The following is a 52,181-nucleotide window of genomic DNA, read 5'->3' as shown; positions in this document are numbered from 1 at the left end:
GTCGGTGTTCAACCCCACCACCCGGTGTTCAACCCCACCACCCGGTGTTCAACCCCACCACCCGGTGTTCAACCCCACCACCCGGTGTTCAACCCCACCACCCGGTGTTCAACCCCATCGCCGGGTGTCCGAGCCCACAAGTGGTGGGCTCGGACATCAAAGGGTGACCTTGAACAAGTAATAACTTGTTCAAGGTCGCGGGTTGGTGTTCAAGGTGACCGTTTGTTGCTGGTGGTCAGTCCTTGATTTCGCAGATGGCGGCGCCTGCGGCGACGGTGGCGCCTACCTCGGCGGAGAGGCCGGTGACGGTACCTGCCTTGTGGGCGTTCAGCGGCTGTTCCATCTTCATCGCTTCCAGGACCACGATCAGGTCGCCTTCGGCCACCGTCGCGCCTTCCTCGACGGCGATCTTCACGATGGTGCCCTGCATGGGCGAGGTGAGGGAGTCGCCCGAGGCGGCCGCGCCCTTGCCGCTGCCACCGGCACGCCGCGACGGCTTCTTTTTCGAAGAGGCGGCACCACCGGAAGCGACCGATGCGCCGAGACCGGCCGGCAGTACGACCTCGAGCCGCTTGCCGCCCACCTCGACGGTGACCTTCTCGCGCTCGACCGGCTCGGCCACGTCGGCGGCCCCGTCGTACGGGGGGATCTGGTTGTCGAACTCGGTCTCGATCCAGCGGGTGTGCACCTTGAAGCCGTCGGTGCCGACGAACGCAGGGTCGCTCACCACGGCCGCGTGGAACGGTACGGCGCTCGGCATGCCCTCGACGACGAACTCCTTCAGCGCGCGGCGGGAGCGCTCGAGCGCCTGGGTCCGGTCGCGGCCGGTCACGATCAGCTTGGCCACCAGCGAGTCGAACGCGCCCGGCACGGTCTCGCCCTGGTCGTAGCCGCCGTCGAGCCGGATGCCCGGTCCGGACGGCGCGTGCCACTTGGTCAGCGTGCCCGGAGCGGGCAGGAAGCCACGGCCCGGGTCCTCGGCGTTGATCCGGAACTCGATCGAGTGACCGGAGATCTCGGGGTCGTCGTACCCGAGCTCTTCACCGTCGGCGATCCGGAACATCTCCCGGACCAGGTCGATCCCGGTGACCTCTTCGCTGACCGGGTGCTCGACCTGCAGCCGCGTGTTGACCTCCAGGAAGGAGATCAGCCCGTCCTGGCCGATCAGGAACTCACACGTCCCGGCGCCGACGTACCCGGCCTCGCGCAGGATCGCCTTCGAGGACTTGTAGAGCGTCTCGAGCTGCTCGGCCGTCACGAACGGCGCGGGCGCCTCCTCGACCAGCTTCTGGTACCGCCGTTGCAGCGAGCAGTCGCGGGTGGAGATCACCACGACGTTGCCATGGGCATCGGCCAGGCACTGGGTCTCGACGTGCCGCGGCTTGTCCAGGTACCGCTCGACGAAGCACTCGCCGCGACCGAAGGCGCTGATCGCCTCGCGGGTCGCCGACTCGAACAGCTCCGGCACCTCTTCCATCGTGCGCGCGACCTTCATGCCCCGGCCGCCGCCGCCGTACGCCGCCTTGATCGCGATCGGCAGCCCGTACTCCGTTGCGAAGGCCACCACCTCGTCCGCGTTGGCGACCGGGTCCGGCGTGCCGGGCACCTGGGGCGCACCGACCTTGTCGGCGATGTGCCGGGCCTTCACCTTGTCGCCGAGCGAGTCGATCGCCGACGGCGGCGGGCCGATCCAGATCAGGCCGGCGTCGATGACCGCCTGGGCGAACTCCGCGTTCTCGGCCAGGAAGCCGTAGCCCGGGTGCACCGCGTCCGCGCCGGAGCGGGCCGCGACGTCGAGGATCTTGGCGATGTTCAGGTAGGAGTCGGCCGGCGTCGCGCCGTCCAGCGAGTACGCCTCGTCGGCGAGCCGGACGAACAGGGCGTCGCGGTCGGGCTCGGCGTACACGGCGACGCTGCCCAGACCGGCGTCGGCGGCAGCACGAACCACCCGCACGGCGATCTCGCCACGGTTCGCAACCAGGACCTTGGTGATGCGCTTGCTGTCAGACACAGCTGAACTCCCTTCGGCCCGGCTGAGTCTAGGGTCAACCAGGCCAGGAGGGTGACAGGTTCTATGTCACATCACCGCGGGTGGCCGCTCGAAGAAGGACTCCAGCACGACGACTGTCTGAGTGCTGGTCACGCCGTCCACCTGGTGGAGCGCGCGCAGGGTCTGCTGGAGCGCCTCGGTGCTGCCCGTGCGCACTTTCACCATCACTGACGCCGGGCCGGCGATGATGTGCGCCTCCTCCACGGCGGCGATCGCACGCAACGCCTCCAGCGTCGGCGCGTCGCCCATCCACGCGTCGGTGTCGAGCAGCACATAAGCCAGTACGCCGTTGCCGAGCGCCGCCGGGTCCACCTCGATCGTCGTCCGCCGGATCACCCCGCCGGCTCGCAACTTCCGAACCCGTTCATGCGCCGCCCCCGCCGACAACCCGACCGCCTGCCCGAGTACGGCATACGACTGCGTCGCATCCTCTTGCAAGAGCGCCAGCAGCTCTCGATCTGTCTGGTCTATGGTCATGATTACCGAATCTCATCTGGTCTGACAACTAGAGGCCAGGATATCATTCAGGCCATGACGATCACGCTGACTGACACACCGGTCCGATCGCGGGCCGAGCTGGTGACGCTGGACGAGAGATTCGCGCTGGTAGCCCGCGGCGACGAGTACGTCGAGCGCCTGTTCGACGGTGGCCGCTGGCTGGAGGGCCCGGTCTACGTCCCGGCCTGGCGCAGCCTGGTGTTCAGCGACATCCCCAACGACCGGATGCTGCGCTGGGACGAGCTGTCCGGCGCGGTCTCGGTCTTCCGCCAGCCGGCCGGCTACACGAACGGCAACACGCTCGACGGTCAAGGGCGGCTGATCAGCTGCGAGCAGGGCAATCGCCGGGTCATCCGGACCGAGTTCGACGGATCGCTGACGGTCCTCGCCTCGCACCTCGACGGGCTGCGGCTGAACAGCCCGAACGACGTGGTGGTCCGGCGGGACGGTTCGATCTGGTTCACCGATCCGCCGTACGGCATCACCTCGAACTACGAGGGGTACGCCGCCGAGCAGGAGATCCCGGGCTGCAACGTCTACCGGCTGAGCCCAGCCGGTGAACTGACCGTCGTCGCGGACGATTTCACCCGGCCGAACGGGCTGGCGTTCTCGCTCGACGAGTCGCAGCTGTACGTCGTGGACACCCCCGCCAAACACATCCGGCGGTTCGAGGTGAAGGACGACCGGCTGGTCGGTGGAGAGGTCTTCGTACCGTGCGCAGCCGGCATGTTCGACGGCATCCGGCTGGACGCCTCCGGCCGGATCTGGGCCGCCACCCACGAAGGCGTCCACTGCTTCGACCCCGACGGCACCCTGCTCGGCAAGCTGCTCTTCCCGGACATCGTCTCCAACCTGTGCTTCGGCGGTCCCAAGCGCAACCGGTTGTTCGTCACGGCAACCACCTCGGTCTACTCCTGGCTACTCACCACGGACGGAGCGCCGCCGCCGTACGATCGCGGTTGACAACGTTGACCCGAGGAGCTGGCATGCCTGTGCTTGAGCCGTTGGCCGGTACCGTCCCCGCTGAGTGGTTGAAGCTGGATGATCGCTTCGCCGGGATCCGGGGGGACTCGCATCTCGAGCGGCTGTGGACGGGTGGTCGCTGGCTGGAGGGGCCGGTCTACTCGGCGGCCGGGCGGTACGTGCTGTGGAGCGACATCCCGAGCGACCGGATCCTGCGCTGGGACGAGACGTCGTACCAGGTGTCGGTGTTCCGTGAGCCGGCCGGGAACACCAACGGGCACACGCTCGACGAGCAGGGCCGGCTGGTGAGCTGCGAGCACGGCAACCGGCGGGTGACGCGCACCGAGCACGACGGTTCGGTCCGGGTGCTTGCCGACAGCCACAACGGCGGTCGGTTGAACAGTCCGAACGACGTCGTGGTGAGCCCGGACGGAGCCGTGTGGTTCACGGATCCGGCGTACGGGATCGACAGCGACTACGAGGGCCACAAGGGCTCGATCGAGGTCGGCGGTTGTCACGTCTATCGGGTGAGCCCGGACGGCGTCCTGACGGTCGTCGCCGATGACTTCAACCGGCCGAACGGACTGGCGTTCTCGAACGACGGCAGCCTGCTCTATGTCACCGACACCGAGGAAGCCACCATCCGCGTCTTCACGGTCGAGGGCGACAAGCTGCGCGGCGGCGAGCTGTTCGCGGAGTGTGGCAACGGCGCCTTCGACGGCATCCGTCTCGACAGCGAAGGCCGTGTCTGGGGTGCCGCCGCCGACGGAGTCCACGTCTACCACCCGGACGCGACTCTGCTCGGCAAACTACTGGTCCCCGAGACCGTCTCCAACCTCTGCTTCGGCGGCCCCAAACGCAACCGCCTCTTCCTGACCGCCACCACCTCGCTCTACTCCCTCTTCACCACGGTGAACGGCGGCCGCCAGCCGTACGACCCCAGTGCCTGACTTCGGCGCCGTACTACGAACCTTCCGCAAGGCGGCCGCTTTGTCGCAGGAGAGTCTGGCCGAGGCATCCGGCGTCAGCGTCGAAGCCATCAAGACGTTGGAGACCGGCCGTCGTCGGCATCCCCGCCCGGCGACGGTGAAGCTCCTCGCCGACGGGCTCGCGCTGACCGAGGAGCAGCGGGCCGACCTGGCCGCGGCCGGGGCCCGGACGGCGCCTCGGGTCAGGGAGCTCGACCAATTGCCCGACGACCTGCAGGACTTCTCCGGGCGTGAGCAGCAGGTCGCCGAACTCGAGAAGACGTTCGCCACGGCGGACCTGCGGCCGGGCGTCGTACTGACGTGCGCGATCGCCGGGATGGGCGGCATCGGGAAGACCGCGCTGGCGGTCCATGTCGCTCATCGGCTGAAGGATCGGTACCCGGACGGCCAGCTGTACTTGAATCTCCGGGGCTTCGGGCCGGGCCTGCCGATGACGGTCGAAGAGGCGCTCGGCCGGCTGATGGACAGTCTCGGCCTGCGGGCGCCGGATGACCCGCACGATGTCGACGAGGCCGCCTCCCGCTATCGCTCGGCACTGGCCGGGCGAAGAGTCCTGGTACTCCTCGACAACGCCGCCAACGCGGCGCAGGTGGCGCCATTGTTGCCGGGGGCATCGACCTGCGCGGTCCTGATCACCAGCCGCCGTACGTTGGCCGCGCTCCCCGGCGTCGCCCGGGTGGCGTTGGACGTCCTGCCTGATCGAGACGCTCTGCAGATGCTGTCCCTGGTCGTCGGTGGCAACCGCATCGACGACGAAGCGGACAGCGCGCTGGCGATCGTCCGGCTGTGCGGTGGGCTCCCACTCGCCTTGCGGATCGCGGGCGCCCGGCTCGCCGATGAGCCGTCGTGGACGGTCGCCGACCTGGCCCGGCGCCTGGAGAGCAGCCGCGGGCGCCTCGACGAGCTGTCGACCTCCGATCTCGATGTCCGGGCGAGCATCGAACTCTCCCTGACCGCCGCGACCGACCGCGATCTCGACGCAGTTGCCGCCTTCCGCCTGCTCGGCCTCCATCAGGGCGACGAACTCGACGTCCGGGTCGCCGCGGCCCTGCTCGACCTCCCGATCGCCGACACGGAGGACCGGCTGGAACGCCTGGTCGATCTGCAGTTGCTGGATTCCCTGGTACCCGGTCGGTATCGGCTGCACGACTTGGTCCGGAGCTTCGTGCAGGAGACCACCGCCGAGCTGACCGACGTACAGGAACGCGAGGCTGCCCGCATGCGCGTCCTGCGGCTCTATCTCGGGATGGCCTGGCGAAGCCGAACGCCCGGCAATTGGGAGCCGCTGACCGGCAGTTGGTTTGATCACAGCTGGCTGGCGGGCGGGGACGACCTCACTCAGGCCGAGTTCTATGCGTGGTTCGACGAGGAGTTCGAGGAGATCATCGGTGCTCTCCGGCGCGCGGCCGGCGGTACGAACGCCGAGCGGCCGATGGTCGCCAAGATCGCGGTCGGCCTCCTGCAGTACCTCTTCGACCGGCGCCGGTACTCCGACAGCGTCACGCTGTGCACGATCGCGCTGGCCGCCGAGCAGACCGTCGGCGACCCGTTCGCCGCCGCGATCCTGCCCTACGAGCTGGCCCATCAGTGCGGTGCCGTCGGCCAGTACACCCAGGCGGTCGAGCAGATGACGGCCGGGCTGGCGGCCCCGAAGCTGATCGGGTGCGCGGAACAGCACGCGTCCGCGCAGATCTTCCTCGGCTCCTTCCTGCTCGAGCTCGGCCGGCTCGACGAGGCGATCGCGTCGACGAGCAGCGGGGTCGCGGAGGCGGTCCGCCACGGCCATCAGGTCGCGGAGGCCGACGGCCGGCTGATCCTCGGAACCATCGCCGGCAAACAAGGCCGAACGGCCGCCCAGGACGAGGAGTTCCACCGCGCGGTCGAGGCGCTGAACCGAGTAGGAGCCAAGGTCGGCCGCCATTGGGCCTGGTGCATGATCGGCATCTCCTACCGCGAGAACGGCCGCCTCGACGAGTCGCTGACCTACTTCCAGCAATGCCACACGGCAGCTCTGGCAAACCAGGACGAGTTCGAGATCTCAGAAGCCCTCGAAGGCCTAGGCCTGACGGAACTGGCCCTCGGCTCACTCCCCAGCGCCGAACAACACCTCCTGGCCGCCCTGGAGGTAGCCCAACGAAACTGGCAATCCGAAGCCCGAGTCCGCGAACACCTCGGCCACGCCCTCCACGGCCTGGGCCGCCCCGACGAGGCCAAGGCCCAGTGGCAGGCCGCCCTTGGCCTGCTGGTCCGGCACGGAGCTCCCCGGACTGCGGAGCTCCGTGCCCTGCTCGGTGACTAGAAGTTCTTCTTGATCTGGTCGATGACGGTGAAGACCGCTAGGAAGCCGAAGGCCAGGAAGGAGAAGGCCAGTACTGCGGTCCTGAGGCGGCTGATCCGGATGGCGCGGGGGAGGGCGCGGGAGTTCATCCACCAGAGCAGGCCGGAGTAGACGAACATCATGGTGCCGGCGGTGCAGGCTGAGATGACCAGGAGGACCAGCGGCTGGTCCAGGCCGGCCAGCAGGACGATGATGCCGAAGGCAACCAATCCCCAGACCAGCCAGAAGTACAGCTTGGACTCGGTGATGGGGGACGTGCGGAGGTACCGGGCCTTGATCATGTCCGAGGCGAGGCGGGAGGTGTAGTCGACGATGCCGGCCGCCGCGGCGAACAGGGAGAACGCGCCGATCGCCCAGAAGAGGTAGCCGAACCAGCCGCCCACCAGGGACTGCAGGGTGACGCCCTCGATCTTCAGGAAGCTGATCTTGTTCTGGACCGCCGGGTTGCCGAACAAGGTGGCGTGCGCGAGCATCGAGGTGAAGATGATCGTCAGCACGGTGATCAGGACGAACGTCAGCGCCTGCTCGAGGTTGGTGAACTTCCACCAGCGCCGCCAGCGGGCCAGATTCTCGGCGTCCGGTGGGAAGGTGTAGCCGTTGGCGTTCGGGTCGGCCTCCTTCTCGCCGGTGACGGGCGAGGTCAGCCGGGGGACGTGAACGCCCATCCCGAAGCCCTTGTCGCGGATCCAGTTGCTCTGGCACAGGTTCTGCCCGCCGCCGGCACCGGCGTACGCGATCGCGCCCATCATCAGCGCGAAGCCGAGTGTGCTGACCGGGAACTCCGGGTGCGTCACAGCGTCGCCGAGTGCGTTGTACGTCTTCGCCCGGATGGCGAAGATCAGGGCCAGTACGACGAGCAGCGCGACGGCCGCCAGCTTGACGAAGATCAGCCGCTCCAGCATCACGTAGACGACTGGCGCCAGGGTGAGGATCAGGCCGATCACGACCAGGATGCCGATCGCGATCCAGCGCGGGTCGCCGGCGCCGAACAGGTACGTGAGCATCGACGCGGAGCTGGTCGCCCAGCCGGGCCAGAGGTTCGCGAAGTACGTCATCAGCGCGAAGAACAGGCCCCAGTGCTTGCCGTAGCGGTTGAAGCCGGTCAACGCTGTCTCACCAGTGGCCAGCGTGTACCGCTCGATCTCCATGTTCAGGAACCACTGGATCGCGACGCCGACGACGGCTCCCCAGAGGAACACCAGCCCGACCTGCGACGAGATGTAGGGCCAGAGGATGAACTCCCCGGAGGCGAGCCCGACCCCGGCCCCGACCATCCCGGGCCCGACGATCCGCCAGGTCTGGCTCGGCGGCTCGGGCAGGTCGCGGACCTGTGGCGCGGGCAGGTTCTTGGTCGGCAGGTTGAATCTGTTCTGGTCAACGGACTTGGTGTCTGCCATCGGCTCCTCACCTCTTCCTCGACCCCCCACAGACTCCGGAGACTAACCAACTCCCGCGCCACAGGCGACCCGACACCGCTACCTCTGCACTGGCGGTAGATCGAAGTCGTCGTTGGACGAGTGCAGCAGCGCGTACGACGCACCGGCGAACCCGATGGCGGCGACGACCAGCCCGGCGCCGGCGGCCAGGTGTCCCGGCATGAACGGATGGGTGAAGCCACCGAAGGCGAGAGCGATCCCCATCCAAGCGGGCGCCACCTTGCTGCGCCACAAGGCGATCCCGAGCAGCAACAGCCCGAACGTGACCGCCAGAATGAACAGCAGACCGCCGATCTGTACGGTCGCCTGCTTCTCGACGGCATCCCCGAACTTCTCCACCGCAGACGCGTCCAACCCGTCGTGGACGACCAGGTACGTCGGTGTCACGACCCCGTCGAGCAGGAAGAAGCCGGCGCTCATCCCGCCGACCGCGAGCAGCCCGCCCGCGGTGGCCAGCCGTGGCGCCGTACGCCGGGAGACCCAGGCGGCAGCGAACATCGCCGGGATCAGCAGGAAGAACGGCACCTGAAGCCACTGCATCAGCTCGAATCGGCCGGGGTCGGCCGCGGTGGCCGCAACGGTCTCGCTGAAGGGAGCGTCGCCGTCGACCGGGCTGATCAGGTAGTAGATCCCCATGAACAGCATCGGCAGCGGCGCGACCACGGCGAGCAGCACCCGCCAGAAGCCGCGGACGTCGCGGGGCCGGCGGATCGCCTTCTTGCTTGCAGGTGTGGTGAGTTGTGACATGAGTTGCTCCTCAAGGCTGAGATTGATGCCTTCAGCGTCGATCGCGATCACCCCCGGTCGGCAGGTGCGCGGCTCGTAGTACGGGCGAGAAAGGTTCCTGGGTCGTCTGGGGGCAAGCCCCTACTCGATCGGGGGTCGGCGGCCTGATGATGAGTAGATGAGCGAGAGACGGCGTACTGCGGCCTGGGTGCTGCTCGCCGTCGCGCTGCTCGAGGCCGTCGTCACGGTTGTCGCGGCCATTGCCTCGGACTTGAGCTGGTTTGAGCTGACCGATCTGTTCGTGGTCTCCAACGCGGTGATCGGCCTCAGCCTCGCGCTGGCGGGCTGGCCGATCGCGTACTACCGGCCACGGAACGCGATCGGCTGGTCGTTGCTGGTCGGCGGCTGTTGCTACGCCTCGACCGCGACCGGTCTTTCGCTCCTTGCGTGGCTGGGTGAACCGACCGTCGGTTGGCGTCTCTTCGCGACGGTGATCAACGGCGGTTGGGCTCCAGCTCTGGCTCTGTTCATTCCACTGACGCTCGTGCTGTTCCCCGATGGACGGCTGCTCTCGCCCCGGTGGCGCTGGCTGGTCGTGGGGCTGGCGGTCAATGCGGTGTTGTGGACGGCTACCGGCGTACTGGATCGCAAGGGCGGGTTGTCGGCTGAGGTCGGCATTCCGGGGTATCCGCACTGGACTGGCTTCGTCGCCGTCGATGCCATGGCGCGGTCAGCAGCGCCGGGTTGCTGGTCAGCTTCGTGGCGGCGCTGGTGGCGGTCGCATTGCGGTATCGGCGTGGGTCGGAGCAGGTACGTCGCCAGGTGCTGTGGTTGTTGCTCGCGCTGCTGGTCATCGTGGCGTGCTTCGGGTTGGAAGGCTTGGTCTCGACGCAGTCGCTGGTGCTGGGCGTGTTGCCGTTGCTGCTGATCCCGTTGGCCGTCGCTCTTGCTGTGTTGCGTCACCAGTTGCTCGACATCCGACTGGTGGTGTCGCGTTCCTTGCTCTATCTGCTGCTGGTCGGTGGGGTTGTCGCGGCGTATTTCGGGCTGATCGCGCTGCTCGATCGCAACGCGTCGGTGCTCGCGACGTTGGTGATCGCGCTGGCGTTCAACCCCGTGCGGGTTTGGCTTCAGGGGTTGATTCACCGGGCGTTCTACGGCGCTCGGCGGGATCCCGTGCGGGCGATGGCGGAGGTCGGGGCGCAGATGGGGTCGGGGCTCACCGGCGTACTGGCTGCGCTGTGCCGGGTGATGCGCTTCCCGGCCGCCACGATCGTTGTCGAGGGCACGGAGATTTCGGCGTACGGCGAACTGCCGGCGGCTCGGCATGCGATCGAGTTGCGGTCAGGTTCTGAGCGGCTGGGCGAGCTTGTCGTGGGGCTGCGGTCGGGGGAGTCGCGGGTGAATGCGGCCGACGAGCAGGTGCTGTCGTTGCTTGCGGCGCCGTTGGCTGTCGCAGTACAGGCCAAGGGGCTGGCCGACGATCTGCGGGACTCGCGGGAGCGGATCATCAGCGGGCGGGAAGAGGAGCGGCGGCGGATTCGGCGGGATCTGCATGATGGGCTGGGGCCGGTGCTGACCGCGGTGGTGCTCAATGCGGACGCGGCTCGGCGGCTGATCGAGGCCGAGCCGGAGCGGTCGTCGGCGTTGCTCGCGGAGTTGCGGGACCAGGCGATCGGCGCGGTCGAGGAGATTCGCCGGCTGGTCTATGAGCTGCGGCCGCCTGCGCTGGATGGACTCGGGTTGTTGGGGGCGCTGCGCGAGTATGCCGCGATGGCGTCGCGTCGTGGTGATGGCGGCGCGTTGACGGTGACCGTGGATGCACCTGCGACGTTGGCTGAGTTGCCTGCCGCGGTTGAGGTGGCCGCGTACCGGATCGCCACCGAGGCGCTCACCAACGTGATCCGGCATTCGACGGCGACGACGGCGGAGGTACGGCTGAGCGTCGAGACGGATGTGTTGCGGCTCGGCGTACTCGACAACGGGGTGAACGCGGGCCCAGAGTGGAAGGCGGGCCTCGGCCTCACCTCGATGAGCGAGCGGGCCGGCGAGTTGGGTGGGCGGTGCGAGATCCGGTACGACCGAACCGGTTGCAGCGTTGACGCCGTACTGCCGTTGGAAGGGAGTCGTCGATGAATGGACTCGCGGCTGGGGGCGACGCCGGCGCTGACTTGCGGATCGTGGTTGCGGACGACCACGGCATCGTCCGGGAAGGGCTCGGCGCGTTGCTGTCGGCCCACCACGGCTTCGAACTCGTCGGTACCGCGGCCACAGGCGCTGAGGCCGTGCGCTCGGCGGTCACCCTGCGCCCCGACGTCCTGGTGATGGACATCCAGATGCCCGACCTGGGCGGGATCGAGGCGACCCGCGAGATCGCGAAGGTCGCGCCCGAGGTGGCGGTGCTGATGCTGACGATGTTCGACGACGACGAGTCGGTGTTCGCCGCGATGCGAGCAGGTGCTCGCGGCTACGTGCTGAAGGGTGCCGCCCCGGACAACGTGATCCGCGCGATCGCGGCCGTCGCCGCCGGTGAGGCGATCTTCGGCCCAGGAGTCGCCCGCCGAGCCCTGGCCTACCTCTCCGGCCCCCGCCCCGACCAGCCCGCTTTCCCGGAGCTGACACCCCGCGAGCGCGAGGTCCTAGACCTGATCGCCACCGGCCTAGGCAACGCCGCCATCGCCCACCGCCTCTCACTGGCCCCCGCCACAGTCGGCAACCACATCACCAGCATCTTCGCCAAACTCCAGGTAGCCACCCGCCCCCAAGCCATAATCCGAGCCCGCTCAGCCGGCCTCGGCGACGCCTGAAAAGAGCAACAGACAAGAGCAACAGACAAGAGCAACAGACAAGAGCAACAGATAGTTCCGGCTGCTGCTGTGGTTCAGCAGGTGCCGGGAGCGGCGGTTGGGTGGGGGGTAGGGGAATTGCAGGTGGCGTTGGGTTGGCGGCTGCCGAACTCAAGTGGCGACGACGCCGACGCCTGCCTGAACGGGGTGCACCGTCCATACTGCGTACAGTTTTCGATCCATTCGAAGTAGTGAGGAATCGCCCTGTAGATAAGGATGTTTCGGTCCCAGGACTGTCGATGACGTCGGGCGGGATCCCCGGTCTCTGGTGGCTGGGGTGGCGTTGGGTTGGTGACGACCGAGCCCACGTGGCGAGGATGCCGATGCCTACGTCGAACGAGGTGCACCGCCGAAGCGACCTACAGGCTTTCGGGCTGTTCGCAGTGGTCAGGACACCTTGTAGGTAAGGACCTTCGGGCCAAGAAGTATCGGCGACATGAGGCAGGATCCCCGACCGGTGGTCGCCCCGGGTGCTGGGGCGGCAAGCGGCGTTGGGTTGGCGATCGCCGTATTCAGGTGACGAAAGGCGCCGATGCCTAGCCTGAACGGGGGTGAAGCGGCCAAGCAACCTACAGGGTTTCGGTTTGTTTGAAGTGGTGAGGAATTCACCTTGTGGATAAGGGCTTTCCGGCCCGAAACTGTCGGTGGCGGCGTCTAGCCTTTGAGGTATGGACGATCGGGCGGTGGTGACGATGAGCGGCAGCGAACTGCTGTCCGCTAGCGACGCCGTGGAGGAGGCGATCGAGAAACTGCTGGCCCGCCGCAACCAGATCCTCCAGCGCGTGGACGAGATCGGATACGCGAAGGAGCTCGGTGCCCACGACACCGTCCGGCTGATCGAGAAGCGGTACCGTCTCGACCCCGTCGAAGCCCGCCGCCGGGTCCGGTTGGCGCTGGCGCTACCGAAGTACCCGACCGTGGCGGCCGCGCTTCCTGCTCCCGGCACCGTGATCGCCGACGACGCGGTGGTGCTGTCCTCGGCGCAGGCCGACGCGATCGTGTCCGCGCTGGAGAAACTCCCCAAACGCGCCAACGTCCCCGTCGAAGAGCTCGACGCGGCCGCCGGTCAGATGGTCGAGGCGGCTCGGCACATGAATCCTGGCGACCTGCGGCGGATGGGTGAGCAGGTCCGCAACATCCTCGACACCGATGGCCCCGAACCCCGCGAGGACGCCGCCCGGGCCCGCGAAGAGGTCTGGGTCAAGAAGGCCGAACACGGCGTCGAGTTCGGCGGCTACCTCGCGGGTGAGAACGCCGAGAAGTTCCAGACGGTTCTGCAGGCCGGCGCGAAACCCCACAAGACCCTCGACGGCGAACAGGACCCGCGGTCGCGCGGCAAACGCCAGGCCGACGCGTTGATCGATGCCGTCGACATCGCGTTGGCGTCTGGTGACCTGCCGACCCGGGGTGGGATCAAGCCGCACATCGCGGTCACCATCAACCTCAACGACCTGCTGGAGGCGGGCCGGCAGGCGACCGGTGACCTGACCTACGGCGACGGACTCTCGGCGGCGGCGATCCGGCGGTTGGCTTGTGATGCCGGGATCATCCCGATCGTGCTCGGCTCCGACAGCCAGCCGCTGGATGTCGGCCGCGAGTTCCGGTACGTCACCACCGGTCTGCGCACTGCCTTGAACCAGCGTGACCGAGGCTGCGTGATCTGCCATGCCCCACCGATCTACTGCGACGCTCATCATCTGGTGAGCTGGGTCGACGGCGGTGTCACGAATCTCGCGAATTTGGTGTTGTTGTGCCGGGTCGACCACACGTCGCTGCATGACGGGCACTGGACCATCGACATCGTCGACAACCAGGTGCAGGTGTCGCGCCCTACGTGGGCCGACCCGCCACGAAGTACTGGGCGAAGACTCAACCAGCCCAGCACGACCTCCGCGTCCGCACCAGCGTCGACGGCCACTGACCCCTGGCCTGAGTCGACCGCCGCGGACACAGATCCCGCGACTGACCCCGACCAGGACGCGATCCAGGAGGCGGTGGCGGATGGCAGCACCAAGACCAAGTCAGCAACCACACCCGCTCGGCCAACGGCTTCGGACCCTGTGCAGGTGCCGAGATTGAACTGGCCCTACAACGACGATGCCGCCTGGATCAGCACCGAAGAGGCGGACGCTCTCGATCCCTGGGGCAGATCCGCCGGTGCGCCGGGCGGGGGCGATGGGCGCGGCGTACGGCACGTAGCGGCAGATCTGCGTGTGCCCGGCCTGGCAAGCTCACGCTCGCCTGGTGGAGGCCGGGCCGAAGACGATCCTTGGTCGACATCCGAAGAGACGGCCGGCATCGATCCATGGGCTGACAGCGCATGATGATCCGTGGGTCGACAGTGCGCGGACCAGGCAAGCAACTGAGTTGCCTCACCCCAGTTGGCGGTTTCATCGCGTGCCACTGCGCTTCAGGGTCTCCGTCTTCACCGCTTCAGGGTCTCCGTCTTCACCCAGGGGTGCCCGCCACGAGCCGCCCTCGGGGTCAGGTCTTTGCTGTCACCATCTCGACTGTTTTGGCGATTCGGCGGGCTCGGGTCTCGGGCTTCTTGGCTTCTTCGATCGCTTGGACGTGCTCCCGGCGATGACTGAAGCTCAGCGCGGCGAAGGCCTCCTTCACGCCGGCAGCCTCCAACGCCTCGGCCAGGTCAGCTGGTACTTCGACAGTCCGCTCAGTCGTATCCCGCTCGACCGTCACAGCCACCTGGTCACCGGCCCCCTTGCCCAGCTCACCTCGGATCGCCTTCAGCACCCCGAGTGCCATGCAGCCGCCCATTGATGCGATCGAGCCGCGGTATGCCAGGCCGTCGAATGTTGCCAGAACCGGGATTCGGCCGCCGCCGCCCAGGGCAGCGAGTACCTCGGGCGGGACCTCGACGTAGGCGCCGCCGCCGTTGGCCTCTTCGATTACGGCTTCGAAGGTCTCCATGTCGCCACAGTAGCGCCGTGGCCGACAGAAAACCGTGGGCTCTTTTCGGCGGGCTGAGGCAGGCTGGGGGGATGACCACGACGATTCGGACGGCTAGCACCGACGCCGACTACGAGGCCTGGCGCGCGATTCGGATCGCGGTACTGCCGTACGAGCGCTGCCCGACGGTGGCCGAGCTCCGCGCCCTCGACCGGCCCGGCCGGCTGATGCTGCTGGCGGAGGTCGCCGGGGAGCTGGCCGGCAGCGGATTGGCGGATCGCTCCGGCGACGGGGAGCGGGCTGCTCTGGTGCCGCGCGTCCACCCGGACTTTCGCCGCTGTGGGGTCGGTACCGACCTGCTACGGGTGCTCGCCGAGCATGCCGTTGCCGAGGGCTACGACATGGCAGGGGCCAGCGTCGACGACGAGGAGTCCAGGCTCTTCGCCGAGCGGTTCGGCTTCGTGGAGACGAATCGGCAGGTCGAGCAGGTACGGCGGATCGGCGACGAGCCCCGGCCGGCTCCGCCGGCGGAGTACGAGATCGTCTCCGTCGCCGAGCGGCCGGAGCTGTGGGCGAAGGCCTATCACCAGGTCGCGCTGCCGACCTTCCCGGACATGGACCACCCGGTCCCGATCAAGGTTTCGGCAGACGACTGGGACAAGGAGTGGATCAACGACCCGGCCGCGATGTTCGTGGCCGTCGCCGGTGACGAGGTGATCGGCGTGGCCGGCCTGATGCTCGACACGGACCGGCCGGAGCGTGCCGAGGTCGCCTACACCGCCGTACGCCGGGAGTGGCGCGGCAAGTCGGTCGCCTCGACCCTCAAGCGGACCAGCATGGCCTGGGCCGCTGAGCACGGCGTCACCGAGATCTACACCTGGACCCAGCGCGGCAACGACAACATGCGCCGCCTCAACGAACACCTCGGCTTCAGCTACGGCATCGTCAGCCTCACCCTGCGGGCGCCGCTACCCCTCAGCGGACTCCTTCGCTAGCTTGCTCGGCCACCAGATCTTGGCACCGATGTCGTAGGACAGGGCCGGGACGAGCAGCGAGCGCACGATCGTGGTGTCGAGGAGCACGCCGAAGCCGACCATGAAGGCGATCTGGGCCAGGAAGAGGATCGGTACCACGCCCAGCGCCGAGAAGGTGGCCGCGAGGACGACACCGGCGGACGTGATCACCCCGCCGGTGACGGCCAGGCCGGTGAGGATGCCCGGTCTGGTGCCTTGTTCGATCGACTCCTCGCGGACCCTGGTCATCAGGAAGATCGAGTAGTCGATGCCCAGGGCAACCAGGAAGACGAACGCGTAGAGCGGGATCGACGCGTCCGCGCCGGGGAAGTCGAACAGGTTGTTGAAGACGAGCGCGCTGATGCCGAGGGTCGCGCCGAACGACAGCACATTGCAGATCACCAGCAGGACGGCCGCGACGACGGAGCGGAGCAGCAGCATCAGGACGACGAAGATGACCGCGAGGATGGTCGGGATGATCACCTTGAGGTCGCGGTTGCTGGCGTCCATCACGTCGAGGTTGATCGCGGTGTTGCCGCCGACCAGGATGTCCGGGCTGACCGTGTCGAGCTCGGTGCGCAGGTGCTCGACGACCTTGGTCGCGTCGGGAGAGTCGGCCGCGACCTTCAACGTCGCCTGGACCAGGACCTTGCCGTCGACGACCTTCGGCGGGAAGCCGGGGGCTACCGAGGCGGTCGCGGTGGCGACGCCGTCGACCTTCATGGCTGTCTGGACGACCTTGTCCGCCTGGTCGACCGGGGTCAGGATCTGTACCGGCGTACCGGCTCCGGCGTCGAAGTGCTTGGCCAGCTCTTCCTGGCCGGTGACGGACTCGACCTTGTTCAGGAACAGGTCCTCCTGGGAGATGCCGGAGGCCTTGAAGGTGGGCAGGAAGAGGCCACACGCGATCAGGAAGAGCGCGCTGATCGCCCAGACCTTGCGCGGGCTGCGGCCGACCAGGCCGGAGACGCGGCCCCACAGCTTGCGGCCGCCGACCTGTTCCTTGGCGTGCACGTGGTCGAGGCGGGGGATGGCCGGCCAGAAGATCCGGCGGCCGAAGGCGAGCAGGACGGCGGGCAGGAACGTCATCGCGGAGATCAGTGCGCCGGCGATGCCGATGGCACCGACCGGGCCGAGGCCCTTCGTGCTGCCGAGCTGGGAGAGCAGCAGGCAGAGCAGGCCGAGGATGACGGTCGCGGCGCTGGCGGCGATCGGCTCGATGGCGGCCCGCCAGGCGACACGCATCGCCTGGTACTTGCTCTCGTAGTCGTGCAGCTCTTCCTTGTACCGGGAGACGAGCAGCAGCGAGTAGTCCGTCGCGGCGCCGACGACGAGGATGAACAGGATGCCCTGACTCTGCCCGTTGAGCTCGATCACGTTGTTCTTGGCGAGCGGGTAGACGACCGACGCGGCCAGCGCGAGACCGAAGACGGCGGTCAGCAGTACGGCGATCGGCAGTACCGGACTCCGGTACACGATCAGCAGGATGACGAAGACGACGACCAGCGCGACCCCGAGCAGGATCCCGTCGATGCCACCGAAGGCCGTGACGAAGTCGGCGAACACGCCACCCGGACCGGTCACGTAGACCTGCAGCCCGGTCGGGGTGAGCGACTGCTTGATCTCGGTGCGCATCTCGTCGGCGACCGCGAACAGCGCGGTCTCGCCCTGTTTGACCACGTCGTCGAGCTGGTCGCCGTTGAGCTCGAGGGTGATCAGCAGCGCCTTCTTGTCCGCCGACGGGATCACCGTCTTGGCCGGCGCGGCGAGGTACTGGCCGATCGTCTTGCCGTCGCCGAGGTCGAGCGACGGGACCTTGGCGAGGAACTCGTTGGCCTTGGCCACGTCCGCCGGGGTGATCCCGCTGTCGCGCTCGATCAGAACGAAGTACGGCAGCGCCTTGGAGTCGACGAACTTGGCCGACTCGTTGTTGACCAGGGTGGACTCGGCCTGTTTGGGCAGGAAGTTGGCGTTGTCGTTCTCCTGGACCTCGCTCAGCTTGCCCACCGTGGGCCCGCCGATGGATCCCAGGATCAGCCAGGCGATCAGTACGGCGGCCACGCCCGCCCGCCACGCCCAGCGTTTGTCGTTCCGCCGCTCCACCGCAGTCCCCTCCCGAATCCCGACTGGTCCGTAGGCACAGTACCCACATCTCTCACCAGTCCCCGGGAGGTGTGCGGAACCCGTTTCGACGGCGTAACAACGAGATGACCACTCGGAAACACCCCGGTCATAGCGTCCTGGTTAAGTCGTGTCCGGTAATCCACCGCCTACTGCGCGGCACTCGGCACGCCGAGCTACCGCACCGAGCACCTGCTCGCTACGGCGCTGGATTACCGGACACGACTCCATCAGTGAGGTCAGATGATCGGAGACGGAAGATGACGCTCGAGGCACGACCGGAGGTCGCTACTCTTCGCGACCAGGCCGGCGCGGTGGGTACGGTCGAGGCACCCCGTCGTGGGCGGTGGATCGATGTCTGGGATCCCGAGGACGGCGGTTTCTGGGCGGCGAAGGGGCGCCGGGTGGCCCGGCGCAACCTGTGGCCGTCGATCTTCGCCGAGTTCCTCGGCTTCTCCGTCTGGCAGCTGTGGAGCATCGTCGTCGTCTCCCTGCCGGCCGCAGGCTTCGGCTATACGACCGACCAGATGTTCTGGCTGGTCGCGCTGCCGAGCCTGGTCGGGGCCACGCTGCGGCTGCCCTACACGTTCGCGGTGCCGAAGTTCGGCGGGCGCAACTGGACGATCGTCTCCGCCCTCTTGCTGCTGATCCCGGCCTCGGGCCTGGCCTTCTTCGTCAGCCGGCCGGAGACGCCGTTCTGGCTGATGGCGCTGGTCGCGGCCACGGCGGGCGCCGGCGGCGGCAACTTCGCCAGCAGCATGACCAACATCTCCTTCTTCTTCCCGGAGCGGGACAAGGGCTTCGCGCTCGGCCTGAACGCGGCCGGCGGCAACCTCGGCGTCGCCGTGGTCCAGCTGTTCGTGCCGATCGTGATCGTGGCCGGCGCCGGGCTCACGCTGAACCGGGCCGGGCTGATGTGGATCCCGCTGATCCTGCTGGCCGCGATCCTGGCCTGGCGGCTGATGGACAACCTGTCCGCCGCCACCTCGTCCTTCCGGGCCTCGATCACGGCGGCCAAGCGGCCGCACACCTGGGTCATCTCGTTCCTCTACATCGGCACCTTCGGCTCGTTCATCGGCTTCGGCGCGGCCTTCCCGCTGCTGATCAAGACGACCTTCCCCGACATCACGGTGGCGCACATCGCGTTCCTGGGTGCGCTGGTCGGCTCGGTGTCGCGGCCGTTCGGTGGCAAGCTGGCCGACCTGGTCGGTGGCGCCTGGGTGACGGTCTGCGCGTTCGTGGTGATGGGCGCCGGGATCCTGTCGGCGATCGCGGCACTGCACGCGGGCAGCTTCACCTGGTTCCTGCTCAGCTTCCTGGTGCTCTTCGTGGCGAGTGGCGCGGGCAACGGGTCGACGTACCGGATGATTCCGGCGGTGTTCCGGCAGACGACGCGGGATCTGGACGGCAAGCCTGAGCCGATCCGGGCCCGGCGCGAGGCCGCGGCCTGCATCGGGATCGCGTCGGCGGTCGGAGCGTACGGCGGGTTCCTGGTGCCGCGCGGGTTCGCGATGTCGACCGGGCACTACGGGTCGCTGGTGCCGGCGCTCTACACGTTCTGCGGCTTCTATGTCGTCTGCCTTCTGGTGACGTACTTCTGCTACCTGCGCCGCGGTGGCCCGCTCAGCCAGGAGCGTGTCTGATGTCCGGGCGGCATTTGGTGGTCGTCGGTGGCGGCATGGTCGCCCACCGGCTGGTGGAGGCGCTGCGGTCACGCGACACCGACGCCGCTTGGCGGATCACCGTGCTCGCCGAGGAACCGCGGATGCCGTACGACCGGGTCGCGCTGACCAGCTACTTCTCCGGCCGCGACCCGGCCGACCTCTCCCTCGGCGACCCGGCCTTGTGGGACGACCCTCTGGTGAGCCTGCGCAAGGGCGTCACGGTTGCTGCCGTCGACACCGCTGCTCGGACCGTACGGACGACGCGCGACGAAGTGATCGAGTACGACGAATTGGTGCTCGCCACCGGCTCGTACGCGTTCGTGCCGCCGATCAAGAACAGCGACGCGGAAGGGTGCTTCGTCTACCGGACGATCGACGACGTCGCGGCGCTGCGGGTCTATGTCGAGCGATTGCGGGCCGAGGGCAAGGACGTCAACGGCGTCGTGGTCGGTGGCGGTCTGCTCGGGCTGGAGGCGGCCGGCGCCTTGCGGGCTCTGGGTGCTGGGACGACTGTGGTCGAGTTCGCGCCTCGGTTGATGGCGTTGCAGGTCGACGAGGGCGGCGGTAGCGCGCTGGCCCGGTTGATCCGTGGGCTTGACATCGAGGTGCTGACGTCGACGCAGACGACGCGGGTCAAGACGACCTCGCAGGGCGCCGCGCGAGCTATGGCGGTTGCTGATGGCAAGGACCTGCCGGCCGACGTGGTGGTGTTCGCGACCGGCGTACGGGCTCGGGACGAGTTGGGGCGCGCTGCTGGGCTGGAGATCGGCGAGCGCGGTGGTGTGGTCGTCGATGAGGGTTGCCGCACATCGGTGGATGGGGTGTGGGCGATCGGTGAGGTCGCGTGTATCGAGAGTCGTGTCTGGGGGTTGATCGCGCCGGGGTATGCGATGGCGGAGATCGTCGCGGACCGGTTGCTGGGCGGGTCGGCGACCTTCCCGGGGGCTGACACTTCCACCAAGCTCAAGCTGCTCGGGGTCGATGTCGCGAGCTTCGGTGATGCGTTCGGGGTCACGGAGGGCGCGCTCGACATCGTCTATGCGGATCCGGTGGCGGGCGTTTACAAGAAGCTCGTACTGTCCGACGACGCGCGGACGCTGCTCGGCGGCATCCTGGTCGGGGACGCTTCGGCGTACTCGGGATTGCGGCCGATGGTCGGGCGGCAACTCGGTGCCGACCCGGCGTCGTACCTGCTGCCGGAGGGTTCGGCGCCGTCGCAGTTGGAGCTGCCGGACGATGCTCCGGTCTGCTCGTGCAACAACGTTGCCGCGGGCACCATTCGCTGCGCGGTGCGGGAAGAGGGCTGCGGCGATCTGAAGTCGCTGTGCGGCAAGACCCGGGCTGGCACGAGCTGTGGGTCGTGTCTGCCGATCGTGAAGAACCTGCTCAACGCCGAGCTGGCCGCGGCCGGTGTCGAGGTGAGCAAGGCGCTGTGCGAGCACTTCGCGATGTCGCGGGCGGAGCTGTTCGACGTCGTCCGGGTGACCGGGTTGCGGACGTTCAGTTCGCTGGTCGAGCGGCACGGCAGCGGGCGCGGTTGCGACATCTGCAAGCCGGTGGTCGCGTCGATCCTGGCCAGCCTCGACCCGGCCGGGCACGTGCTCGACGGTGAGCTGGCGACCTTGCAGGACACCAACGATCACGTGATGGCGAACATCCAGAAGGACGGGACGTACTCGGTCGTACCGCGGATCCCCGGCGGTGAGGTGACGCCCGAGGGGCTGATCGCGATCGGTGAGGTGGCGCGCGACTTCGGGCTCTACACCAAGATCACCGGCGGGCAGCGGGTCGATCTGTTCGGGGCGCGGATCGAGCAGTTGCCGGCGATCTGGAAGCGGTTGGTGGAGGCGGGATTCGAGTCCGGACACGCTTATGGAAAGGCGTTGCGGACGGTGAAGTCGTGTGTGGGGTCGACCTGGTGCCGGTACGGCGTACAGGACTCCGTCGGGATGGCGATCGCGCTGGAGCTGCGCTATCGCGGGCTGCGGTCGCCGCACAAGATCAAGCTGGGCGTCTCCGGGTGCGCGCGCGAGTGTGCCGAGGCGCGTGGCAAGGACGTCGGCGTGATCGCCACCGAGAACGGCTGGAATCTGTACGTCGGTGGCAACGGCGGGATGACGCCTCGGCACGCTCAGCTGCTCGCCTCGGATCTGAGCGACGAGCAGTTGCTGCAGGCGATCGACCGGTTTCTGATGTATTACGTCCGCACCGGCGACCGGCTGCAGCGGACGGCCGTCTGGATCAACGAGATCGAAGGCGGCCTCGACCACGTCCGCGACGTCGTGCTGAACGACAGTCTCGGCATCGCGGCCGACCTGGACGCGGCGATGGCCGCCCACGTCGACTCGTACGTCGACGAGTGGCAGGCGACTTTGCAGGACCCGGAGAAGCTGGCCCGGTTCGTGTCGTTCGTGAACGCGCCCGACCAGCCGGACGCCGACCTGCGCTACGTGGTCGAACGCAATCAACCGCGGCCGGCGACCCCGGCGGAACGCGGGCAACTGGAACCGGTCCTGCTCGCCGGTCCCCGACTGGAGGTACGCCGATGACCCTTTCGACGACGGCGGTGGTGGTGTGCCCGTACGACGCCCTGCTGCCGGAACGCGGTGTCGCCGCCTTGCTCGGCGATCGCCAGATCGCGTTGTTCCGTGTGTTCGACGGCTCGGTGTTTGCGCTGGGCAACCAAGATCCGGTGAGCGGGGCGAATGTGATGTCGCGCGGGATCGTCGGGAGCCGCGGGGACGTGCCGACGGTGGCGTCGCCGATGTTCAAGCAGGTGTACGACCTGCGGACCGGGGTGTGCCTGGACGATCCCTCACTGACGCTGTCGGTGTATCCGGTCCGGGTCGTCGACGGAGAGGTGATCGTCGGTGACTAGGCCTGGTCCGCTGAGCGGCTGCACGATCGCCGTCACCGCGCACCGCCGGGCGGACGACCTGATCGCGTCGTTCGAACGCCGGGGCGCGAAGGTGCTGCACGCACCGACGCTGCAGATCGTGCCGGCCGCCGACGACCAGCCGCTGATCGAGGCGACGCGGCGGGTGATCGCCAATCCGCCGGATGACGTGGTCGTCACTACCGCGGTCGGGTTTCGTGGGTGGGTCGAGGCTGCTGACACCGTCGGGTTGGCGGCTGACTTGCTGAGCACGCTGGAGCAGGCCCGATTGCTGGCTCGCGGTCCGAAGGCGCGGGGCGCTATCCGGGCGGCTGGGCTGGTGGAGCATTGGTCGGCGCGGTCGGAGACGACGGCGGAGGTGGTCGAGTGGTTGCGCGACCAAGGGGTCGTGGGGCGCAAGATCGTCGTACAGCTGCATGGATTGTCTGATCCGGCGTTGCAGGATGCGTTGCGGGCGGTCGGGGCGTCGGTGCGTGGTTTGGAGGTTTATCGGTGGGGTCCGGCGCCTGATCCGGCGGCAGTCGAGCGGGTGATCGGGCAGATCTGTGCTGGTGGCGTGGATGCTGTCGTGCACACCTCCGCGCCGGGTGCGCAGGCTTTGCTGGACGCTGCTGCATTGAACGGTCAGTACGACGGGCTGGTGTCAGCCCTGCGTACCGGCCGGGTCCTCAACGCTTGCGTCGGGCCTATCACTGCCGGTCCGTTTGTGGCTTTGGGGTTGGAACCGCTGGTACCTGATCGCTACCGCCTCGGCGCCTTGATCCGCATCGTCACCGACCGTCTCACCGACGACAACGCCCGCTCCATCGAAACCGCCTTCGGACAACTGGTGATCCGCGGCGGCGCTGCTGTCCTCGATGGCGTAGTACTACCGCTGGGCCCTGGTCCCCGAGCGGTACTCGCAGCCTTGGTCGCCGCCGGCGGCGATGTCGTCTCCCGCCCTGACCTGCTGGCAGTCCTCCCCGGCGCCGAAGACGTCCACGCCGTGGAGGTAACCGTCAACAGACTCCGTACCGCAGTAGGCCGCCCCGAGTTGGTCCGCACAGTAGTCCGCCGCGGCTACCGCCTGGCCGTCGAACCCGTGGGGGCGTCGACATGATCGATCTGGTGGCGGCCGCGCATGGGACCGCTGATCCCCGAGGGATCCGTGAAGTGCATGCGCTGGTCCGGCTGATCGCCGAGTTGCGTCCTGAGGTGCCTGTTTCGCTGGGGTTTGTGGATGTCGACGTGCCCGCGCTGCCGGAGCTGGTGAGTCGGGTGGTTGCCGATGGCAATGAAGCTGTGGTGGTGCCGTTGCTGTTGAGCAGCGGGTATCACACGGCTGTGGACATCGGGCGCGAGGCGTCGCGGCGGCCGTACCAGGTGCGGGCGGCTTCGGCGTTGGGTCCGGATCCTCTGCTGGCCGACGTGTTGGTGGACCGGCTTTTGGCTTGTGTCGAGTTGGAGTCGATGGATCGGGTGGTGCTGGCGGCGGCTGGGTCGTCGGATCGGAGGGCGTTGCTGGATTGCTCGGCGACGGCCGCGCTGCTTGCCGAGCGGATAGACCGGCCGGTGGAGGTCGGGTATGTGTCGGGCGCTGGGGAGCGATTGGGGTCGGTTCTAACTCGTAGTACCGGCCGGGTGGCTGTTGCCACGTATCTGCTCGCCCCCGGCTTCTTCGCCGACCGCGTACGCCGGATCGCGGGGGATCTGCCGGTGAGTGAGCCGTTGGGCGCCGACCCGCGGATCGCGAGGCTGGCGCTCCATCGCTACGACGTCATCAGAAAGCTGCCGCCGATGTCCGGCGAGGCGGGGTCGGCAGCTGTCGTCAGTCTTGCTCGCGCCGCTGCTCGTTGATCCGCAGCGCTTCGGCGAGCTGGTCTTCCAGGATGATGATTCGGCAGGCCGCCTCGAGCGCGGTGCCCTGGTCGACGAGTTCGCGGGCGCGAGCGGCGAGCCGCAACTGGTAGCGGGAGTAGCGGCGGTGACCGCCCTCGGACCGCTGCGGGGTGATCAGTTTGGCTTCGTCCAGGCTCCGCAGGAAGCCCGGCGTGGTGCCGAGCATCTCGGCGGCCCGGCCCATCGTGAACGCGGGGTAGTCGTCGTCGTCGAAGCTGGCCGGGCCGGCCGGGGTTGAACTCATCGGGGTCTCCGTGTACAGATCTGGGGTCATCGAACCTCCATGCCGAAGGGCCCCGGTGCCGAAGCACCGGGGCCCATGGTTAGTGGATTGTCACCATCTACCGACCGTAAGGCCGGCCTTGCAGGTCCGCAGCACGCCACGTGAAGGCTGTCGCTGCGTGGATCGCTGAATGCGTAACCGAAGACCACCTTCTTTCCGATGGAACTACGGCACCCGCCCGGCGAAGTACTGGCACTGGCGGGCGATCCGACGGTGAAATCCCTTCCCTTCTCTCTCGAACCACTACCTACTGTTACTTCGAACAACAAACAACTTCTGCAAACAACCGAACTACCAACTGCTACTACACGTGCGGTACTACCAACTGCGACTACAGGTACGAAACTGCAACTACTCGAACCGCAACTTCCATCCGTCAAGCCTGGAACCCTTTTCAACCACCGGCTCCAGCAACTCTGACCGGATCCTGGCGCGAAACCCGAGCCCCTTCACTGATCGGCCCGGCGGAGTCCGCCGTCGTACTGACTCACAATCACACTCTTGGACAGAACGTTAGCTGTCCACGTCAGCTTCGCTGTTCTTCACTGTCAACGAGAAGAACACTACACAGCCCACCACCAGATGTCTAATCCCGCCACCACAGATTTTCCCCCCACCCCAAATCAGCTTCCGGTGACCGGCGCCCGCACTCTCCCGCGCGCAACGTGGGAGGCGGCGACTGCGTCCTCTGGGTGAGGTGAGGGGAATGGCCAGAGGCTGGTTGGGAGTGGTGGTCGCGGTCGGCGTGCTGGCCGGCTGTGGAGGCGCAGGGCGGAGCGGCGGCCGTACCAGGTGCGGGCGGCTTCGGCGTTGGGTCCGGATCCTCTGCTGGCCGACGTGTTGGTGGACCGGCTTTTGGCTTGTGTCGAGTTGGAGTCGATGGATCGGGTGGTGCTGGCGGCGGCTGGGTCGTCGGATCGGAGAGCGTTGCTGGATTGCTCGGCAACGGCCGCGCTGCTCGCCGAGCGAATCGACCGACCGGTGGAGGTCGGGTATGTGTCGGGCGCTGGGGAGCGATTGGGGTCGGTTCTAACTCGTAGTACCGGCCGGGTGGCTGTTGCCACGTATCTGCTCGCCCCCGGCTTCTTCGCCGACCGCGTACGCCGGATCGCCGCCGACCACCCAGTCAGCGCCCCCCTCGGCGCCGACCCACGAATCGCCGCCCTGGCCCTCCACCGCTACGCCGCCGCCTGCAAGATGTCGGCGGTCGCCGTCTGAGCTGTCCTCCTCTGGATCGATCGTCCGTCAGAACAGTAGGTGGCGGACCGAGGAGGAACATCGGATGGACGGAGCCGGCATGGGCCTGTGGGATGACCCGGCCTGGCTCAAGATGCAAGCGACCAGCCGCTTGCTCGAGCTGCAGCGCGCGTCCTTTCGCCGGGAGCTGGTCGACCCTCGCAGTGCCTTGGGTGAGGTGGACCAGCTGTCGGCGAGGTTCGCCGGCGATTCTGAGGTGCAGAGCCTGGTCGAGGCCGCACGCACGATCCTGAGTGCGAGTCTCGGCCCCGCCTTCATCGATGTGTCTGCGCTGCGCGTGCTGCTCAAGAACCTCAGCGAACAGCACGGCGATCAGCTCGTGCCGGAGATGAGCCTGATGCCGGGCTTCCTCGAGGCCGTGCAGTTGATGAAGAACGGCGATGATTCGGCCGGGCAGACCTTGCTCTTCGAAATGCTGAAGCAATGCGAGGACCTGCCGGATCCGAGCCCCCTGCGGCAGTATCTCGCGCAGCTGGCGCCCATCGAGCGGACTCGGAAGCACGAGGACAAAGCCGCCCACGCCCGTCTGTTGGACGAGACGCGAATCCTCGCGGCCCGTCCGGGCACCACCGACGGCGAACGTGCGAACTTGCTCGTTGCCGCCGGCGGAGCGGCAGTGGACCCGGACCAGGGAGACGACCTGGAGCAGATCGACCGGGGCATCGCTGATCTGCGGGAGGCAGTCACCTTGACCTCCGATGACCATCCGGACCACGTCTTCCACCTCGCCACGCTCGCGATGGCCATCCACCGTCGGTTCGAGGTCACCGGATCACCCGCTGAGTTCGACGAGGCGGTTGCGACGGCGGAAAGAGCTCGAGAACTGGCTCGTGGACCCGCCCATCCCCACTGGACTTTCGTCAGCGACATGTTGTTCCAGTTCCGTGGCCGCCGTGCGGCGGGCGGCCCGTTGCCGCTCACGACGCTGGACTCGCTCCATGGTCGCGCCTGGCAGGTGTTGCTGCAGACCGACCCAGTGGCTGCTCGCTCAGATGCACGAAACGCTGCGCGGGGAGCCGTGCACGTTGCCCGCATCCGGCTGGCCGCGCACGACCCATCGGGCGCATTGCGTGCACTCGATGCCGGACGGGGACTGATGCTGTTCGCTGCCACCGAGATGCGTGATCCCTGCACGCGGTTGATCGAGGCCGGCGAACCAAAGTTGGCCGAGCGCTGGCGGGCGGAGGCGTCGCCGTCGATCTGGCTGCGGGGGCAAGTCATCGAAGTACTGGCCCGCGACTCCGACCTGCTCGATCCACCGACGGTCGCAGAGACCCAGGAGGCGCTGAGGCGTCTCGGCGCCGACGCGCTGATCTATCTGGTGCCCGCCGAGCCACCGATGGTCGGCTGGGCGGTGATCGCTCCGGCCGACGGCGATCCGCGCTACATCGCGTTGCCCAACCTCGTGATCGAGGAGAAGACGGAGATCGAGCGGTATCTCGCCGCCGCGGCGACCAGGAACGCGACGCTGGTCAACCCGCGACGAGATGTGGGGACGGCCGGGCTGACCGACTTCGTGGACCGCCTCGACGCACTGTGCGACTGGGCCTGGAAGGCGGCGATCGGCCCGATCGTGGAGCCGTATCTCGACGAGAAGCCGGGCCATACGCCGCGCCTCGTGCTCATCCCGATGGGCGACCTGGCCCGGGTACCGTGGCAGGCCGCACGACGACCGGACGGCACCTATCTGGTGGAGCTCGCGGCGGTATCGCAGGCCGCGTCGGCCAGGATGCTGTGCGCCTCGGCCGCCGCCCAGCTCGTCCGGCACTCGAAGAGCGGGCTGATGGTGGCGGACCCGGACACCGGCGACGCGGCGTCGGACCTGCCGTCGGCGCGCCTGGAGGCCTATGCGATCCATCGGGCGTTTTATCCGGGCGCGACCTACGTCGGCCGCCGGCCGGACGGCACCGTCAGCGGGTCGGGCGCTGGCACCCCTGAGGACGTCCGGAACTGGCTGCGGACCTACGACTCACATGCGGGAACGATGGTTCACTTCGCGACCCACGGAGTCATGGAGACCGCCGCGGACAGCGCCTCGTCGCGGCTGCTGCTGGCCGATGGGGACCTCACCGCCGAAGAGCTGATCAGCATTCTGGACTCCAATCGCCGGCCTGTCGGCCTGGTGGTGCTGGCCGGCTGCCACACCGGGCAGTCGATTCACGGCTATGACGAGGCGTACAGCCTGGGCACGGTATTTCTGGCAGCTGGTGCCCGGACGGTGCTGTCGACGCAATGGAGCATCCCGGATCGGGACACCTCCCTGCTCATGTACATGTTTCACCACTTTCTGATCACCGATCAGCGGCCGGCGTGGGAAGCGCTCCGCCAAGCCCAGCTCTGGATGCTGGACGACGCCCGATCGGCGCCCGTCGACATGCCCACGCCGCTGCGCCGCATGCTCGCGGACATCGACCCCGCCCGGATCACCTCGTGGGCCGGATTCACCCACTGGGGACAGTGACCAACCGAGAGGTGTGAAGCAATGACCTTAGCCATCGAGGAGTTGGTCCGACGGGCGCAGACACTCGGATTCAGCTACTGGAATGCCGGGCCTAGCGGCCCAGGTGCGCTCAGCGATCTGTGCGGAGCGATCGAGGCGTTCACAGAGGCCCACCAGCTGCTCGAGGCCGGCCATCCGGCCCGGGGCCAGATCGCAGCGCAACTCGGCTGGTTGATGATGGATCGCCACACCGTGCACGGGACTTCGGCGGCTGACCGCGAGGCCGGCATCGGCATTCTCGACGAGGCGATCAGCAGTCCGGGGCTGCCGCCGACGCAGACCATGCTGGCGCGGCTGGCTCTCGGACAGCTGCTTCTGAGTCGAGCGATGGCGGGGACGAACCCCGGTGCGGCGCACCCCGGTCTTCGGGGGAGTGACTCGATGCCCGACGCGGCCAAGGCGATCCAGTGCTTTCGCGAGGTTCTGGCCAGTCCGGTGGTCAGCCCGGAGGTCACCTTGCTGGTTCAGACCCTGCTCGGGATCGCCGAGGCGATCTTGCCCATTTTCAGCGATGAGCTCACGAGCTTCGACATCGGCAAATACATGAGTGCGGTGGCGGCGGCGCAACACATGGGGCAAGGCACTGGACAGTTCGCGACCATGAAGACCGCGGGGGTGCCGGCGCCGTTGACCTTTCCGATCGACTTCAGCCCAGTCGATCAACTGGACGGCCCCGAAGCCGATCCGCAGGAAGCGGCTCCAGAGATGCCGCCTCCCCAGATACTGGCTCCCCAGTTGCCGGCTCCTCAGACACCCGCTCCCGCGCCGGTTGCTCGGGTGGCAGCGGTTCTGGTTGCACCGGCTGGGCCGAATACTGCACGCCTCGCGGCGCGCAGCCGATTGGCGGGTTTGTCCGCTCAGCCCGAACGGACTGTCTGGGAGCAGGTACTGGCCTTGCTCCAGGCGGATCCCGAGGTAGCACGAGCGGATCTGGATTCGTTTGTCGGCGCGGCGGTGAACGCGGTCGACGCAGCTGAAGGCGACGACCCCGTCGAGGCTGGGCTCGACCGGTTGCTGGCGGCGTGTGGGCTCTGTCTGCGGGAACAGAGAGACGGGAATGGATGGGGGGCCGAGGACGATGGCGAGAGCAGCCTCGCCGCGGAGCAGCTGCTTGCGGCGAGGGAACTCATCCCACCCGACCACCCAGCTGCTGCTGTCGTCGAGGCGCTTGGCGGAGTACTGGACTAGCTGCGCTTGCTCGATGGTGAAGGTGGGTTGGGCCGGGAGCACGTACGGATCGCCCTGCCGCTTGGTTTCGTATCGCCCGAGGCTGGAGCGATGAGAAACCTGAGCAGAGTGTTTGCGGTCGTGGCCGGGTTGCTGGTGTCGGCTGCTGTGGTTCAACCCGGTAGCGCCTCGGCGACGGACTGGGGTGACTTCCAGATCCGGAATGCGGCGAACCAGCAGTGCTTGACCATCGGCGCCGACAATTACTCGATCGGGATCAGCGGCTGCTCCGGCGGCCGGTACGCGTTTCAGGATTGGGAGGTCAACGATGACCCGGTCCCGGCGAACTACTACCGGCTGATCAGCTACGCCCCGCCGCAGCCGGGCAAGTGCCTGGATTCGGCCTGGGGACACGGCGGCACTGGTGCCCCGCCGGTCGCGAGGTACTGCGCGGATTTCAAGGGCCCTGACGAGGAGTGGTACCTGTCCTCGGTCTCAGGTAGCCGCAGCTACATCCAGTCCCGCGCGACCGGGCAGTTCCTCGGTCTGGGCGCCGACGGTAAACCCCATCTGTACAAGTACCCGAACGAAGCCTACGGCGGCCAAGCCGGCGTCATCTGGTGCCTCCGCACAGACTGGGGCAGCAACCCCCGCCAACCCTGCTGACGGCCGACGGGCGCGGCGGTTGCCGGTTATGTCGGTGGTAGCCGTCTAGCCTGTGCCGCGTGGGGATCTTCGACAAACTCAACCGCCGTACGCCCGAGCCTGACGCAGTGGTCCTGGAGGAACTCCGCGACCAGGTCCTGCTCTGGGTCCTGCCCGGTTTCAACACCCGCACCGAGGTGCTGACCCTCGCTCAAGAATTCCGCGACGACGACGAAATGCCGGTGACGGACCGGCAACTCGAGCAGTTGATCGACGACGTCTGGCAGACCCGTCTGGCCGAACAACAAACCTGGACCACCCCCACCGACGCCGACAAAGTCGCAGCCGCCTTCGCCGCCCTCGACGACGCCGGCGTAGTAGCCCGCATGAACTTCACCTGCTGCCAAACCTGCGGCGTAGCCGAGATCGACGACGAACGCCCCACCGACCGCCCATCCACCGGCTACGTCTTCTTCCACCAACAAGACACCGAACGCCTAGCCGAAACCCCCGCCCACCTCTACCTCGCCTACGGCCCCCTCGACCCGACCCCAGACGACTTCGACAACCAGGCCGTAGAGATCGGCCGCCGCGTCGAGTCCACCCTCCGCACCCACAACCTGCCAGTCACCTGGACCGGCTCAACCAGCCAACGAATCTCCGTAGGCCCCCTAACCTGGCACCGCCACCTCCCCGCCTAGACGCCAGCTAGCCCGGCTGTGCCAGTCGACAACTGTCAACAGGTCGTCGCGCAGGCGCTGCACGGTGCCGGCGATCTCGGTGGGCAAGGCGTCCAGATCGATGGTGGCGGTGGCGACGGCGTTGCGGAGTTCGGTTCAGGTGAGCCAGGCGACTGATTCGGGGATGCGGTGGCTTAGCTCGGCGGCCGGTGCGTCGAGGCCGGTGGTACGGGCTAGGACCGGTTCGAGGTAGCTGTTGATGGCGTCTTCGATCGAGAGACGGCCGTGGCCTTTGACTGGTACGGGCGGTGAGTTCGGGGTGATGAGTAGCAGGAGTGGGCGGGCCGCTTCGACTCGTCGGGGAGCAGGGTGATTCGCGCCTCCTCCGCCTCGCGGGCGATCAGCTCGCGTGTCTCGTCGGCGCCATGGGCTGCACGGAACACCGCGGCGAGGAAGGTCGACCGAGGGAGGTAGGACAGCGGACCCAGGACCTCTGCCGTCAGCACGTTCTCGCGACCACGTCCGCCGTTGCGATAGCCGCGAACCAGCCGACCTTCCCAAGAGATCTCTTCGAGCAGCCGGCCGAGCATCGAGGTGTTCGCCAGCGCTTCCGGTGGTGGCTGTTCTGACATCGCAAGCAACTCCGTCCAGCTGACTCAGCCCACGATCTCACGCCTGCAACGGGAAAGGCGGTGGTCGCGTCCCCTGGGTGAGGTGATGGCGATGGGTGGAATTCGTTGGGGTGTGCTGGCTGTGGTTCTCGCTGGGGTACTCGTCGGCTGCGGTGCTGAAGCTGCTGGTGAGCCTCCGCCCGGGATCCCGTACGGCTCGCCCACGTGGTCGGTGCAGAACGACCGGGCGCTGACGACGGTTGCTGACCGGTTGGAGCCGATTCTGCGACTGCAGTTCGCCGACTCGTACGGCGGATTGGTCCTCGAGCACGAGACGCAAACCCTCATCATCTACCGCAAGCCCAACACCGCAATCGACAACCGCGCGCGAGCCGAGGCCAAGGACGTCAACCTCGTACTACGGAACGCCCGGATGACCCTCGTGGAGATGTTGGCGCTGAGCGACCGGGTGACGGCTGACCTCGCGTACTGGACCCGACAAGGCATCGTGATCGGCAGCGTCGGCCCGATGCCCGACGGGTCGGGGATCGCGGTGATGACGACTGACGGCAGCCCGAGTGATCGGGCGAACCTGATGAAGCGCTATGCGACCGACGCGATCACGCTATCGGCGGGGACCGTCGTGCCCGCCGGCGGTGTGCTTCAGGGATAGGGGCTGTAGCGGGGCGAGACGCAGCCCCGGCAAGCAGTTGCGAGAGCGCCTGGGGGCGGGGGTGGCCGCGAGAGCGCCGGGGTTGGGCGGTGGGGTGGGTGGGGCGGGCGACCGTGGTCGCGACGGAGGAGCGGGCGGGGGAGCTCGCGAGGGGGCAGTAGCTATCTGCTGTTGCGGAGGGTGTTGAGGTCGGCTTGGCAGCGGGCTTCTACCTCGGCCAGTTCGGACAGGGTTTCGTCGATGTCTTGGCGGCGTTGTTCCAGTTCGGCGCGGCGGGTGGTGATCTGGTTCAGGAGGTAGACGAGTTGGCCGGCCTCGCCTGGTTCGGCGTCGTACATGTCGACGATGGTGGCGATCTCGTCGAGGCTGAAGCCGAGGCGTTTGCCGCGGAGGATGAGGCCTAGGCGGACGCGGTCGCGGGGGTGGTAGATCCGGACGGTGCCGCGGCGTTCGGGGGTGAGCAGACCGCGGTCCTCGTAGAAGCGGATCGTGCGCAGGGTGACGTCGTACTCGGCGGCCAGTTCGGCGATGGACCAAGTAGAGGTTTCGGCAGGCACCCGGACATTGTGCACACAGGCTATCGTGCTTTACGTTTACGTAAGCGTCAATCACGAGCGAGCCTGAGCCTGGGAGTCAGAAGATGTCCTACGAACTGTCCGAAGAGCACCGCGAGTTCGCCCACAGCGTGCGCGACTTCGCCCAGGCCGAGATCGCGCCGCACGCCGCCGAGTGGGACCGCAAGCACTACTTCCCGGTCGAGGTGGTCCAGAAGATGGGCCGGCTCGGCCTGTTCGGGCTGACCGCGCCGGAGGAGTTCGGCGGCTCGGGCGGTGACTTCACCAGCCTGTGCGTCGCGATCGAGGAGATCTCCAAGGTCGACCAGTCGATGGGCATCACGCTCGAGGCGGCGGTCGGGCTGGGCATCAACCCGATCCTCACGTTCGGTACCGAAGAGCAGAAGAAGCAGTACCTGCCTGAGCTGATCGCAGGACAGAAGCTGGCCGGCTTCGGGCTGACCGAGCCTGAGTCGGGCTCCGACGCCGGCGCCACCAAGACCAGGGCCGTGCTCGACAACGGCGAATGGGTGATCGACGGCTCCAAGCAGTTCATCACCAACTCCGGCTCCGCGATCACGAGCCTCGTCACGGTGACCGCCCGGACCGGTGAGAAGCCCGACGGACGCCCCGAGATCTCCACGATCATCGTCCCGACCGGTACGCCCGGATTCGTCGCCGAGGCTTCGTACGACAAGCTCGGCTGGCACGCGAGCGACACCCACCCGCTGTCCTTCAGCGGTGTACGAGTTCCCGAGGCGAACCTGCTCGGCGAGCGCGGCAAGGGGTTCGGCCAGTTCCTCGCCACCCTCGACGACGGCCGGGTCGCGATCGGCGCGGTCGCGCTGGGCTGCATCAAGGCCTGCCTGGAGATGTCGGTCCAGTACGCCGGTGAGCGCAAGACGTTCGGCGTACCGATCGGTCAGAAGCAGGGCGTCGCCTTCCAGATCTCCGACCTGAAGGTGATGGCCGACGCGGCCGAGCTGCTCGTGTACCGGGCTGCGGCGCTCAAGGACGCCGGCGCTCCGATGAAGGAGTTCAAGCAGGCGGCCGCCGTCGCCAAGCTCTACTCGACCGAGGCAGCGGTGACCGCGACCCGGATCGCCACCCAGGTCTTCGGCGGCTACGGCTTCATGGAGGAGTACCCGGTGACCCGGTTCTACCGCGACGCCAAGATCCTCGAGATTGGCGAAGGTACGTCCGAAGTACAGCGCATGCTGATCGCCCGCGGCCTCGGCCTTCCAGTCGAGTGACAGGATGGCCGCATGAGCAGGGATCACTGGACCGAGTTCAAGGTCGCCCGCGAGGCGACGATGACGCCGCCCGAGAAGGCGGCCGAGAAGCTCGCCAAGCAGAACAAGCTCTACGTCCGCGACCGGATCGCGCTGCTCGTCGACGAAGGCAGCTTCGTCGAGGAGGCGCAGCTGGCCAACGCGCTGAACCCGGGCCTGCCCGCGGACGGCGTCGTCACCGGCCGTGCGCTGGTCGACGGGCGGCCGGCGCTGATCGTGGCGAACGACCCGACCGTCAAGGCCGGGTCGTGGGGTGCCCGGACGGTCGAGAAGATCGTCCGGATCACCGAGGTCGCGCTGCGCGACGAGCTGCCGATCTTCTGGCTGATCGACTCGGCCGGCGCCCGGATCACCGACCAGGTCGACCTCTTCCCCGGTCGGCGTGGCGCGGGCCGGATCTTCCACAACCAGGTCGCACTGTCCGGCAAGGTGCCGCAGATCTGCTGCCTGTTCGGCCCGTCGGCCGCGGGCGGCGCGTACATCCCGGCCTTCTGCGACCTGGTGATCATGGTCGACGGCAACGCCTCGATGTACCTCGGGTCGCCGCGGATGGCCGAGATGGTGGTCGGCGAGAAGGTGACGCTCGAGGAGATGGGCGGCGCCCGGATGCACACCAGCGTCTCCGGCTGCGGCGACCTGCTGGCCAGTGACGACACCGAGGCGATCGAGCTGGCCAAGCAGTACTTCTCGTACCTCCCCGGCTCGTGGCAGTCGCAGCCTCCGTCGTACGACGCGTCGCCGGCCGGCCGCGACTTCACCAGGGACCTGGTGCCGGTCGAGGAGAGCGTCGGGTTCGACATCCACGACGTGATCGACGCGATCGCGGACGCGGACACGTTCTTCGAGATCAAGCCCGCGTACGCGCCGGAGCTCGTGGTCGGATTCGGGCTGCTGGCCGGGCAGACCGTCGGCTTCGTCGCGAACCAGCCGGCCGTGAAGGGTGGCGTGCTGTTCGTCGACTCTGCTGACAAGGCGGCCCGGTTCATCTGGCTGTGCGATGCGTTCAACGTGCCGCTGATCTACCTGTGCGACGTACCGGGCTTCATGATCGGCTCGGAGGTCGAGCGGGCCGGCATCATCCGGCACGGCGCGAAGATGATCACCGCGGTGTCCGAGGCGACGGTGCCGACCGTGTCAGTGATCGTCCGCAAGGCCTACGGCGCCGGGCTGTACGCGATGTGCGGGCCGGGCTTCTCGCCGGATGCGTGTATCGCGCTGCCGACGGCGAAGATCGCGGTGATGGGTCCGGAGGCGGCGATCAATGCCGTGTACTACAACAAGATCCAGGAGATCGCGGACGAGACCGAGCGGGTCGAGTACGTCTCCAAGCTCCGCGAGGAGTACGAGACCGACATCGACATCCTCCGGCTGGCCGCCGATCTGGTGATCGACGCGATCGTCGAGCCGGAGAACCTGCGGGACGACCTGATCGCCCGGCTGGCTGCCGCCCAGACCAAGAACCGGCACTTCAGCACCAAGCGGCACGGAGTACCGCCGGTCTAGTACCGACGCGGAGCCGAGCCGGCGGGACGCGGCGGATAGCCTGCGGGCATGACGTCAAAGGACTTCGCCGATCGGCTCCGCAGCAGGCAGACCACGCTCGGTTACTGGGTGATGATGAACGCGCCCGCGGCGACCGAGCGGATCGCGCTGACCGGGTACGACTACGTCGTACTGGACGGGCAGCACGGGTTGATCGACCAGCGCGGACTGCTGGACGGGCTCGTGGCGATCGATGCCGCGGGCAACGGTACTGCGGGGTTGGTGCGGGTCGAGGCGAACAACCCGACTCCGATCGGGCGGGCGTTGGACGCGGGGGCGGCCGGGGTGATCGTGCCGTTGATCGACACGGCCGAGGATGCGCTGCGGGCTGTTCAGGCGGCGCGGTACCCACCGTCGGGGATCCGGTCGTACGGGCCGGCGCGGTCGGGGTTGCGGATCGGGCCGGTGCCGGCGGAGGCTGACGCGGCGATCGTCGTACTGGCGATGATCGAGACTCGGCAGGCGTTGGAGAACGTCGCGGGGATCTGCGCGACGCCTGGGCTGGATGGGATCTACGTGGGGCCGTCGGATCTGAGGCTGGGGATCGGGGGCAAGTACCCGGGGGATCCGGACGTCGCGGAGACGTTCGACGCGGCGATCGAGTTGATCGCGCGCACGGCGGCCGCGGCTGGGGTTGCTGCCGGCATTCATACGAACAGCGGCACCGAGGCTGCTCAGCGGTTGGCCGAGGGTTACACCTTCGCCACGGTCTCCTCGGACCTAGACCACCTACAAGCCGCAGCCGCCGCTCACCTCGCGGCCGCGCGCGACTAGAGGACTCCGGCGAAGGGGTCTTCCAGGGATTGCCAGTCGAGGGTGGCTAGCTCGGATTCGGTGAGTAGGCAGTTGTCGAGGATGGCCTGGAGGCGGGCGGGGTCCAGGCCAACGCCGGTGGCGACGACTGTGCACTCGGCCAGGTGGTTGGTTTCGGACCATTCGCCGAGGGTGCCGAGGGAGGCGCTGTAGCCGGCGGATTCCCAGCGGACGCGTTGGGTTGGGCGGTTGGCGAGCCAGACGACGCCTCGGCTGCGGACCACGTCCTCGACGATGTCCTCGAGTGCTTCGCTGAGGCGGGCGGGGTGCAGCGGACGACTCGAGCGCCACAGAACCGTGGTGACACCGTCGCCGCTCGGCTGCAGGCGTGAGTCGGTCGCCAGCTCGCCGGCCCACGCCTCGGCGGCCGTGAAGTCGAACAACCCAAGGCGACTGACCGCTCCGACTGGTACGCCGCTGACGTCCGCGTTGACGACGGTCGTCCGTGGGTTCAGGTGCTGCAGCAAGTGGTGCAAGCGCTCGGGCGCCTTGGCGCGATGAGCGTTCGCGAGCACACAGACATCGGCGTACTCGACCTGCCGCGCGGTCAACTCCGCGACATTGCGCCGATCCGGCGGCCCAAGCGCGAGCCCACGCTCGTCGAGCAACTCGTCCCCGGACAACTGCTCGACCAGCAACACCGCATCGACCACGCACGTCACCGTGTCGACCTGCACTTCGGGCATCGTCGCAACCAGCGCATTCGCCAGCGACCGAGCCTCCATCGCCGGCGGAGTCGCCAGTACTACGTGCTGCCAGTGCTCCCGTCCGACGAGTGTCTCCAGCAGCGGCAGCAGCGACTCGATCAACTGGCACGCGCCGCAGTCGTCGCCTACGCCGAACTCGCCCGCGTCGATCGGGCCGCTCTGGTCGAACACCTTCCAGGTCAGCACTCCCCGCCCGGGCAGCTCGTCCTGGTCCACCACGACAGCCACTGTGGTGGCGTCGACCATGGCGTCCAGGACAGGCTCCCGCAGCGTCGTCGAGAGTCCGGTCAGCAGGGTCAACGGGGTCTTCCGATGGGCGGCCATACCCCCACTATATGAAAACCGTTTTCATCAGTAAAGAGCCGGGGGTACACCAGTTCTCGATCCGGACCGGGAGATTTCCGCGCAGTACCGGGGAATAGTTGCTCTCCACCCATAGTGCGCCCACCCGGGCCCGCTCGCTCATCTCCGCATGTCGGCTGTGCAACTTCTTCCCCCCACCGCCCCGGTCAGGCGGCCCCGAGCAAGTCGTCGAGCGTCTTCCAGAAGTGCAGGATCGGCTCGCCGAGCGGTGGCAGGTGCTGGGTCATCAGCACCGCGGTCACCCCGTGGTCCGGGAAGTTGTACCAAGTCGTCCCCAGCCCGCCACCCCAGCCGTAACGCCGCGGCAGCGCAGGATCGAGCCGCACCTGTACGCCGTGACCCCAGCCCTCACCGTCGAGGAAGATCGCCGCGGACGGCCCGCTGCGTTGCGCTTCGGTGAGGTGATCGGCGGAAAGGTCAGCCACGGCCGACTCGGTGAGCAGCAGCGCTGCACCGTCGATCCGGGCGGCGTGCGTGCCGCCGTCCAGGAGCAGGCGTCCGAAGCGCAGGTAGTCCGCGGCCGTCGACACCAGGCCGCCGCCCGCGTGCGGGAACACCGGTGGCGCCAGCCAGTCGCTGTCGTCGGTACCGTCGAACACGACCAGCCCGTCGTCACCGCTCGTGAAGCAGGGGACCAGTCGCTCACGGGCGTGCTCCGGTACTGCGAACCCTGTATCTCCCATCCCTAGCGGTTGGAGCAGTCGCTCAGACAGCAGTTCAGGCAGAGGTTTCCCCGCAGCGCGAGCGAGCAGGACTCCGAGCACTGAGTAGGCAAGGTCGTACCGCCAATGCCGCCCAGGTTGCTCCATCAGCGGCAGAGTGGCGAACTGCGAGATCCACTCGTCCGGTGTGTGTTGCACTGCCGACGGCAGCGGCGGCCCCATCCCGAGCCCGCGCGCCATCGCAAGGTCAGCCACCGGGCAGGAGTCCACCTCGAAGGCAAACCCGAAACCCAGCCGCATGGTCAGCAGATCATCGACCGTCGCCTCCCGCTCGGCCGGCACCGTGTCGTCCACCGGCCCGTCGAGCCGCCGCACCACCCGCCGGTCGGCCAACTCAGGAAGCCACTCGGTGATCGGAGATTCCAGCGTGAGCACGCCATCAGCCGCCAGTTGATGAGTGAGCGCAGCAGCCAGCGGCTTGGTCATCGAGCTGATCCGCACAACAGCATCGGCCTGCAAAGGACCGCCCAGCCCGCTGCTCCCGACCGCCGAGACCCATTCGCCGGCCGGGGAGCTGATCGCGATCACGGCACCAGGCAGTGCACCAGACGCGACGAAGCCGTCCATCTCTTTCCTGAGCACCGTCATCATGCAGCCCAACGTAACTGAGGCCACGGACAGTCAACTGGTAGCGCTCGTGTACCGCCGAAGCCCCGCCCGCCAGACGCACAAGGCGATAGCGCAAGCACCGGCCGCAACAGCGAGAGCCACCGGCACCGCCACCAGACCCCCGCCCCGCGCCAGCACATCAGCAGGCACTGTCGCAACGAGCGCAACCGGAAACCCATAGCTCAAAAGCAACCGCAGCGGCGTCGCATAGAGCTGCACCGGATAACGACCGAACTGCCACACCGCCTCGTAAACCACATCGAGGCTGAGCCCGAGCGCCCAGAAAACGACCGAGGAGAAGAGCACGCGGGTCGCCCAAGTGATCACCGTCGCGGTCAACACGAGGATCAGCCACGCGACGACTCCGGTCAGCGTGACACTGATGGCCGCCTGGGCGAGGCCGTAGCCGACGACACCGAACCCCAACGCGACCTGAAGAAGCGCGAGCGGCGCGTACGTCCCAAGGCTGGCCAGCAGAATCGCCGGCGCCGGCTGGATCAACAGCGCAGCGAACTGCCCGTTCTTGACCTGCTCCCCGAACCACTGCAGGTTCGGCTCGACCAGCGCCGCCCGCAATCCGCTGACGATCTGGAAGGTGCCGAGCAGCGCGATCGCCTCGCCCGCCGACCAACCGCCCAGACTGTCCGTCCGCGTGTAGACGACACCGAGCGCCGCCAGCGACGCGGCCCCTGCGACGACGGCAACCACGAACTCGAAGAAGAGGTCGGCGCGGAACGTGACGCTGCGCCGGACGGACAGCGAGAACAGCGCCCCGAAAAGCCTGACGGTCTTGACCATTCTCACCTTCCGACAGCCGTGAATCGACGGACACCCGACCGCCAGACGACCGCGGCCAGCGTCGTCAGCAAGACCAGCCAAGCAACCTGTATGCCGTACGTGGCGGCAACCCCGTGGACATTGCCGGCGGCGATCTCGGCCGGGGCGCCGAGCATGGACCAGAAGGGGAGCAGCCGGCCGATGTCCTGCAACGACCCGGGCAGGAAGGTGAGCGGCGCGGCCGTGCCACCGAGCAGGAAGATCAACGTCTCGCCTATCCCCACGGCGCCGTGGGCTCGCTGCGTCCAAATGGCCGACAGCGCGAGCGTGTAGGTGAAGACGAAACGGATCGACGCCGCGAGCAGCACCGCCGGCAGGGCAAGCAGCAGCTGTGGCAACGACAAATCAACAGACGCAAGGAGTCCGACGAGGACGATCAGCGGCAGCCCGAACAGCAGGTGCCAGAGCCTGATGGCGAGGTTGGTCGCGAGGAGGTCGATGACGACCGGTCGCGGCTTGACGAGTTCGGCCGCGAACTCGCCGCCGTAGATCTCGTTGGCCAGCGTGTGGTGCTCGTACGAGACGGTGAGCAGTTGTACGGCCAGCAGCACAACGTAGTACGAGGTGATTCCGGCGTTGCCGGGTAAGGCGGAGGACCAGACGAGAAGGCCGAGCAGCGGGGTGACTGCTTGCCCGATCACCAGCGTGATGACGAACGAGCGCAGGCTCCACCACTGCACCGAGTTGCGCCAGATGCCCAGCCTGAGCAGGCGGATGAGCCGGAGCGGCTGTACGGCCGCGGTCATTGGTTGCCTTCGCGATCGAAGTAGTCCAAGGAGGCGAAGTCGCCGTCGTAGCGGACCCGGCTGTGCTCGATCAGGATCACCCGCCGGCACAACGACTCCACATCGGTGACGTAGTGGCTGGTGAGCAGGACGGTCGCGCCGGACTGGACGGCGTACCCGGCGATGAATCGGCGGAGTGCGGCGGCGGCCGTGACGTCGAGGCCGATCGTGGGTTCGTCGAGGAACAGCACCTTCGGCCGGTATACGAGGGTGATGGCGAGGCCGGCGCGCATCCGCTCGCCCAGACTCAGGGCGCGGACCTGCCTGTCCAGCAAGGAGTCCAGATCGAGGAGACCGACCAGCTCGGCGAGGTTGGCGCGGAAGTCGGGTTTCGGGATCTCGTACAGGATCTGCTGGTAGCGCAGGGAATCCAGCACGGTGAGCTCGGCCGGGCCGCCGATCGGCTGGCTGCCGCGGACGAGTGCGATCTGCTTGAGGTACTCGTGCCGGCGGCGCCAAGGGACGTGGCCGAGGACGCGGGCCTCGCCGACGGTCGGGTGCAGGATGCCGGAGAGGATCTTCATCGTGGTGGTCTTGCCGGCGCCGTTGGGTCCGACGAAGCCGACGACCTCGCCGGCGTGCAGGTCGAAGGTCAGCTCGGACACCGCGTCGATGTGGCGGTACCGGCGATGGACGACGGAGCGGAGGGCGGGCCAGAGCCCGGCCTCGCGGACGGGCGCCCGGTACGTCATGCCCAGGCCCTTCACAGACACAGCTGGTCTCATGCCTCCGAAACTAGGAGCTTGATGCAAGATTTTAAGGTTGGAGCGGCCTGTGCGCTGCGAAGGCCTGGTGCGGGCGGTGGAACCTTGAGTCCTTGGTTGAAGTTAAGTGTTAAAAGGCTGATCTCTTCCGCCGGCTGCGGGGGCTGATTAAGGTGCGGACTGTGCCGGAGCCAGTGGTGCAAACGGATGAGTTCGCGGTCGTCCTGCGAGCGGCCATCCGTGCGCGCGGGCTCGGGCTTGAGCGGATCCGGGATCGGCTGCGGGGGCAGGGGATCTCGGTCAGTCTCGCGACGCTGAGTTATTGGCAGTCGGGGCGGTCTCGGCCGGAGCGCCGGGATTCGCTGGCGGCTGTTCAGTTGCTGGAGACCGTACTGGAGGTACCGGCGGGGACGCTGACGGACTCGGTCGGTCCGCCCCGGAGGCGGGGGCGCTGGCTCAGTACGGTGCCGGTACCACCCGAAGTGGCCGCGTTCTGGGCCCGGCCGGACGCCGTCGAGGATGCGGTCAGCGAGGTCGACATCAAGTGGGACGAACGGCTGACCCGGATCAGCCAGCACGACCGGGTGTTCGTCGGCGCGGATGGTGGCGAGCGGTCGTACCACTCTCGGCAGGTACTGCGCGCCGAAGCGGACGGGCCCGACCGCTGGGTGGTGATCATGCACCTCGACGAGCACGATCGGGCGCTGCCCGAGATCCGGCCGCTGCGACATTGCCGGCTGGGCCGGACGGTACTCCGTCCCGCGGACGGGCTGCTGGTCGCGGAATTGTTGTTCGACCGGCCGCTGCGAAAGGGCGAGACGGTGATCACCGAGCACGAGCTGGTGAATTCCGCGCCTTATCCACCGGCCACGAACTACGAGCGGAAATTCCGGTTGCCGGTGCGTGAGTTCGTACTGGAGGTCTGTTTCGATCCGGAGCGGTTGCCGGTCGACTGCGTGCGGTATTCCCAGCTGGACGACGCCGACGAGGTGGCTGTCCAGGTCGAGGCGCTGGAGTCCGTCCATGGGGTGGCGCTGAATTTCGGGCCCGGGCGGTACGGATTCCGCTGGCGCTGGCCGGATCAGGTGAAGTGAAGTGTTAAAACAGTGTGAGTGATATCGATGTCTTGAATTCGTCCCTAGGGTCGGCGCAATCCCTCCCAGCGAATTCAAGGAGAACGATTCATGACCAGGCGCAGAAAAACTATCGCGGTCCTCGGTGGGGCCGGGGTGATCGCCGCTTTGATCACCGTTGGTGGCTCGGCCACCGCGAACCAGCAAGGGGTTTTGCAGCAGCAGGCGCTGCTGCATCAAGTGTCCGACAAGTTGCCGCCGTCGCCCGCTCAGGCCGGTCGGTGGATCGCCGACGGCAAGTTGATGGTTGCCGTGACCAACGAGGCCGAAGCGGCCAAGGTCCGGCAGGCGGGCGCTACTCCGCAGTTGGTCAGCCGCAGTCAGGCTCAGCTGGATTCGTTGCTGGCCAAGGTCGACAAGATCACCCGGGCGGATCACGAGAAGGGCTTGCAGAGTTGGGGAATCGACCCGGTCAGCAACAAGGTCGTAGTACGGGCCCGGGGTGCGTACGGCGCGTTGCGGGGGCTCGGCGACGGAGTGCAGGTGGTCCAGGTCGACACCCGGCTCGAGCAGCAGTCCGGTGAGGTGAACCCCGGTGATCCTTGGTGGCCGGGCAGCGAGAGCAACTGTTCGGTCGGGTTCCCTGCGACGGATGCCCAGGGCAACAAGCATTTCGTGACCGCCGGGCACTGTACGAACGACGCGAACCAGGCGGCGTACGGGGCCAGCGGGCAGAGCAACAAGCTCGGTACGTCGAACGTCGGCGGTACCCACAGCATCAACGCCCGCGAAGGTGACATGGGCGTGGTGGACGTGACGGAGAGCGGCTGGACCATCTCCCCGAACGTCAACACCTGGGGATCGCCGGCCGTCACGGTCACCGGTTCGGCTGACGCGATCGTCGGCGACGCGGTCTGCCACTCGGGCAACACGGCGCCGAACTGGGAGTGCGGGACGGTCACGGCCGTCAACCAGACGATCGACTACGGCAGCGTGGTGATCGACGGGTTGAGCACGACGAACGCCTGCTCCGAAGGCGGCGACTCCGGCGGTGCGTGGTTGCGTGGCGACAAGGCCGTCGGACTGCACTCGGGCGGCAACAGCAGCTGTGTCCAGGGCGACTCCGGCAACTCGGTCTTCCAGCCGGTCAACGAGGCACTGGCCAAGTGGAACCTCACCCTGCTCACCGGCGCCCCCGACCCGGGCGGCGACGACGAGGCGCCCACCACCCCGGGTAACCCGCGCTCGACCGGTACTACCTCCGACAGCGTCTCGCTCGCGTGGGACGCCTCCGTCGACAACGTCGCGGTCACCGGGTACGACGTCTACAACGGCAGCACCCTGGCGACCACCGTCACCGGTACGACGGCCACCGTGTCCGGGCTGTCGGCGGACACCAGCTACTCGTTCACCGTCCAGGCGAAGGATGCCGCGGGCAACAAATCGAAGGCGAGCCCGGCGGTGACGGCGCGGACCCAGCCGGGTGGTCCCAGCGGCGGCCGGACGTTCGCCAACGGCACCGACTACCCGATCCGCGACTTCGCCACGGTGGTCAGCCCGGTCCGCTCGACGGCGACCGGCCGGGCAGCGAGCCCGTTCAAGGTCACCGTGGAAGGCAACCACACCTGCTTGGAGGACCTCAACATCAGCGTGGTCTCCCCGAGCGGCCGCTGGTACTACCTGCAGCGCACCGGTGGCACGACCTGCCACCCGCTGCCGGCCAGCAAGACCTACACCGTGATGCCGATCGGTACCGAGAACGCCGCCGGCACCTGGAACCTCCGCATCGGCGACAACGGCCCGGGCGACACCGGAACCCTCACCAACTGGTCGATCACCCTCTGACCGACACCCGGTAGACGCGCCGGCCGGCATGGGGACAGTCGGTCGGCGCCCTCCCGGGGGCTGAGAAACTCTCGGCGGGGTGGCTCGGTTGTCTGGTAGGGAAGGGGTATGACGATCGAGATCGGCCTCTACGGCGGCGAGTGGGACAAGTTGCGGGCGATGATCGAGGTGGCCTTCTCGGCTCCCTGGAGTGAGGCGCAGCTGGAGACCGAGCAGAAGGTCTGGGAGCCGGGGCGGAGCATCATCGCCGCGGACGGGGACGAGATGGTCGGGCATACCGGGGCGTTCTCGTTCGAGATGTCTGTGCCTGGTGGGCAGGTGGCCGCGGGTGGCGTGACGATGGTCGGCGTGGTGCCGACGCATCGGCGGCGGGGGATCCTGCGGGACCTGATGCGGCAGCAGTTGACCGACCTGCGCGACGTAGGGGTGCCACTGGCCGTGCTGACCGCGAGTGAGGCGGTGATCTACGGGCGGTTCGGCTACGGCCTCGCCTCGGATCATCAGCAGATCACGATCAAGAAGTCCTCCCGCGAACTGCGCAAGGTCGCCGGGGTCGAGGACGTGCAGGTGCGGTTCGCCGATCCGCAGGAGTCGCTGGCGCGCACCGCCGCGTTCCACAACGCCCAGGCGCTGACCCGGCCGGGGATGTTCCAGCACGACGAGAACTTCCAGTACTACGTGTCGCACGACAACGTGGTGACAGACCTCCGGGGCGCCTCCCCGCTGCGCTGCGTACTGGCCGAGCGTGGTGGCGAGCTGGTCGGCTACTCGCACTACCGCACCCGGCGTACCGACAAGGGCTTCGTCGACGTGGCCCGGGTGCACTCGATCGACCTGGCCGCGCATGCCGCGCTCTGGCAGTTCCTGCTCGACCCGGACCTGCTGAGCGAGACGACGTACGAGCAGTTGCCGTCCGACGACCCGCTGCTCTACCTGCTGGTCGACCCGCGAGCCGCGCACGCGACGACGCTGGACGGGATCTGGGCCCGCCTGACCGATGTCGGTACAGCGCTGGCTGCCCGGACCTATGCGGAGGACGTAGACGTTGTCCTGGGCATCGAGGACGACTTCCTCCCGTGGAACGCCGGCTCATGGCATCTGACCGGCAACCAGACCGGCGCGACCTGCGAGAAGACGGACCGTACGCCGGACCTCGTGCTCGGCGTACGTGAGCTGGCGACCGTCTACCTCGGCCGGCCGTCGCTGGGACTGCTCGGAGCAGCCGGCCTGGTCGAGGAGAAGACCGAAGGGGCACTGCAGGCGACGTCGAGGGCATTCGTCTCGGCCCGTGCACCCTGGATGGACACGGGGTTCTGATCCAGCTGCGAGCTAGTCTTCCGGGATGCAGCCGAGCCGTCGTAGCGCGTTGGCGGTTGCTGTCGTCCTGATGCTGGGAGTCGCCGCGATCGCACTGGTCGTGCTGGCCTCCGCGGGCGGCAGCGTCCGGCCGTACAGCGAGAGCACCGCCGAGGCGGCACCGCGGGAGCTCCCGACCATCACGCCTCCCGCCGGGAACCCGCAGCCGCAGCAGTCGCCGGCACCGCCACTCGAGATCAAGCCGGTCAAGCAGCCGGCCTGGATCCAGTTCCTGTGGCAGGCCATCTTCTACACCGCTGTGACGATCCTCGTCCTGCTCCTGATCCGCACTCTCTACCGGATGATGACCAAGGTCCAGCTGCCGACGCCTGAGCACTCCGGCGAGGCCTGGGAGCGGATGAAGGTCAACCGGCTCGCGGATGCGGTCGAGTCTGGTCTGGCAGCGGTTGACTCCGGTACTGCGACCGACGGCGTGATCGCGTGTTGGGTGGCGCTCGAGCGGGCGGCTGCGTCCGCAGGGGTGGGTCGCTTGGCGTCTGAGACGCCTGCTGAGTTCACTGTCCGAGTACTGGGGGTTGGCGGGGTCTCCGAGCCAGAGTTGCTCCGGCTGGCTGGGCTCTACCGTGAGGCGCGGTACTCGACGCATGGGTCGACGGAGGAGGCCCGGGCTCAGGCGCGGGCCGCACTGGTCCGGTTGCGCGATGAGCTGGCTGCCGCGATCGCCCGCCGGAAGCCGGCCGAGTCCGCCGAGCCTGCGGAGCCTTCCGAGCCTGCCGAGTCGCAAGGCAACGGGGTGGCTGCGCCATGAGGCAGCGGTTGGGGCCGTTCGACAAGCTGCTGGTGCAGCATCTGCTGATCGCGGTGGTCGGCAGCCTGATACTGGTTGCGGGCTTCGCGCTCGCCGGAACCCAGCCGCGGCCACTGTGGTTCGTCGCGATGGGTCTGGCGATCGGCTTCGGTTCGCTGGCGCTGCGGTTGATCGCACCGCAGATCCTGGAGACCTCCTGGCCGGCCCGGTACGACGAGAAGCTGACGGCCCGCCGCGGTCGCCACAGCGACAACCGGACCCAGTTCCTCGCGACCTGGATCCAGGAGTCGGACCGCGAGCGCAGGGCCGGCGAGGGATCGATGACGTTCACCCGCCGGATCCGGCCGCTGCTGCTGGAGCTCACGGTCGACCGGTTGGTGCACCGGCACGGTATCGACCCGGAGCTGGAGCCGGAGCGGGCCCGCGAGGTCGCCGGCGAACACCTGTGGGACCTGATCAGCGGTACCGAGCCACGGACCGCGACGCGCGCGGAGATCGAGTTGGCAGTCCAGACCATCGAGAAGTTGTGAGGGAACCCGTGACTGATGAGCTGAGCCTCGGCGAGGTGTCGGCGTTGAGCCGGAAGGTGCTGGACCGGGTCGGCGAGGCGGTGGTCGGCAAGGCTGACGCGCTCGAGCTGGTGCTGGCCGGGATCCTGGCCGGCGGGCACGTCCTGCTGGAGGACTACCCGGGCCTGGCCAAGACGCTGGCGGCCCGCTCGTTCGCGCAGGCGCTCGGGCTGGAGTTCCGCCGGGTCCAGTTCACCCCGGACCTGCTGCCCTCAGACGTCACCGGTGCCTTCGTGTACGACCAGCGGGACTCGCAGTTCGTGTTCCGGCCCGGCCCGATCTTCACTGGTCTCCTACTGGCCGACGAGATCAACCGGACGCCACCGAAGACCCAGGCCGCGCTGCTGGAGTCCATGCAGGAGCACCAGGTCACAGTGGAGGGTGAGACCTTCCCCCTGCCCGTGCCGTTCCACGTGCTCGCCACGGCCAACCCAGTCGAGTACGAAGGCACGTACCCGCTCCCCGAGGCTCAGCTCGACCGCTTCATGCTCCGGATCGCCTTCGGCTACCCGACGGCCAATGAGGAGTGGGAGGTCCTGCAGCGCCGGATGAGCCGCCGCTCGGAGGACCAGAAGGTCGAGCCGGTCACAGATGCCATCGGCCTGCTCGCTGCCCAACAGGCGATCGAGACCGTCACAGTCGACGACACCGTCGGCCGGTACTGCGTAGAGCTCGCCGCTGCGACTCGTCGCGACTCCCAGGTACTCGTCGGCGCCTCACCTCGTGGCTCGCTGGCCCTGCTGCTCGCCGCTCGGTCGTACGCGGTTATCCAGGGGCGGGACTACGTAGTACCGGAGGACGTGAAGGCGGTGGCCATTCCCGCGCTGGCTCACCGGATCACCGTGCGACCTGAGCTGTGGCTGCATGAGGTGACTGGTGCCACTGTCGTCCGCACTGTGCTGGGCTCGGTCCCTGCGCCGCCTACCGTCGCGGGCGCCCGGCAGTGAGTTGGCTGCCCACCCACGCGCAGGTCAGGGTGGTCGCTGTTGCGGCTCCCCTGTTACTGATCGCTGTGCTGGCCCGCAGACCGGACATGGCTGTCCTCGGGCTGCCACTGGCCTTCGTGGCCGCGTGGGGCCGGTACTTCCGTCCGCGTGAGGCGCCGGTGCTCGAGACCGAGCTGGACGCCGACGTGCTGTTCGAGGGCCAGGCGACGACGTACCGGCTGAAGGTGGCGGAGGGGCTGGACCCTGACGTCGACCTGGTGGTCATGGCTCTGGTCCGGACGCCCTGGTTCCGCTACGACCCGCCGCAGGCCGCTGTGGCTTCTTCTGTGACAGAAGGCTCGGTGACGCTGGAGGTCGGACTGCGATCGGAGCGTTGGGGCCTGCGGCAACTAGAGCGTCCGAACGTGATCGCCACGTCCGTACTGGGTGCCTACCGGGTCCAGGTGGCCTCTGCGGGCGCCCAAGCGGTCAGTACGTTGCCGCTGCGGGACGGGTTCGAGGCGGTGGACGCAGTACCGCGTCCCGCCGGGCTCGTCGGCTTGCACCGGTCCAGGCGACCCGGTGAGGGGACTGAGGTCGCAGGGGTCAGGCCGTTTCGTACAGGCGACCGCTTGCGCCGGATCAACTGGAAGGTGTCGGCCCGGACGCGTGAACTGCACGTCACGTCGACCTGGTCCGACCGCGACACCGAGGTGGTAATCCTGCTCGACACGGGTGCGGAGGTCGGCATCAGTGAAGGCATCGACGGCCGATCGAGCAGCCTGGACACAGCAGTCCGGGCAGCAGCCTCCATTGCCGAGCACTACCTGCGCCACGGCGACCGGGTCCGCCTGATCGACACCGGTACTACGGTCGGCGGCGTCCGAGCCGGTAGCGGCAGGTCTCACCTGCGCCGCATCCTCGACGTACTGGTGCACGCCGATCGCCGCGGCCGTCAGCAGGACGAGAACCAGCTCGCCCGGCGGCACCGGATCCGCTCCGACAGCCTGGTGATCGTGCTGAGCCCGCTGCTGCGCAAGGAGATGCTCGGCTACATCGTCACGCTCGTGCACTCGGGCTGCACGGTGATCGCGGTCGACACGCTGCCGCCGGACGTGAGCGATGTGATCGACCCGGAGGAGCACGATTCGAAGGCATGGCCGCTGGCTTGGCGGATCCGGCTGCTCGAGCGTCGAGCGGAGCTCGACCGGCTGGGCGATCTCGGCGTACCGACCGTTGGCTGGCGTGGGGCGGGGACGCTGGACGAGGTACTGCGGGATGCCGCGCGAGTGGCCTCTGCGCCGAGGATGCGGTCATGAGCGGCGCCGACAGGATCAGCCAGTGGCTGGCGCAACTGCAGGCGACGAATGCCGCGACGTGGGCCGCGCGGTCGGCGATCGCGGTGGCTGGACTGGTGGCGCTCATCGTGCCGGGGCTGGCGCCGTGGGATCAGGCGGACGCGATCCCGGTCGCGGGGGCGTTTCTGCTGGTTGCCTGCGTGTTGTTGCCGGACTCGCTGGCGCCGCTGCTGTTCCTGATCGTCGTCTGCCTCGGCTGGTTGATGCGGGCGCCCAGCGACCTGACCTTGCCGCTGGTGCTGACCGGAATCGCCTTGCTGGTGGTGCATCTGGCGTCGGCGTTCGCGGGGCAGGTTCCGTCGTACGCCGTGGTCGGTCGCGAGGCGTTGCGGAAATGGTTGCTGCCAGCAACTGTCGCGGTGCTGCTCGGGCCGGTGGTGGCGATCGCGGCGGGGGTGGTTCGCGGGGCCGAAGTACAGGGCTCGCTCTTTGTCACGGTCGCCGCGTTGGTCGCCGCGACCGCTGCCATCTGGTTCGCAGCCGGGCAATCGGTGGGGGACCGCTAGTCCTCGTCGGGGTTGCCGAGGCTGCTGAGTAGCTCGGTGGCCCACTCGCAGGCGATCGGGTTCTTGCCGGTCACCTGCATGGCCGCCATCACGGTCAGCAGCATGCCGGTGGCCATGAACCGGGTGACCTCCTCGGGGGTGGCGCCGGTGAGCTCGCCGACCGTCTTGTGGATCCGGCCGAAGCGCTCCCGGACGGTCTCGCCGATGGCGGGGTCGGAGCTGGCCGCGAAGCCGTGCAGCAGGACGACGAGCAGTTCGCGCTCGGGCATCAGTTCGTTGTAGGACTCGCCCAGGCTGGCCAGGGTCGCCTCCCGGTCCGCCGCCCGCCGGAACGCCGACTCGATCTGGTCGCAGACCCGGTTGGTGGTGGCCAGGAAGAGCTGTTGCTTGGTGCCGAACAGCCGGATCACGTACGGCTGGGAGACGCCGGCCAGCCGGGCGATCTCGTCGGTCTTGGTGCCGGCGTACCCGTTGGCGCCGAACGCCACGACGGCCGCCTGGAGCACCTCTTCACTGCGCTCGGCGGCGGTCAGTCTGGTCTTCGTCATGATCCGTCCTCTCATCGTCGCTTGACATGTTATCAGTCAATGCATACTTTGGTCTCGACGCTAGTTATCAGTCGATAACAACAAGGAGCTGGACATGACCACGACCGCCCTCGAACCCGCCGCCTCGCCGGCGGCCGGTGAGCCCGCCGTGCGGCGCTCGCTGGCCCTCGTGCTCGCCGTGGTGGGCATCCCGATGTTCATGGTGACCCTGGACAACCTGGTGGTGACGAACGCGCTGCCGGTGATCAAGGCCGAGATCGGCGCCTCGCTGACCGACCTCCAGTGGTTCATCAACGCGTACACGCTGTCCTTCGCCGCGCTGCTGCTGACCGCCTCGGCGATCGGTGACCGGCTCGGCCGGCGGCGGATCTTCCTGGCCGGCATCGCTCTCTTCACGCTCGCTTCGGCGGCCTGCGCGATGGCCACCGAGCCATGGATGCTGATCGGTGCCCGAGCGATTCAAGGCGTCGGCGCGGCTGCGGTCATGCCGTTGTCGCTGACGTTGCTGGCGGCCGCCGTACCGGCTCGTCAGCGGAGTGCCGCGATCGGTATCTGGGGCGGGATCTCCGGACTTGGTGTGGCTGTCGGTCCGGTCGTCGGGGGAGCGGTCGTCGACGGCTTCAACTGGCAGTGGATCTTCTGGCTGAACGTCCCGATCGGCCTGATCGCGCTGCCGCTGGCCGCTCGGGTGCTGACCGAGTCGCGTGGAGCTACCAAGAAGCTGGATCTGCTGGGGCTGGTGCTGTCCGCGAGTTCGGTGCTTGCCATCGTGTGGGGGGTCGTGCACGGCAACGACGACGGCTGGTCCTCGGCCACCATCCTGACCGCGCTGATCGGCGGCGGCGTGCTCCTGGTCGCCTTCGTCGTCTGGGAGCACCGGGCGCCGGCTCCGATGCTGCCGCTGCGGTTGTTTCGGACCAGAGCCTTCAGCGTTGTGAACGCCACCGCCTTCACCTTCTCGGTCGGCGTCTTCGGGTCGGTCTTCCTGCTGGCGCAGTTCTTCCAGGTCGTCCAGGGCTACACGCCGCTGCAGTCCGGTCTGCGCACGCTGCCCTGGACGATGGCACCGATGGTGGTCGCGCCGCTGGCAGGGTTGGTCGTCGACCGGGTCGGGCCGCGGGTGCTGATCGCGAGCGGGCAGGTCTTCCTGGCCTCGGCGCTCGCCTGGATGGCGCTCGTCACGACCGCGGATGTCACCTACGGGTCGTACGTCGCTCCGTTCGTGCTCGCCGGCATCGGGATGGGGCTCACCTTCGCCCCGTCGGCCAGCGTGGTGATGGCCAGCTTCGGTGACGCCGACCGGGGCGTCGCGTCCGGCACGAACAACACGATCCGCGAGGTCGGGGTCGCGATGGGCGTCGCAGTACTGGCCTCCGTCTTCGCCTCTGCTGGGTCGTATGCCAGCCCGGCGCAGTACGTCGACGGTCTGGTACCCGCAGTCTGGGTCGGGGCCGCGATCGTGGCGGCGGGCGCGGTACTGGCCCTGCTCCTCCCGGGCCGCCGTCGCTGAGCTACTAACCTGTCGTAGTGCTTGACGCAGACGACGTACGCCGGCTGGCCCTGTCGCTCCCACGGGTCGTGGAGAAGGAGCGATGGGGCCATCCGACTTTCGACGTCGCCGGCCGGATGTTCCTCACCATCCCCGACGACCAGACCTCCTTCGCCGTCCGCTGCCCACGCCTCGAACGCTCCGAACTGATCGCCGCCGAGCCCGAGAAATTCTGGGTACCCCCGCACGAGTCCCACTCCAGCTGGGTCCGCGCCCGCCTGGCCGCCCTGGAGGACGCAGACGAACTCCACGACATCGTCGAAGACTCCTGGCGCCAAGCCGCCCCGGAAGCCCTGCGATGAAGACGACGATTCTGGGCACCGGGTGGGTATGGCGAAGTACGAGGTCAATGAGCGAGCTGTGGAGTATGCGAAGCGGTTGATCGAGGGGCGTCAGTATGTGCTGGACAGCGACTGGGGTGCGGTGCAGCCGGGGGCTGAGGCTCAGAACAAGTATTTGGAGTCGCACTCGTGGGAGGAGTACGGGCAGTGGCATCTGGGGCTGACCGTCGGGGCCGGTGAGGAGACCAAGGGGCGGTTCGCGTTCGGATACGGGGATCTGCGGAGGCTGCACCGGACCGGGCTGATCGCCTGTGTGTACCGGGCGGCGGAGT

General features: G+C 67.9%; 48 protein-coding genes (1 of these 48 cut by a window edge). 33 read left to right on the top strand and 15 right to left on the bottom strand.

The window, feature by feature from the left end:
• Positions 1 to 235: 235 nt before the first annotated feature.
• Both AB0M15_RS17180 and AB0M15_RS17175 read right to left on the bottom strand, forming a co-directional pair.
• Positions 236 to 2,011, bottom strand: coding sequence for a biotin carboxylase N-terminal domain-containing protein (locus AB0M15_RS17180; protein WP_363819219.1), 1,776 nt, complete (start codon positions 2,009 to 2,011; stop codon positions 236 to 238).
• Positions 2,012 to 2,077: 66 nt separating this feature from the next.
• The gene (locus AB0M15_RS17175) at positions 2,078 to 2,527 is read right to left on the bottom strand and encodes an Lrp/AsnC family transcriptional regulator (RefSeq protein ID WP_363819216.1); all 450 of its coding nucleotides are present in this window, start codon (positions 2,525 to 2,527) and stop codon (positions 2,078 to 2,080) included.
• 54 nt (positions 2,528 to 2,581) lie between these two features.
• On the opposite strand from AB0M15_RS17175, the gene AB0M15_RS17170 reads away from it, so the two are divergent.
• From AB0M15_RS17170 to AB0M15_RS17160, 3 genes are read left to right on the top strand one after another with little or no spacing between them, the layout of a single operon-like run.
• Complete coding sequence (locus tag AB0M15_RS17170) at positions 2,582 to 3,511, top strand: SMP-30/gluconolactonase/LRE family protein (protein WP_363819213.1); 930 nt, start codon at positions 2,582 to 2,584, stop codon at positions 3,509 to 3,511.
• 23 nt (positions 3,512 to 3,534) lie between these two features.
• Positions 3,535 to 4,461 (top strand): SMP-30/gluconolactonase/LRE family protein, encoded by a 927-nt coding sequence (locus AB0M15_RS17165; protein WP_363819211.1) that lies wholly within the window; start codon positions 3,535 to 3,537, stop codon positions 4,459 to 4,461.
• Positions 4,454 to 6,799 carry a helix-turn-helix domain-containing protein gene (locus AB0M15_RS17160; RefSeq protein ID WP_363819209.1) on the top strand — a complete coding sequence of 782 codons (2,346 nt, stop codon included), beginning with the start codon at positions 4,454 to 4,456 and terminating at the stop codon, positions 6,797 to 6,799. The genes AB0M15_RS17165 and AB0M15_RS17160 overlap by 8 nt, the downstream gene beginning before the upstream one ends.
• On the opposite strand, the gene AB0M15_RS17155 is transcribed toward AB0M15_RS17160, so the two are convergent.
• Together AB0M15_RS17155 and AB0M15_RS17150 are read right to left on the bottom strand one after the other, a co-directional pair.
• On the bottom strand, positions 6,796 to 8,235 hold the full coding sequence (locus tag AB0M15_RS17155; RefSeq protein WP_363819208.1) for an Nramp family divalent metal transporter: 1,440 nt from the start codon (positions 8,233 to 8,235) through the stop codon (positions 6,796 to 6,798). The two genes, AB0M15_RS17160 and AB0M15_RS17155, sit on opposite strands and share 4 nt — an antisense overlap.
• Before the next feature lie 78 nt (positions 8,236 to 8,313).
• Positions 8,314 to 9,021, bottom strand: a complete 708-nt coding sequence (locus AB0M15_RS17150) for a hypothetical protein (protein WP_363819206.1) — start codon at positions 9,019 to 9,021, stop codon at positions 8,314 to 8,316.
• A 157-nt stretch (positions 9,022 to 9,178) separates the two neighbouring features.
• On the opposite strand from AB0M15_RS17150, the gene AB0M15_RS17145 reads away from it, so the two are divergent.
• The 4 genes from AB0M15_RS17145 to AB0M15_RS17130 all read left to right on the top strand — a co-directional run bounded on the left by AB0M15_RS17145 (position 9,179) and on the right by AB0M15_RS17130 (position 14,170).
• Positions 9,179 to 9,928, top strand: coding sequence for a hypothetical protein (locus AB0M15_RS17145; RefSeq protein WP_363819205.1), 750 nt, complete (start codon positions 9,179 to 9,181; stop codon positions 9,926 to 9,928).
• A complete protein-coding gene (locus AB0M15_RS17140; protein WP_363819202.1) occupies positions 9,832 to 11,136 on the top strand; it encodes a histidine kinase in 1,305 nt (434 codons plus the stop codon). The genes AB0M15_RS17145 and AB0M15_RS17140 overlap by 97 nt, the downstream gene beginning before the upstream one ends.
• A complete protein-coding gene (locus AB0M15_RS17135; protein ID WP_363819199.1) occupies positions 11,133 to 11,807 on the top strand; it encodes a response regulator transcription factor in 675 nt (224 codons plus the stop codon). The genes AB0M15_RS17140 and AB0M15_RS17135 overlap by 4 nt, the downstream gene beginning before the upstream one ends.
• A gap of 707 nt (positions 11,808 to 12,514) precedes the next feature.
• Positions 12,515 to 14,170 carry a DUF222 domain-containing protein gene (locus AB0M15_RS17130; protein WP_363819196.1) on the top strand — a complete coding sequence of 552 codons (1,656 nt, stop codon included), beginning with the start codon at positions 12,515 to 12,517 and terminating at the stop codon, positions 14,168 to 14,170.
• Positions 14,171 to 14,330: 160 nt separating this feature from the next.
• Here the strand turns inward: AB0M15_RS17130 and AB0M15_RS17125 are convergent, their stop codons facing one another.
• A complete protein-coding gene (locus AB0M15_RS17125; RefSeq protein WP_363819193.1) occupies positions 14,331 to 14,774 on the bottom strand; it encodes a YdeI/OmpD-associated family protein in 444 nt (147 codons plus the stop codon).
• A gap of 71 nt (positions 14,775 to 14,845) precedes the next feature.
• Here AB0M15_RS17125 and AB0M15_RS17120 point away from each other — a divergent pair, with 71 nt between their 5' ends.
• Positions 14,846 to 15,748, top strand: coding sequence for a GNAT family N-acetyltransferase (locus AB0M15_RS17120; RefSeq protein ID WP_363819190.1), 903 nt, complete (start codon positions 14,846 to 14,848; stop codon positions 15,746 to 15,748).
• Here the strand turns inward: AB0M15_RS17120 and AB0M15_RS17115 are convergent.
• Positions 15,722 to 17,869: an MMPL family transporter gene (locus AB0M15_RS17115; RefSeq protein ID WP_363819187.1), complete on the bottom strand. Its 2,148-nt coding sequence runs from the start codon at positions 17,867 to 17,869 to the stop codon at positions 15,722 to 15,724. The two genes, AB0M15_RS17120 and AB0M15_RS17115, sit on opposite strands and share 27 nt — an antisense overlap.
• Before the next feature lie 278 nt (positions 17,870 to 18,147).
• On the opposite strand from AB0M15_RS17115, the gene AB0M15_RS17110 reads away from it, so the two are divergent.
• The 5 genes from AB0M15_RS17110 to AB0M15_RS17090 are packed head-to-tail and all read left to right on the top strand — an operon-like array spanning position 18,148 to position 24,283.
• Complete coding sequence (locus tag AB0M15_RS17110; RefSeq protein WP_363819184.1) at positions 18,148 to 19,530, top strand: MFS transporter; 1,383 nt, start codon at positions 18,148 to 18,150, stop codon at positions 19,528 to 19,530.
• Positions 19,530 to 22,100 (top strand): nitrite reductase large subunit NirB, encoded by a 2,571-nt coding sequence (gene nirB / locus AB0M15_RS17105; protein ID WP_363819182.1) that lies wholly within the window; start codon positions 19,530 to 19,532, stop codon positions 22,098 to 22,100. The genes AB0M15_RS17110 and nirB overlap by 1 nt, the downstream gene beginning before the upstream one ends.
• Complete coding sequence (gene nirD, locus AB0M15_RS17100) at positions 22,097 to 22,429, top strand: nitrite reductase small subunit NirD (RefSeq protein WP_363819179.1); 333 nt, start codon at positions 22,097 to 22,099, stop codon at positions 22,427 to 22,429. Before nirB ends, nirD begins: the two co-directional genes overlap by 4 nt.
• Complete coding sequence (locus tag AB0M15_RS17095) at positions 22,422 to 23,546, top strand: uroporphyrinogen-III synthase (RefSeq protein WP_363819176.1); 1,125 nt, start codon at positions 22,422 to 22,424, stop codon at positions 23,544 to 23,546. Before nirD ends, AB0M15_RS17095 begins: the two co-directional genes overlap by 8 nt.
• Positions 23,543 to 24,283: a sirohydrochlorin chelatase gene (locus AB0M15_RS17090; protein WP_363819173.1), complete on the top strand. Its 741-nt coding sequence runs from the start codon at positions 23,543 to 23,545 to the stop codon at positions 24,281 to 24,283. Before AB0M15_RS17095 ends, AB0M15_RS17090 begins: the two co-directional genes overlap by 4 nt.
• On the opposite strand, the gene AB0M15_RS17085 is transcribed toward AB0M15_RS17090, so the two are convergent.
• Complete coding sequence (locus tag AB0M15_RS17085) at positions 24,255 to 24,599, bottom strand: MerR family transcriptional regulator (protein ID WP_363819171.1); 345 nt, start codon at positions 24,597 to 24,599, stop codon at positions 24,255 to 24,257. The genes AB0M15_RS17090 and AB0M15_RS17085 overlap by 29 nt on opposite strands.
• Positions 24,600 to 25,418: 819 nt before the next feature.
• Between AB0M15_RS17085 and AB0M15_RS17080 the strand changes: the two genes are divergently transcribed.
• The 5 genes from AB0M15_RS17080 (at position 25,419) to AB0M15_RS17060 (ending at position 30,878) form a co-directional block, all read left to right on the top strand.
• Positions 25,419 to 25,826, top strand: coding sequence for a CbiX/SirB N-terminal domain-containing protein (locus tag AB0M15_RS17080; protein ID WP_363819169.1), 408 nt, complete (start codon positions 25,419 to 25,421; stop codon positions 25,824 to 25,826).
• 64 nt (positions 25,827 to 25,890) lie between these two features.
• Complete coding sequence (locus AB0M15_RS17075) at positions 25,891 to 28,326, top strand: CHAT domain-containing protein (protein WP_363819166.1); 2,436 nt, start codon at positions 25,891 to 25,893, stop codon at positions 28,324 to 28,326.
• Positions 28,327 to 28,347: 21 nt separating this feature from the next.
• Complete coding sequence (locus AB0M15_RS17070; RefSeq protein ID WP_363819163.1) at positions 28,348 to 29,553, top strand: hypothetical protein; 1,206 nt, start codon at positions 28,348 to 28,350, stop codon at positions 29,551 to 29,553.
• Between the two features lie 90 nt (positions 29,554 to 29,643).
• Positions 29,644 to 30,198 carry an RICIN domain-containing protein gene (locus AB0M15_RS17065; protein WP_363819160.1) on the top strand — a complete coding sequence of 185 codons (555 nt, stop codon included), beginning with the start codon at positions 29,644 to 29,646 and terminating at the stop codon, positions 30,196 to 30,198.
• A 59-nt stretch (positions 30,199 to 30,257) separates the two neighbouring features.
• A complete protein-coding gene (locus tag AB0M15_RS17060) occupies positions 30,258 to 30,878 on the top strand; it encodes a hypothetical protein (RefSeq protein ID WP_363819157.1) in 621 nt (206 codons plus the stop codon).
• A 212-nt stretch (positions 30,879 to 31,090) separates the two neighbouring features.
• On the opposite strand, the gene AB0M15_RS17055 is transcribed toward AB0M15_RS17060, so the two are convergent.
• A complete protein-coding gene (locus AB0M15_RS17055; protein ID WP_363819154.1) occupies positions 31,091 to 31,489 on the bottom strand; it encodes a hypothetical protein in 399 nt (132 codons plus the stop codon).
• Between the two features lie 91 nt (positions 31,490 to 31,580).
• Between AB0M15_RS17055 and AB0M15_RS17050 the strand changes: the two genes are divergently transcribed.
• The gene (locus AB0M15_RS17050; RefSeq protein ID WP_363819152.1) at positions 31,581 to 32,141 is read left to right on the top strand and encodes a hypothetical protein; all 561 of its coding nucleotides are present in this window, start codon (positions 31,581 to 31,583) and stop codon (positions 32,139 to 32,141) included.
• Between the two features lie 161 nt (positions 32,142 to 32,302).
• Here the strand turns inward: AB0M15_RS17050 and AB0M15_RS17045 are convergent, their stop codons facing one another.
• Positions 32,303 to 32,698 carry a MerR family DNA-binding transcriptional regulator gene (locus AB0M15_RS17045; protein WP_363819150.1) on the bottom strand — a complete coding sequence of 132 codons (396 nt, stop codon included), beginning with the start codon at positions 32,696 to 32,698 and terminating at the stop codon, positions 32,303 to 32,305.
• Positions 32,699 to 32,781: 83 nt separating this feature from the next.
• On the opposite strand from AB0M15_RS17045, the gene AB0M15_RS17040 reads away from it, so the two are divergent.
• Genes AB0M15_RS17040 through AB0M15_RS17030 form a run of 3 tightly spaced genes read left to right on the top strand, consistent with a single transcriptional unit; the run spans position 32,782 to position 36,303 of the window.
• On the top strand, positions 32,782 to 33,948 hold the full coding sequence (locus tag AB0M15_RS17040) for an acyl-CoA dehydrogenase family protein (RefSeq protein WP_363819148.1): 1,167 nt from the start codon (positions 32,782 to 32,784) through the stop codon (positions 33,946 to 33,948).
• Positions 33,949 to 33,960: 12 nt separating this feature from the next.
• On the top strand, positions 33,961 to 35,490 hold the full coding sequence (locus AB0M15_RS17035; protein ID WP_363819145.1) for an acyl-CoA carboxylase subunit beta: 1,530 nt from the start codon (positions 33,961 to 33,963) through the stop codon (positions 35,488 to 35,490).
• A gap of 48 nt (positions 35,491 to 35,538) precedes the next feature.
• On the top strand, positions 35,539 to 36,303 hold the full coding sequence (locus AB0M15_RS17030; RefSeq protein ID WP_363819142.1) for an aldolase/citrate lyase family protein: 765 nt from the start codon (positions 35,539 to 35,541) through the stop codon (positions 36,301 to 36,303).
• On the opposite strand, the gene AB0M15_RS17025 is transcribed toward AB0M15_RS17030, so the two are convergent.
• The 5 genes from AB0M15_RS17025 to AB0M15_RS17005 all read right to left on the bottom strand — a co-directional run bounded on the left by AB0M15_RS17025 (position 36,300) and on the right by AB0M15_RS17005 (position 41,090).
• The gene (locus tag AB0M15_RS17025; RefSeq protein ID WP_363819139.1) at positions 36,300 to 37,373 is read right to left on the bottom strand and encodes a GTP-binding protein; all 1,074 of its coding nucleotides are present in this window, start codon (positions 37,371 to 37,373) and stop codon (positions 36,300 to 36,302) included. The genes AB0M15_RS17030 and AB0M15_RS17025 overlap by 4 nt on opposite strands.
• Positions 37,374 to 37,558: 185 nt before the next feature.
• Positions 37,559 to 38,725, bottom strand: coding sequence for a serine hydrolase domain-containing protein (locus tag AB0M15_RS17020; protein ID WP_363819136.1), 1,167 nt, complete (start codon positions 38,723 to 38,725; stop codon positions 37,559 to 37,561).
• Positions 38,726 to 38,755: 30 nt separating this feature from the next.
• Complete coding sequence (locus AB0M15_RS17015; protein WP_363819133.1) at positions 38,756 to 39,541, bottom strand: ABC-2 family transporter protein; 786 nt, start codon at positions 39,539 to 39,541, stop codon at positions 38,756 to 38,758.
• A 2-nt stretch (positions 39,542 to 39,543) separates the two neighbouring features.
• Positions 39,544 to 40,326, bottom strand: coding sequence for an ABC-2 family transporter protein (locus tag AB0M15_RS17010; protein ID WP_363819130.1), 783 nt, complete (start codon positions 40,324 to 40,326; stop codon positions 39,544 to 39,546).
• On the bottom strand, positions 40,323 to 41,090 hold the full coding sequence (locus AB0M15_RS17005; RefSeq protein ID WP_363819127.1) for an ATP-binding cassette domain-containing protein: 768 nt from the start codon (positions 41,088 to 41,090) through the stop codon (positions 40,323 to 40,325). The genes AB0M15_RS17010 and AB0M15_RS17005 overlap by 4 nt, the downstream gene beginning before the upstream one ends.
• Before the next feature lie 161 nt (positions 41,091 to 41,251).
• On the opposite strand from AB0M15_RS17005, the gene AB0M15_RS17000 reads away from it, so the two are divergent.
• From AB0M15_RS17000 to AB0M15_RS16965, 8 genes are all read left to right on the top strand, one after another.
• A complete protein-coding gene (locus AB0M15_RS17000; protein ID WP_363819124.1) occupies positions 41,252 to 42,163 on the top strand; it encodes an XRE family transcriptional regulator in 912 nt (303 codons plus the stop codon).
• A gap of 90 nt (positions 42,164 to 42,253) precedes the next feature.
• Positions 42,254 to 43,987 (top strand): proprotein convertase P-domain-containing protein, encoded by a 1,734-nt coding sequence (locus AB0M15_RS16995; RefSeq protein ID WP_363819121.1) that lies wholly within the window; start codon positions 42,254 to 42,256, stop codon positions 43,985 to 43,987.
• Between the two features lie 108 nt (positions 43,988 to 44,095).
• Positions 44,096 to 45,304, top strand: a complete 1,209-nt coding sequence (locus tag AB0M15_RS16990; protein WP_363819118.1) for a GNAT family N-acetyltransferase — start codon at positions 44,096 to 44,098, stop codon at positions 45,302 to 45,304.
• Between the two features lie 25 nt (positions 45,305 to 45,329).
• Entirely contained in the window at positions 45,330 to 46,112 is a 783-nt protein-coding gene (locus AB0M15_RS16985; protein ID WP_363819116.1) for a DUF4129 domain-containing protein, read from the top strand.
• Positions 46,109 to 46,642, top strand: a complete 534-nt coding sequence (locus AB0M15_RS16980; protein WP_363819114.1) for a hypothetical protein — start codon at positions 46,109 to 46,111, stop codon at positions 46,640 to 46,642. Before AB0M15_RS16985 ends, AB0M15_RS16980 begins: the two co-directional genes overlap by 4 nt.
• An 8-nt stretch (positions 46,643 to 46,650) precedes the next feature.
• Entirely contained in the window at positions 46,651 to 47,628 is a 978-nt protein-coding gene (locus AB0M15_RS16975) for a MoxR family ATPase (protein WP_343983279.1), read from the top strand.
• Entirely contained in the window at positions 47,625 to 48,926 is a 1,302-nt protein-coding gene (locus AB0M15_RS16970; protein WP_363819110.1) for a DUF58 domain-containing protein, read from the top strand. The genes AB0M15_RS16975 and AB0M15_RS16970 overlap by 4 nt, the downstream gene beginning before the upstream one ends.
• Entirely contained in the window at positions 48,923 to 49,471 is a 549-nt protein-coding gene (locus AB0M15_RS16965) for a hypothetical protein (RefSeq protein WP_363819108.1), read from the top strand. Before AB0M15_RS16970 ends, AB0M15_RS16965 begins: the two co-directional genes overlap by 4 nt.
• On the opposite strand, the gene AB0M15_RS16960 is transcribed toward AB0M15_RS16965, so the two are convergent.
• Positions 49,468 to 50,019 carry a TetR/AcrR family transcriptional regulator gene (locus AB0M15_RS16960; protein WP_363819106.1) on the bottom strand — a complete coding sequence of 184 codons (552 nt, stop codon included), beginning with the start codon at positions 50,017 to 50,019 and terminating at the stop codon, positions 49,468 to 49,470. The two genes, AB0M15_RS16965 and AB0M15_RS16960, sit on opposite strands and share 4 nt — an antisense overlap.
• A gap of 94 nt (positions 50,020 to 50,113) precedes the next feature.
• Here AB0M15_RS16960 and AB0M15_RS16955 point away from each other — a divergent pair, with 94 nt between their 5' ends.
• The 3 genes in view from AB0M15_RS16955 to AB0M15_RS16945 are tightly spaced (at most 28 nt apart) and all read left to right on the top strand, a layout consistent with a single transcriptional unit that may run on beyond the window.
• Positions 50,114 to 51,529: an MFS transporter gene (locus AB0M15_RS16955; RefSeq protein WP_363819103.1), complete on the top strand. Its 1,416-nt coding sequence runs from the start codon at positions 50,114 to 50,116 to the stop codon at positions 51,527 to 51,529.
• 17 nt (positions 51,530 to 51,546) lie between these two features.
• On the top strand, positions 51,547 to 51,870 hold the full coding sequence (locus AB0M15_RS16950) for an MmcQ/YjbR family DNA-binding protein (RefSeq protein ID WP_363819100.1): 324 nt from the start codon (positions 51,547 to 51,549) through the stop codon (positions 51,868 to 51,870).
• Positions 51,871 to 51,898: 28 nt separating this feature from the next.
• Positions 51,899 to 52,181 carry the 5' portion of a hypothetical protein gene (locus AB0M15_RS16945; RefSeq protein ID WP_363819097.1) on the top strand. It continues 68 nt past the right edge of the window, so the window shows 283 of its 351 coding nt (coding positions 1-283); the start codon lies at positions 51,899 to 51,901; its stop codon lies off the right edge, out of view.

Origin of the sequence: Kribbella sp. NPDC051718 (genome assembly GCF_040681515.1) — a bacterium.
Classification (GTDB): Bacteria; Actinomycetota; Actinomycetes; order Propionibacteriales; family Kribbellaceae; genus Kribbella.
This window is presented reverse-complemented; position numbering and strand designations above follow the sequence as displayed.

Excerpts from the sequence above, each read along its gene's own strand:
- AB0M15_RS17175 (WP_363819216.1), bottom strand. The coding sequence starts at position 2,527 with ATGACCATAGACCAGACAGATCGAGAGCTGCTGGCGCTCTTGCAAGAG.
- AB0M15_RS17170 (WP_363819213.1), top strand. The coding sequence starts at position 2,582 with ATGACGATCACGCTGACTGACACACCGGTCCGATCGCGGGCCGAGCTG.
- AB0M15_RS17165 (WP_363819211.1), top strand. The coding sequence starts at position 3,535 with ATGCCTGTGCTTGAGCCGTTGGCCGGTACCGTCCCCGCTGAGTGGTTG.
- AB0M15_RS17155 (WP_363819208.1), bottom strand. The coding sequence starts at position 8,235 with ATGGCAGACACCAAGTCCGTTGACCAGAACAGATTCAACCTGCCGACC.
- AB0M15_RS17150 (WP_363819206.1), bottom strand. The coding sequence starts at position 9,021 with ATGTCACAACTCACCACACCTGCAAGCAAGAAGGCGATCCGCCGGCCC.
- AB0M15_RS17145 (WP_363819205.1), top strand. The coding sequence starts at position 9,179 with ATGAGCGAGAGACGGCGTACTGCGGCCTGGGTGCTGCTCGCCGTCGCG.
- AB0M15_RS17135 (WP_363819199.1), top strand. The coding sequence starts at position 11,133 with ATGAATGGACTCGCGGCTGGGGGCGACGCCGGCGCTGACTTGCGGATC.
- AB0M15_RS17130 (WP_363819196.1), top strand. The coding sequence starts at position 12,515 with ATGGACGATCGGGCGGTGGTGACGATGAGCGGCAGCGAACTGCTGTCC.
- AB0M15_RS17125 (WP_363819193.1), bottom strand. The coding sequence starts at position 14,774 with ATGGAGACCTTCGAAGCCGTAATCGAAGAGGCCAACGGCGGCGGCGCC.
- AB0M15_RS17120 (WP_363819190.1), top strand. The coding sequence starts at position 14,846 with ATGACCACGACGATTCGGACGGCTAGCACCGACGCCGACTACGAGGCC.
- AB0M15_RS17110 (WP_363819184.1), top strand. The coding sequence starts at position 18,148 with ATGACGCTCGAGGCACGACCGGAGGTCGCTACTCTTCGCGACCAGGCC.
- nirB (WP_363819182.1), top strand. The coding sequence starts at position 19,530 with ATGTCCGGGCGGCATTTGGTGGTCGTCGGTGGCGGCATGGTCGCCCAC.
- nirD (WP_363819179.1), top strand. The coding sequence starts at position 22,097 with ATGACCCTTTCGACGACGGCGGTGGTGGTGTGCCCGTACGACGCCCTG.
- AB0M15_RS17090 (WP_363819173.1), top strand. The coding sequence starts at position 23,543 with ATGATCGATCTGGTGGCGGCCGCGCATGGGACCGCTGATCCCCGAGGG.
- AB0M15_RS17085 (WP_363819171.1), bottom strand. The coding sequence starts at position 24,599 with ATGACCCCAGATCTGTACACGGAGACCCCGATGAGTTCAACCCCGGCC.
- AB0M15_RS17075 (WP_363819166.1), top strand. The coding sequence starts at position 25,891 with ATGGACGGAGCCGGCATGGGCCTGTGGGATGACCCGGCCTGGCTCAAG.
- AB0M15_RS17070 (WP_363819163.1), top strand. The coding sequence starts at position 28,348 with ATGACCTTAGCCATCGAGGAGTTGGTCCGACGGGCGCAGACACTCGGA.
- AB0M15_RS17065 (WP_363819160.1), top strand. The coding sequence starts at position 29,644 with ATGAGAAACCTGAGCAGAGTGTTTGCGGTCGTGGCCGGGTTGCTGGTG.
- AB0M15_RS17055 (WP_363819154.1), bottom strand. The coding sequence starts at position 31,489 with ATGTCAGAACAGCCACCACCGGAAGCGCTGGCGAACACCTCGATGCTC.
- AB0M15_RS17050 (WP_363819152.1), top strand. The coding sequence starts at position 31,581 with ATGGGTGGAATTCGTTGGGGTGTGCTGGCTGTGGTTCTCGCTGGGGTA.
- AB0M15_RS17040 (WP_363819148.1), top strand. The coding sequence starts at position 32,782 with ATGTCCTACGAACTGTCCGAAGAGCACCGCGAGTTCGCCCACAGCGTG.
- AB0M15_RS17035 (WP_363819145.1), top strand. The coding sequence starts at position 33,961 with ATGAGCAGGGATCACTGGACCGAGTTCAAGGTCGCCCGCGAGGCGACG.
- AB0M15_RS17030 (WP_363819142.1), top strand. The coding sequence starts at position 35,539 with ATGACGTCAAAGGACTTCGCCGATCGGCTCCGCAGCAGGCAGACCACG.
- AB0M15_RS17025 (WP_363819139.1), bottom strand. The coding sequence starts at position 37,373 with ATGGCCGCCCATCGGAAGACCCCGTTGACCCTGCTGACCGGACTCTCG.
- AB0M15_RS17020 (WP_363819136.1), bottom strand. The coding sequence starts at position 38,725 with ATGATGACGGTGCTCAGGAAAGAGATGGACGGCTTCGTCGCGTCTGGT.
- AB0M15_RS17015 (WP_363819133.1), bottom strand. The coding sequence starts at position 39,541 with ATGGTCAAGACCGTCAGGCTTTTCGGGGCGCTGTTCTCGCTGTCCGTC.
- AB0M15_RS17010 (WP_363819130.1), bottom strand. The coding sequence starts at position 40,326 with ATGACCGCGGCCGTACAGCCGCTCCGGCTCATCCGCCTGCTCAGGCTG.
- AB0M15_RS17005 (WP_363819127.1), bottom strand. The coding sequence starts at position 41,090 with ATGAGACCAGCTGTGTCTGTGAAGGGCCTGGGCATGACGTACCGGGCG.
- AB0M15_RS16995 (WP_363819121.1), top strand. The coding sequence starts at position 42,254 with ATGACCAGGCGCAGAAAAACTATCGCGGTCCTCGGTGGGGCCGGGGTG.
- AB0M15_RS16990 (WP_363819118.1), top strand. The coding sequence starts at position 44,096 with ATGACGATCGAGATCGGCCTCTACGGCGGCGAGTGGGACAAGTTGCGG.
- AB0M15_RS16985 (WP_363819116.1), top strand. The coding sequence starts at position 45,330 with ATGCAGCCGAGCCGTCGTAGCGCGTTGGCGGTTGCTGTCGTCCTGATG.
- AB0M15_RS16980 (WP_363819114.1), top strand. The coding sequence starts at position 46,109 with ATGAGGCAGCGGTTGGGGCCGTTCGACAAGCTGCTGGTGCAGCATCTG.
- AB0M15_RS16965 (WP_363819108.1), top strand. The coding sequence starts at position 48,923 with ATGAGCGGCGCCGACAGGATCAGCCAGTGGCTGGCGCAACTGCAGGCG.
- AB0M15_RS16960 (WP_363819106.1), bottom strand. The coding sequence starts at position 50,019 with ATGACGAAGACCAGACTGACCGCCGCCGAGCGCAGTGAAGAGGTGCTC.
- AB0M15_RS16955 (WP_363819103.1), top strand. The coding sequence starts at position 50,114 with ATGACCACGACCGCCCTCGAACCCGCCGCCTCGCCGGCGGCCGGTGAG.